Annotated in this window: 51 protein-coding genes and 2 tRNA genes; 24 read left to right on the top strand and 29 right to left on the bottom strand. The window is 61.3% G+C overall.

What is annotated here, in order from left to right; genetic code table 11:
• Window positions 1-44: 44 nt before the first annotated feature.
• The gene (locus tag CXQ93_RS09300) at window positions 45-956 is read right to left on the bottom strand and encodes a permease (RefSeq protein ID WP_146073202.1); all 912 of its coding nucleotides are present in this window, start codon (window positions 954-956) and stop codon (window positions 45-47) included.
• A gap of 143 nt (window positions 957-1099) precedes the next feature.
• Between CXQ93_RS09300 and CXQ93_RS09295 the strand changes: the two genes are divergently transcribed.
• The 14 genes from CXQ93_RS09295 (at window position 1100) to asd (ending at window position 14357) form a co-directional block, all read left to right on the top strand.
• A complete protein-coding gene (locus CXQ93_RS09295; RefSeq protein WP_104110147.1) occupies window positions 1100-1816 on the top strand; it encodes a response regulator transcription factor in 717 nt (238 codons plus the stop codon).
• Window positions 1817-2073: 257 nt separating this feature from the next.
• Window positions 2074-3054 (top strand): mycothiol synthase, encoded by a 981-nt coding sequence (gene mshD / locus CXQ93_RS09290; protein ID WP_104110146.1) that lies wholly within the window; start codon window positions 2074-2076, stop codon window positions 3052-3054.
• Window positions 3055-3120: 66 nt separating this feature from the next.
• The gene (locus tag CXQ93_RS09285) at window positions 3121-5370 is read left to right on the top strand and encodes an RNA degradosome polyphosphate kinase (RefSeq protein WP_104110145.1); all 2250 of its coding nucleotides are present in this window, start codon (window positions 3121-3123) and stop codon (window positions 5368-5370) included.
• A complete protein-coding gene (locus CXQ93_RS09280) occupies window positions 5370-6335 on the top strand; it encodes an NUDIX hydrolase (RefSeq protein WP_104110144.1) in 966 nt (321 codons plus the stop codon). The genes CXQ93_RS09285 and CXQ93_RS09280 overlap by 1 nt, the downstream gene beginning before the upstream one ends.
• Window positions 6336-6507: 172 nt before the next feature.
• The gene (locus CXQ93_RS09275) at window positions 6508-8166 is read left to right on the top strand and encodes a hypothetical protein (protein WP_104110143.1); all 1659 of its coding nucleotides are present in this window, start codon (window positions 6508-6510) and stop codon (window positions 8164-8166) included.
• Window positions 8167-8170: 4 nt separating this feature from the next.
• Window positions 8171-8608 carry a GntR family transcriptional regulator gene (locus tag CXQ93_RS09270; protein ID WP_104110142.1) on the top strand — a complete coding sequence of 146 codons (438 nt, stop codon included), beginning with the start codon at window positions 8171-8173 and terminating at the stop codon, window positions 8606-8608.
• 16 nt (window positions 8609-8624) lie between these two features.
• Entirely contained in the window at window positions 8625-9443 is an 819-nt protein-coding gene (locus CXQ93_RS09265; protein ID WP_104110141.1) for a thymidylate synthase, read from the top strand.
• Window positions 9440-10018: a dihydrofolate reductase gene (locus CXQ93_RS09260; RefSeq protein WP_104110140.1), complete on the top strand. Its 579-nt coding sequence runs from the start codon at window positions 9440-9442 to the stop codon at window positions 10016-10018. Before CXQ93_RS09265 ends, CXQ93_RS09260 begins: the two co-directional genes overlap by 4 nt.
• Before the next feature lie 114 nt (window positions 10019-10132).
• Complete coding sequence (locus CXQ93_RS09255; protein WP_258068778.1) at window positions 10133-11080, top strand: WXG100 family type VII secretion target; 948 nt, start codon at window positions 10133-10135, stop codon at window positions 11078-11080.
• Window positions 11081-11143: 63 nt separating this feature from the next.
• Entirely contained in the window at window positions 11144-11788 is a 645-nt protein-coding gene (locus CXQ93_RS09250; protein ID WP_104110139.1) for a hypothetical protein, read from the top strand.
• Window positions 11789-11791: 3 nt separating this feature from the next.
• Window positions 11792-12196, top strand: coding sequence for a hypothetical protein (locus tag CXQ93_RS09245; RefSeq protein ID WP_104110138.1), 405 nt, complete (start codon window positions 11792-11794; stop codon window positions 12194-12196).
• A 52-nt stretch (window positions 12197-12248) separates the two neighbouring features.
• Complete coding sequence (locus CXQ93_RS09240; RefSeq protein WP_104110137.1) at window positions 12249-12677, top strand: hypothetical protein; 429 nt, start codon at window positions 12249-12251, stop codon at window positions 12675-12677.
• A 58-nt stretch (window positions 12678-12735) separates the two neighbouring features.
• Entirely contained in the window at window positions 12736-13086 is a 351-nt protein-coding gene (locus CXQ93_RS09235; RefSeq protein ID WP_104110136.1) for a hypothetical protein, read from the top strand.
• A gap of 137 nt (window positions 13087-13223) precedes the next feature.
• Entirely contained in the window at window positions 13224-14357 is a 1134-nt protein-coding gene (gene asd / locus CXQ93_RS09230; protein WP_104110135.1) for an aspartate-semialdehyde dehydrogenase, read from the top strand.
• A 48-nt stretch (window positions 14358-14405) separates the two neighbouring features.
• Here the strand turns inward: asd and CXQ93_RS09225 are convergent, their stop codons facing one another.
• The 7 genes from CXQ93_RS09225 to CXQ93_RS09195 all read right to left on the bottom strand — a co-directional run bounded on the left by CXQ93_RS09225 (window position 14406) and on the right by CXQ93_RS09195 (window position 21047).
• Window positions 14406-15584, bottom strand: a complete 1179-nt coding sequence (locus tag CXQ93_RS09225) for a winged helix DNA-binding domain-containing protein (RefSeq protein WP_104110134.1) — start codon at window positions 15582-15584, stop codon at window positions 14406-14408.
• 87 nt (window positions 15585-15671) lie between these two features.
• Window positions 15672-16814 (bottom strand): acyl-CoA desaturase, encoded by a 1143-nt coding sequence (locus tag CXQ93_RS09220; RefSeq protein ID WP_104110133.1) that lies wholly within the window; start codon window positions 16812-16814, stop codon window positions 15672-15674.
• A gap of 297 nt (window positions 16815-17111) precedes the next feature.
• Window positions 17112-18218: a UDP-N-acetylmuramate dehydrogenase gene (locus tag CXQ93_RS09215; RefSeq protein ID WP_104110132.1), complete on the bottom strand. Its 1107-nt coding sequence runs from the start codon at window positions 18216-18218 to the stop codon at window positions 17112-17114.
• A 9-nt stretch (window positions 18219-18227) separates the two neighbouring features.
• Window positions 18228-19556 (bottom strand): sugar MFS transporter, encoded by a 1329-nt coding sequence (locus tag CXQ93_RS09210; RefSeq protein WP_104110131.1) that lies wholly within the window; start codon window positions 19554-19556, stop codon window positions 18228-18230.
• The gene (locus CXQ93_RS09205) at window positions 19553-19993 is read right to left on the bottom strand and encodes a MaoC family dehydratase (protein WP_104110130.1); all 441 of its coding nucleotides are present in this window, start codon (window positions 19991-19993) and stop codon (window positions 19553-19555) included. Before CXQ93_RS09205 ends, CXQ93_RS09210 begins: the two co-directional genes overlap by 4 nt.
• Window positions 19993-20442, bottom strand: a complete 450-nt coding sequence (locus CXQ93_RS09200; RefSeq protein ID WP_104110129.1) for a MaoC family dehydratase N-terminal domain-containing protein — start codon at window positions 20440-20442, stop codon at window positions 19993-19995. The genes CXQ93_RS09205 and CXQ93_RS09200 overlap by 1 nt, the downstream gene beginning before the upstream one ends.
• Before the next feature lie 38 nt (window positions 20443-20480).
• Window positions 20481-21047: a TetR/AcrR family transcriptional regulator gene (locus CXQ93_RS09195; protein WP_104110128.1), complete on the bottom strand. Its 567-nt coding sequence runs from the start codon at window positions 21045-21047 to the stop codon at window positions 20481-20483.
• A 76-nt stretch (window positions 21048-21123) separates the two neighbouring features.
• Between CXQ93_RS09195 and CXQ93_RS09190 the strand changes: the two genes are divergently transcribed.
• Entirely contained in the window at window positions 21124-22674 is a 1551-nt protein-coding gene (locus tag CXQ93_RS09190; RefSeq protein WP_104110127.1) for an MFS transporter, read from the top strand.
• 121 nt (window positions 22675-22795) lie between these two features.
• Here CXQ93_RS09190 and CXQ93_RS09185 read toward each other — a convergent pair whose 3' ends face one another.
• The 4 genes from CXQ93_RS09185 to CXQ93_RS09170 all read right to left on the bottom strand — a co-directional run bounded on the left by CXQ93_RS09185 (window position 22796) and on the right by CXQ93_RS09170 (window position 28156).
• Window positions 22796-23059 (bottom strand): DUF3188 domain-containing protein, encoded by a 264-nt coding sequence (locus CXQ93_RS09185; RefSeq protein WP_104110126.1) that lies wholly within the window; start codon window positions 23057-23059, stop codon window positions 22796-22798.
• A 117-nt stretch (window positions 23060-23176) separates the two neighbouring features.
• Window positions 23177-24097: a DUF2797 domain-containing protein gene (locus CXQ93_RS09180; RefSeq protein ID WP_104110125.1), complete on the bottom strand. Its 921-nt coding sequence runs from the start codon at window positions 24095-24097 to the stop codon at window positions 23177-23179.
• Between the two features lie 5 nt (window positions 24098-24102).
• On the bottom strand, window positions 24103-24975 hold the full coding sequence (locus tag CXQ93_RS09175; RefSeq protein WP_104110124.1) for a CoA ester lyase: 873 nt from the start codon (window positions 24973-24975) through the stop codon (window positions 24103-24105).
• Window positions 24976-25063: 88 nt separating this feature from the next.
• Window positions 25064-28156 carry a hypothetical protein gene (locus CXQ93_RS09170; protein WP_104110123.1) on the bottom strand — a complete coding sequence of 1031 codons (3093 nt, stop codon included), beginning with the start codon at window positions 28154-28156 and terminating at the stop codon, window positions 25064-25066.
• 346 nt (window positions 28157-28502) lie between these two features.
• Between CXQ93_RS09170 and CXQ93_RS09165 the strand changes: the two genes are divergently transcribed.
• The 5 genes from CXQ93_RS09165 to CXQ93_RS09145 are packed head-to-tail and all read left to right on the top strand — an operon-like array spanning window position 28503 to window position 33659.
• Entirely contained in the window at window positions 28503-29549 is a 1047-nt protein-coding gene (locus CXQ93_RS09165; protein ID WP_104110122.1) for an ABC transporter substrate-binding protein, read from the top strand.
• A gap of 2 nt (window positions 29550-29551) precedes the next feature.
• Window positions 29552-30445 (top strand): ABC transporter ATP-binding protein, encoded by an 894-nt coding sequence (locus CXQ93_RS09160; protein WP_104110121.1) that lies wholly within the window; start codon window positions 29552-29554, stop codon window positions 30443-30445.
• Window positions 30445-31335 (top strand): ABC transporter permease, encoded by an 891-nt coding sequence (locus CXQ93_RS09155; RefSeq protein ID WP_104110120.1) that lies wholly within the window; start codon window positions 30445-30447, stop codon window positions 31333-31335. The genes CXQ93_RS09160 and CXQ93_RS09155 overlap by 1 nt, the downstream gene beginning before the upstream one ends.
• A gap of 48 nt (window positions 31336-31383) precedes the next feature.
• Window positions 31384-32322 carry a TauD/TfdA family dioxygenase gene (locus tag CXQ93_RS09150; protein WP_104110119.1) on the top strand — a complete coding sequence of 313 codons (939 nt, stop codon included), beginning with the start codon at window positions 31384-31386 and terminating at the stop codon, window positions 32320-32322.
• A gap of 2 nt (window positions 32323-32324) precedes the next feature.
• On the top strand, window positions 32325-33659 hold the full coding sequence (locus CXQ93_RS09145) for an LLM class flavin-dependent oxidoreductase (RefSeq protein ID WP_104110118.1): 1335 nt from the start codon (window positions 32325-32327) through the stop codon (window positions 33657-33659).
• A 217-nt stretch (window positions 33660-33876) separates the two neighbouring features.
• Here the strand turns inward: CXQ93_RS09145 and CXQ93_RS09140 are convergent, their stop codons facing one another.
• The 14 genes from CXQ93_RS09140 to CXQ93_RS09075 all read right to left on the bottom strand — a co-directional run bounded on the left by CXQ93_RS09140 (window position 33877) and on the right by CXQ93_RS09075 (window position 50593).
• A complete protein-coding gene (locus CXQ93_RS09140) occupies window positions 33877-35448 on the bottom strand; it encodes a Na+/H+ antiporter (protein WP_104110117.1) in 1572 nt (523 codons plus the stop codon).
• 5 nt (window positions 35449-35453) lie between these two features.
• Window positions 35454-36125, bottom strand: coding sequence for an NAD(P)H-binding protein (locus CXQ93_RS09135; protein ID WP_104110116.1), 672 nt, complete (start codon window positions 36123-36125; stop codon window positions 35454-35456).
• A gap of 160 nt (window positions 36126-36285) precedes the next feature.
• Window positions 36286-36359: transfer RNA gene (locus CXQ93_RS09130), tRNA-Met, on the bottom strand.
• A gap of 64 nt (window positions 36360-36423) precedes the next feature.
• Window positions 36424-36495 (bottom strand) — tRNA-Thr (locus tag CXQ93_RS09125).
• A gap of 287 nt (window positions 36496-36782) precedes the next feature.
• A complete protein-coding gene (locus CXQ93_RS09120; RefSeq protein WP_104110314.1) occupies window positions 36783-38768 on the bottom strand; it encodes a DEAD/DEAH box helicase in 1986 nt (661 codons plus the stop codon).
• A 365-nt stretch (window positions 38769-39133) separates the two neighbouring features.
• Window positions 39134-39802, bottom strand: coding sequence for an MOSC domain-containing protein (locus CXQ93_RS09115; RefSeq protein WP_104110115.1), 669 nt, complete (start codon window positions 39800-39802; stop codon window positions 39134-39136).
• A gap of 440 nt (window positions 39803-40242) precedes the next feature.
• Window positions 40243-41706, bottom strand: coding sequence for a DHA2 family efflux MFS transporter permease subunit (locus CXQ93_RS09110; protein ID WP_104110114.1), 1464 nt, complete (start codon window positions 41704-41706; stop codon window positions 40243-40245).
• Between the two features lie 152 nt (window positions 41707-41858).
• Window positions 41859-42533, bottom strand: coding sequence for a response regulator (locus tag CXQ93_RS09105; protein WP_062286568.1), 675 nt, complete (start codon window positions 42531-42533; stop codon window positions 41859-41861).
• 10 nt (window positions 42534-42543) lie between these two features.
• The gene (locus tag CXQ93_RS09100; protein ID WP_104110113.1) at window positions 42544-45120 is read right to left on the bottom strand and encodes a DUF4118 domain-containing protein; all 2577 of its coding nucleotides are present in this window, start codon (window positions 45118-45120) and stop codon (window positions 42544-42546) included.
• Between the two features lie 3 nt (window positions 45121-45123).
• Complete coding sequence (kdpC, locus tag CXQ93_RS09095; protein WP_104110112.1) at window positions 45124-45720, bottom strand: potassium-transporting ATPase subunit KdpC; 597 nt, start codon at window positions 45718-45720, stop codon at window positions 45124-45126.
• Window positions 45721-45737: 17 nt separating this feature from the next.
• Window positions 45738-47867, bottom strand: coding sequence for a potassium-transporting ATPase subunit KdpB (gene kdpB, locus CXQ93_RS09090; RefSeq protein ID WP_104110111.1), 2130 nt, complete (start codon window positions 47865-47867; stop codon window positions 45738-45740).
• On the bottom strand, window positions 47864-49519 hold the full coding sequence (gene kdpA / locus CXQ93_RS09085; protein WP_104110110.1) for a potassium-transporting ATPase subunit KdpA: 1656 nt from the start codon (window positions 49517-49519) through the stop codon (window positions 47864-47866). The genes kdpB and kdpA overlap by 4 nt, the downstream gene beginning before the upstream one ends.
• Before the next feature lie 9 nt (window positions 49520-49528).
• Window positions 49529-49621, bottom strand: a complete 93-nt coding sequence (gene kdpF / locus CXQ93_RS09080) for a K(+)-transporting ATPase subunit F (protein WP_104110109.1) — start codon at window positions 49619-49621, stop codon at window positions 49529-49531.
• A gap of 222 nt (window positions 49622-49843) precedes the next feature.
• Window positions 49844-50593, bottom strand: coding sequence for an SDR family oxidoreductase (locus tag CXQ93_RS09075; protein ID WP_104110108.1), 750 nt, complete (start codon window positions 50591-50593; stop codon window positions 49844-49846).
• 173 nt (window positions 50594-50766) lie between these two features.
• Here CXQ93_RS09075 and CXQ93_RS09070 point away from each other — a divergent pair, with 173 nt between their 5' ends.
• A complete protein-coding gene (locus tag CXQ93_RS09070; protein WP_104110107.1) occupies window positions 50767-52161 on the top strand; it encodes an amidohydrolase in 1395 nt (464 codons plus the stop codon).
• A gap of 155 nt (window positions 52162-52316) precedes the next feature.
• Here CXQ93_RS09070 and CXQ93_RS09065 read toward each other — a convergent pair whose 3' ends face one another.
• The 3 genes from CXQ93_RS09065 to CXQ93_RS09055 all read right to left on the bottom strand — a co-directional run bounded on the left by CXQ93_RS09065 (window position 52317) and on the right by CXQ93_RS09055 (window position 56094).
• A complete protein-coding gene (locus tag CXQ93_RS09065; RefSeq protein WP_104110106.1) occupies window positions 52317-53024 on the bottom strand; it encodes a transglycosylase family protein in 708 nt (235 codons plus the stop codon).
• 503 nt (window positions 53025-53527) lie between these two features.
• Entirely contained in the window at window positions 53528-54691 is a 1164-nt protein-coding gene (locus tag CXQ93_RS09060; RefSeq protein ID WP_104110105.1) for a cystathionine gamma-synthase, read from the bottom strand.
• Window positions 54692-54708: 17 nt separating this feature from the next.
• A complete protein-coding gene (locus CXQ93_RS09055) occupies window positions 54709-56094 on the bottom strand; it encodes a cystathionine beta-synthase (protein ID WP_104110104.1) in 1386 nt (461 codons plus the stop codon).
• A gap of 80 nt (window positions 56095-56174) precedes the next feature.
• Between CXQ93_RS09055 and CXQ93_RS09050 the strand changes: the two genes are divergently transcribed.
• The 3 genes from CXQ93_RS09050 to CXQ93_RS09040 are packed head-to-tail and all read left to right on the top strand — an operon-like array spanning window position 56175 to window position 57641.
• Window positions 56175-56768, top strand: coding sequence for an AAA family ATPase (locus tag CXQ93_RS09050; protein ID WP_104110103.1), 594 nt, complete (start codon window positions 56175-56177; stop codon window positions 56766-56768).
• Between the two features lie 11 nt (window positions 56769-56779).
• Entirely contained in the window at window positions 56780-57229 is a 450-nt protein-coding gene (locus tag CXQ93_RS09045; RefSeq protein ID WP_104110313.1) for a helix-turn-helix transcriptional regulator, read from the top strand.
• Window positions 57230-57239: 10 nt separating this feature from the next.
• The gene (locus CXQ93_RS09040; RefSeq protein WP_062286559.1) at window positions 57240-57641 is read left to right on the top strand and encodes a VOC family protein; all 402 of its coding nucleotides are present in this window, start codon (window positions 57240-57242) and stop codon (window positions 57639-57641) included.
• The last annotated feature ends 30 nt before the right edge of the window (window positions 57642-57671 follow it).

The following is a 57671-nucleotide window of genomic DNA, read 5'->3' as shown; positions in this document are numbered from 1 at the left end:
CCCGGGGCTCGGCAATAGGCCCTTCGCCGGCGCGGGTCAACCGTTTAGGACAAGAGAATTTTCTCTACGAAGTACACAATGGCGCCGATGGACAAGATGGGGGCCAGCGCAGCAGCTGCCGTGCTGATTGCCCGGGTCAGGGCGCTTGCTGGCCGGCTGCTTGGGCTTGGAGCCGAGCTCGCTACGGGGCCTTGAGCTGCTCCTGTTACTGCAGTGCCGGAGGCGCTTAATGCAGCGTCAGAGGCGCCCTGTAGAGCACCCTCACCGTTCGCCTCGCTCACAAGGTCTGCCACATTCAGTGCCGGACTGGCAATCAGCGGCAGGGTGAGTGTTCGCAGGCGTCGGAACGCCGCAATGATGGCTGCCACCACGATCGCCAATACGGCAGCTGGAACAATGCGGACATCGGAGACCAGCAGCGCGGTCAGCGGCCCGGCCAATACGGCCAGCACAATGGCCAAAGGAGCAGACATCCGGTCCGGCCATGGGAGCATTCCGGCCAGAAGCGCCACTGCTGCGCTGATGGCAACGATGAATGTCATTCCCGGCTCACCCAGGAACCTATAGGAAGCCACCCATCCACAGGCAAACCCTGCAATGACAACCCCTGCCCCAGCTCCCAATGTGGACTCCAGGCGCCTTTTTTGACCTGTGCCGCGGATGAGTTGAACCACCATGACAGCCCCGAACCCCACAGCAATATAAATAGGAGTCCACGCCAGATAATCCTTGCCCTCAGCCATGGCGGCAGTCAGGGCCGCTGCGGCGCCTGTTGCAGCGATGACAGTACCCAATGTCTTCTTGGCCGGTATGGCCAGATAGTGGGGCCAGCCGTACCCAAAAATGACGGCAAGGAGAATACTCACTCCCGCCGTGTATCCAAGTCCAAGGTAGTGCCCTGCCACTAGCAGAGCTAGTGCGACGATTCCAATAAGTCCGGCTATAGATGACTTCACACATCAATCCTGCCTTATTCTGCCGGTACACTGTGGAACAACCCTGTCGCGGAGCGTCTTAGTTTGTGGTGATGACGCCAGACGGGCTCCGCCGACGGTTTTACGCTCAAAGATGCGCTTTTCAGCCACTTTGTTAGGGAGACATGTCGCAGATTTTATTGCTCACCAACAACCACGGTTCATCCGTGGATATTTTGCCTGCACTGGAACTGTTGAGCCATGAAATCCACATCTTGCCAGCCGTAGCCACGGCATTACTCGATGCACGCCCCTCTGAAATCATTATGGTTGATGCCCGGACTGATCTGGCAGGTTCGCGTTCCCTCTGTCAGATATTGCGTGCCACGGGCATCAGCATTCCCCTTCTTTTGATTCTGACCGAGGGCGGAATGGCTGTGGTCACTGCCGCTTGGGCTGCCGATGACATGATCCTTGAATCCGCAGGCCCGGCGGAAGTTGAAGCCCGTATCCGGCTGGCCGTGACGCGGGCTCCGGCGTCCGAAGAAGAAGGCAACCAGGAGATTCACGCCTCCGGCATTGTCATTGACGAGGACAGCTACACAGCCCGCGTCCACGGCAGCGCATTGAACCTGACGTACAAAGAATTTGAACTCCTGAAATATCTAGCCCAGCACCCGGGCCGCGTCTTCACCCGCGCACAACTGCTCAATGAGGTGTGGGGCTACGACTACTACGGAGGCACCCGCACAGTTGATGTTCACGTGCGTAGACTTCGCGCCAAACTGGGTAGCGAGAACGAAAACCTCATCAGTACTGTGCGAAATGTGGGGTACCGATTAACAGTGTCCCGCCACCCCGAAGAATCCATGGCGGAAGCCGGAACAATCCCTAACCCATAAAAGTAAGGCCCGTTTCCACGAAGGAAACGGGCCTTACTTTATGAAAGTGGAGGACATACGGGTCGAACGTATCGAGGACACCCCACTGGTGCATCCCCCCAGTTCAGCAGGCGGAATATGCTCATCCATCCTGCTGCCCTCAAACTCTATGCCAGCTCCCCTCTGCCACGCAAACTCAGGCACGTGAGCGTGAGCGGGCAGTGATGAGAGCGCGCCGAGTCTCGCATTACCCCAGCAGTGCACACTAGGCTGTGAACATGAGCCCCGCAAAGACTGATAGCTGGCCGGTAACAGTACTCTCAGGCGCCCCCGGGCCCGAGCTGCTGCAAGAGATCCAGACCGTGATTGCCGCTGCCGAGGATGCCGACGGCAACCCGCCCTTCTCTGAGCAGACCTTGGTGGAGATGAAATCCGCCGACGCCGGTCCCCACACCGTCCTGACATTGCTCACCTATGCTCCCGAGGACGCTTCCCCCACTGTCGGGGAGGATCTGGCAGGGGTTGCGGTGGTGGTGCTCAATGGCAGTGAAGGCGTTCTGGAGATTGTGGTCCACCCCGCCTACCGCAACGACGGCGTTGGAGCCATCCTCGCGGACAAACTAGTTGAAGTGCGCGGCTTGCAGGGAATCAAGGCCTGGTCCCACGGCGACCATGAGGCGGCCGCCGATCTGGCCGCCAGTTACGGCTACCACGCCATCCGGGAACTGTGGCGTATGCGCCTGGTCCGGCAGGCGCCGTCGTCCGCTGACCCACAGACTGCCGCGCACTATGAAGCGCCCGACGGCGTGACGCTGCGGACATTTGTCCCGCACCACGATGAAGAGCGCTGGCTGGCCGCCAATGCAGCAGCCTTTGCCCATCATCCCGAGCAGGGCTCACTGACTCTGGCGGACCTGCAGGCGCGCATGGCAGAAGAGTGGTTTGACCCCCAGGGGTTCTTCTTGGCAGTGAATGACGCAGGCGAAATCTTAGGGTTCCACTGGACCAAGATTCATCCTGCCCGCGCAGGCCAGGCCGCCATGGGAGAGGTTTACGTGGTGGGTGTCACACCTGCCGCTCAGGGGCTTGGCCTGGGTAAAACCCTCACCCGCCAAGGAATGGACTACCTGCAAAACTCGGGGCTGCGAGCAATTATGCTTTACGTTGATGCGGACAATGAAGCGGCAGTATCGCTCTACCGCAAACTTGGTTTCACAAAGTGGGACTCCGACGTCATGTACGGCCCTCTCTCCGCCTAGCCCGCCTGCGGGTAGCGACCAGGCTTGTAAAGTTGATCCACTAGCTCCAACCATGAGGACTTATCGATGAAGCGCGAATACAAAGGCTCTCCGAGCACGGCAGTCGCCACTGGCAGGGAACGCTTTATTGCTGGCGAAGTCCCTTCGGCCAGGGCCACCCAGGATCGAATTGAAATCCCGGAATTCGAACCCTCACTCACTCCCGAAGGTGATGTGAGCCCTGACCGTTTCCTTGACAGGGAACTGAGCTGGCTGGCCTTCAACGCCCGGGTTCTGGAATTGGCAGAAGATCCTGACCTGCAGCTGCTGGAACGCGTCACGTTCCTGTCCATTTTCGCCTCCAACTTGGATGAATTCTTCATGGTCCGGGTGGCTGGTTTGAAGCGCCGCATCGCCGCCGGTTTGGCTGTGCCCTCCCCCGCAGGGCTGAGCCCCTTGGAGGTTTTGGAACAAATCAGCGACGCCGCCCATGAGCTCCATGCCCGGCACGCCCATGTCTTTGCCAACCAGATCCGTCCGGCGTTGGCCTACGAGCACATCCACCTTGTCCACTGGGATGAGCTCGATGACCCTTCCAAGGTTCAGCTTTCAAAGATGTTTGCCGAGAAGATGTTCCCCATCCTCACCCCGCTCGCGGTGGATCCGGCACACCCCTTCCCGTACATTTCCGGCTTGTCCCTGAACTTGGCTGTGGTGGTTCGTAACCCCGTCAGCGACAAGGAACTCTTCGCACGTCTGAAAGTGCCGGATTTGCTCCCCCGCTTGGTGGGACTCGACGGATCCCGCGCCGGTACCGTCCCCGGCCGGGTGGCTCGCTTCATTCCCTTGGAAGAAGTTATCGCCCAGCACCTGGACCAGCTGTTCCCAGGCATGGAAATTGTGGAGCACCACACCTTCCGGGTGACCCGTAACGAAGACCTCGAGGTAGAAGAGGACGACGCCGAGAACCTTCTGCAAGCGCTCGAGAAGGAACTGCTGCGCCGCAAGTTCGGCCCGCCGGTGCGCCTTGAGGTGGCAACAGACATCAACCCCAGCATCCTTGAGCTGTTGGTGCGCGAGCTTGATGTTGACGAGTCAGAGGTTTACTTCCTGCCGGCTCCGCTTGATTTGCGCGGCCTGTCCATCATTGGTGGAATCGATAGGCCGGATCTGCGTTACCCCAAGCATGTGGCTCACACGTCCCGTGATCTGAACGCTTCGGAAACCTCAAAGGCGGCTAACGTCTTTGCTGCCATGCGCCGTCGTGACATCCTGCTGCACCACCCCTATGACGCGTTCTCCACCTCGGTGCAGGCCTTCTTGGAGCAGGCTGCAGCGGATCCCAAGGTGCGCGCCATCAAGCAGACCCTGTACCGGACCTCCGGCGATTCGCCCATTGTTGATGCGCTCGTTGACGCGGCCGAAGCTGGCAAGCAGGTCTTGGCTCTCGTGGAGATCAAGGCTCGCTTTGACGAGCAGGCCAACATCTCTTGGGCCCGGAAACTTGAGCAGGCTGGCGTACACGTGGTGTACGGCATTGTGGGGCTGAAGACTCACTGCAAGCTTTCCTTGGTGGTCCGTCAGGAGCAGGACGGCCTGCGCCGTTACTGCCACATTGGCACGGGAAACTACCACCCCCGCACGGCTAGGTACTACGAAGACTTGGGGCTGCTGACGGCAGACAACCAGGTGGGCGAGGACCTGTCCAAGCTGTTCAACCAGCTCTCGGGCTACGCCCCGAAGACCTCCTTTGACAGGCTATTGGTGGCTCCGCGCTCCGTGCGCAGTGGCCTCATCGATCTGATCGACGCAGAAATCGCGAACAAAAAAGCTGGCTTGCCGGCGCAGGTTCGGATCAAGGTCAATTCCATGGTGGATGAAGCCATCATCGATTCGCTCTACCGCGCCTCACAGGCTGGTGTGGAAGTTGGCGTCATTGTGCGTGGTATTTGTTCACTGCGCCCGGGCATTCCCGGTCTGAGTGAAAACATCACTGTCAGATCGGTACTGGGCCGATTCCTTGAGCACTCACGCGTGTTCACCTTTGCTAATGGCGGTGGTGACAACAGCATTGTCTACATTGGCTCTGCTGACATGATGCACCGGAACCTGGACCGCCGCGTCGAGGCGTTGGTGAGACTGTCCAACCGTGACGACATCGCCGAAGTGAACTCACTTTTGAGCCGCTACCTCGATCCGCAGACGGCCAGCTGGCATCTGGATCAGGAGGGCGAGTGGAAGCGCCACCACCTAGATGGTGAAGGAAACCCCCTGCTCGATGTTCAATCATGGTTGCTTGCCAGCCGGTCACGTCCACGATCTGCACAGCACCGTTAATGCGCAACACTGAACACCTGGAAACCCCGCTTGACGAGAGCATGGCAGTCTCCATTTATGCCGCTGGCGCCCTCTGCTGGCGGGTTAAGAAGAAAAAGTTTGAAGTTCTCTTGATCCATCGTCAGCGCTACGACGACTGGTCCTGGCCTAAAGGCAAGCTGGACAAGGGCGAAACTCTGCCCGAATGTGCAGTGCGGGAAGTGTCTGAGGAAGTGGGCCTGGCCATCACCTTGGGCATTCCGCTGCCGTCTATTCGTTATGCCGTAAAACCGGGCTGCAAAGAAGTCCACTACTGGGCTGCCGCAGTGGATGATCTGCCAGCACTCCCGGACGGTAAGGAAGTGGATGTTGCTCTTTGGTGCAGTCCCGGCAAGGCCCGTGTGCTGCTCTCCAACCCGTCAGATCTAGAACCCTTGGAAGCGCTAGTAGCAGCCTATGAAGGTTCCAGACTGAGCACGTGGCCCTTGGTGATCATCCGGCACGCCAAAGCCAAGCCGCGTTCATCGTGGACACGGGCGGAGGGCGAACGTCCGCTGGCTGCCACCGGCAAACGGCAGGCCCTGTACCTGCATCGACTGCTTATGGCATGGCACCCAGGCCGCATCTACACCAGTGATTGGCTGCGCTGCATCGCCACCATTTCTCCCTATGCGCAGGCCACCAAGGCCAAGGTCAAGGTAGTGCAATGGTTGACGGAAGCCGATCACAAACGCCATCCGGCCAAGGTGACCGCGGTCGTGGAAAAGATGCTGACACGTTCATCGGCCACTGCCCTGTGCACCCACCGCCCGGTGCTGCCCACTGTCCTGAAGGCCCTGGCCGGGCATATGCCCCCCGCAATGCGTCAGTCTCTGCCTTTCCTTGATCCGCATCTATCCCCCGGCGAAGTCCTCATTGCGCACGTTTCCGTGGACAAACCCGGCACCATTGTGGCCTTGGAGCAGCACAAGCCCTACGAAGACTGACAAATCCAGCCTCGATAAACCCGGCTTGGTGCGGCAGCGGCGGCAATTTCCAAAAAGGGGAACTAGGACGCACAGTTCCCCACCGGTGACGTGGTTGAAACCGCCATACGGCGACAAACCCTAGCGCCGATGAATCTTTGTACCGTACACTCGATACAAAGATTCATCGGTCATGGGGGAAATGATGTTTGATATCAACTGGATGGAACTGCTGGTCCTTGTAGGCACGGTGGGTGTCAGCGCCGCAGTTGTGGCGTACCTGGCCCTGCGCATGTTCGTGTGGAGCAAAGCTGCATCAAAATCCCTTGAGCACATCCGCAAGCACGCCCTGTGGACCGGCGTCATTGCTTGGGCGTTCAGCGGCCTGACCGGCGCCAACCGGGCCGGAATTTACAATCCCGACCAACTGCAGGCAGAACCCTGGGCGACAATCCCCTGGCTTGCCATTCTCGGCCCAGTGGTGGCGGTAGTTGCTGTCCACGCCATCGGGCAATCCACCTGGCCCACACCAAAGTCGCCCCGTCGCGTTGCAGTTCTGGAGTTTCGGCGTACCCGCGACTACATCGAGCCGGCCTTGGGATGGACCGTGGCAGGGATCTTCGCGCTCACAGCCGCCACTCTTTCATGGCTCTTTTTCGCCCCCGGATTCATCTCCGCTACCAGCGTCATCCTCGGCGAGAGTGGTCAATCGATTCAGACCCAGCACGGACGCACGCCCGGATATGTCCTCGCCACGGCACTGGGTGCTGGATTTCTTCTTCTCACCGTCGGTACCTTTTTGGTCATGCGCCTCATTGCCTCGCGCAGGTCACTTGAAAATCTGACTCTGGAGCAAAACAACACCCTGCGGACCATCGGCATGAATCGGCTGCTCCGCGTCTCTGCCACCGTCGCATCCGGGCTGGCCGCAATCGCCGGGAACTATCTGAGCCAGCCAGCCCCGGATTCCACCACAACCTCATGGGTGAACTGGCTGGCCATAGTCAACATGGTCGTCCTCATTGCCATGCTGTTCTGGAAGCCCCCATTCCTTGACTCCCCCACGGACGACGCCGGATACAACACTTTGTTCAGTACCGGGAGAGCTGAGGCCACTTCCGCAGGAGACGGCCCCGCCGCGGCCAAACTGAGCAATGCGGCAGGTGTCACGGCACCACTGGCCGGAACTCTTGGCCTCGTGGCTGGGTGGTTGACTGTGCCGTGGTTTGGCTGGCTGGGCCCGCTCACACTGGCCTTGGTTTTCGTGCTGCTCTCGCACTTATGCTTGGAGCTCGTGTTGCGAAAAAATTACGCCACTCCCGGTACCACCCGTACCCGCCTCAAAGCGGCCGTTCCCACAACACTTATTCTCGCCGTTGCCGTTGGCGGGCTCGGTCTCATTCCCCTGCTCATCATGAGTAACAGCATCAATAGGGGAGGCATGTATGACTGGCCAGGTTTTGGCAGTTCCTCGCCGCACTTCCTAGTTCCCCTTGTCTGCGCTGTGGCGCTCCTATTCGCGGGCGCAGCTTCCGCACGCGTTGTCCTGCTGCGCCCAGGATTGAGTAATGCTTCGGAGTTGCTGGATAGAACGCTGCGCAGGCGGTCATTGTTTAGGATCTGCCGAACGGTGGGCGGCGGCTTGTTCGCTCTTCTGGCAGCGGCGTTGCTGGCCGTGGGAACGGAACCAACGTTCGGCGGGGAGTCAGCGAATTCCGCGTTCGGGGTTGTCGGCGCATTCGCTCTAGTGGTTGCAGCCACCCTGTGTTTCTACCCGGTCAGAGGCTTCACTCCGGCCGACTTCATGCCCGTAGCAACGAAGACTTCTGACGCCACACCTCTGAAAAAGTAGCGCCATGGACGCTCAGATTGTCATTGACCTGCAAACGGGAACCCCACCGTACGAACAGGTCCAGACACAAATCTCTTCACTCATTGCCGTTGGTCAGTTGCCAGCAGGCACCCGGCTGCCAACCATTCGAAGCCTCGCTGCGGACCTTGGGGTGGCGGCCGGCACGGTGGCCCGCGCCTACAAGGAGCTGGAGGCCGCCGGCCTTGTCACTACCAACCGCAGGCAGGGCACCGTAGTGGCAGAAGGTCTACTGCCGCAAGGCGCCCTAGCCGATGAACGGAATCCCGGAGCGACTGCGGTGCACCCGCCCCCGCCGGTGACGAACGCACTCGGGGTGATGGCCGCCGTCGAACATCTCATTGAAGAAGGTGAACGGGCAGGGCTGGACGGCAAGATGCTCGTCACACTGTTGCAAGGGCGCCTGAACCAGCGCGGCAAGTAGAAGTAGACTGTCTGGCGTGACTATTTTGACCCCATACGAGGACATGCTGCGCGATGTGCAGGACAACGGCATCGCGAAGTCAGACCGCACCGGCACCGGCACGCGCAGCGTTTTTGGCCGCCAGCTGCGCTTTGATCTGAGCGAGAGTTTCCCGCTGATCACCACCAAGCGCGTGCACTTCAAATCGGTCGCCATGGAGCTGCTATGGTTCCTGCGCGGCGATTCGAATGTGCGCTGGCTCCAGGAGAATGGTGTCAAGATCTGGAACGAGTGGGCGGACGACGACGGCGAGCTTGGTCCCGTGTACGGCGTACAGTGGCGCTCGTGGCCCACCCCGGACGGGGAGCACATCGACCAGATTTCCGCCGTCATGGAGTCGTTGAAGGAAAACCCTGATTCGCGCCGGCACATTGTCTCGGCCTGGAATGTGGCTGAGCTGAAGAACATGGCGTTGCCGCCGTGCCATGCCTTCTTCCAGTTCTATGTTGCCCCCACCGAGGACGGACGCGGCAAGCTCAGCTGCCAGCTGTACCAGCGCTCAGCGGACACGTTCCTGGGCGTGCCGTTCAACATTGCCTCCTATGCTTTGCTGACCATGATGATGGCGCAGCAACTGGACATGGAGCCCGGTGAATTCATCTGGACCGGCGGAGATGTGCATATTTATGACGACCACATCCAGCAGGTCACCGAGCAGCTTTCCCGGGAACCGTACCCGCACCCAAAGCTGCGCATCAACCGCAAACCCGACTCGATCTTTGATTACGAATTTGCAGACTTTGAGCTGGTCGACTACCAGCACCACCCCTCAATTAAGGCGCCGATAGCAGTATGAGCGAGTCCCTCTCCACCTACCGTTTCACCCAGCCCATCGTCGGCATGATCTGGGCTCAGACTAACCAAGGTGTCATTGGGGCCGATGGCGGCATGCCGTGGCACTTGCCCGAGGACATGGCCCACTTCAAGCGCGTCACTCTGGGCCACCCGGTGGTCATGGGACGGCGCACCTGGGAATCCTTCCCGGACAAGTTCCGCCCGCTGCCGGAGCGCACCAACATCGTGGTGACCCGGCAACCAGGGTGGGCTTCCACGCCTGAGGCTAGCGGCGCCGTCGTGCTTGACTCGCTTGAGGAGGCCATCGTTGAGGCGCAGTTCTCCCCCGGCGGCAATGAAGTCTGGGTCATTGGCGGCGGCCAGGTCTATGCGCAGGCAGCCGAGCACTGCAATGTGGCCGTGGTGACAGTCATCAATTCAGACGTTGCCGGCGATACGCAAGCTCCTGGGCTGGGCCAGGACTGGACGTTCCGAGGGGCGTCGCCCGTGGAGGGCTGGCACACCTCGAAGAACGGGACCGAATACCGGATCACCCTGTGGGCCAAGGGCGAGACCGAGTTCGCGGCTCCCGAGTAATTGCTCCCCAAATAGGGCGATGGGGAGTCCACACCATCGCGGTACGGCGGTGCTGTAGCTAGGCTCTAAGCAGACTTGCAACACTTTCCTTATCCCTCACAATCCGGAGCGACTATGTCTGAAATGCTGGGTGCCGACCTTGAAGAACTCCGGGCCTTGGCCCGAGACTTCTCAGGCAACTCGCAAAAGCTTGTCCAAGCCCAGAAGATCATCGACGGTGCCGTGAACCAGCTCCCGCGCTACTGGCAGGGTCCTGACGCACAGCGATTCGCCTCACAATGGCGCGGTCAACACCGCGGTGTCATTTCCCGCACGGCCGCCATGCTCGATGAGTCTGCCGATCTCCTCAAAAAGAACGCGCAGGAGCAGGAACAGGCCAGCTCGGCTTCGAGCCTGAGCGGGCCCGGTGGTTCTAGCGGAGGCGGTGGAGGCGAAGGCGGCGGCGAGAATCCCATCGTCAAGTTTGGCCCGGATTGGCTGGCGGACGAGGACTCACCGTTCCGAAACGGTTGGAACGCCTATGAGTGGGCCAAGCTCATCCCCAACATGCGTGCCGGAATTTTCGACATTGCAGCTATGGCGAGCAAGGCCAACCGGGCAGGCTTCTTCGATCCAGCAGCGTGGAAGGCCTTCCAGCAGAGCAATGCTTTCAGCCAGTTCGCCAACATGTCCTCGGATCTCTTTGACGGCAATTGGGGCTCGGCGTTCAATGTGGCGGAAACCGGCAAGGCTTTCAAGTTCTTGGAAGCCGGCGGTCACGCTCTCGGAGTGGTGGGCGTTGGCTTGGATGCGATCGATAGCGTCAACCATCTGGCTAACGGCGAGTATGGGGAGGCCGGCTACTCAGCGGCAAAGACGGCGCTCGGGGTCCTATCCTTTGTGCCACCCCCGGTCGGAACGGTTGCGGCTGTGGCCAGCGGGGCACTGTTCCTATATGACAACGTGCCGATCATCCACGACTCCGTCAATTACGTGGGGGAAAAGATTGCTGAAGGTACCGGGGAAGTGGTTGATGCTGTGGCAGATACCGGAAAGAAAGTTGCCAAGTTCTTTGGCTTCTAACTGCGCGATACCTCACCACTGCGCATCTCATCGTTTGACTTCCATTACAGAGGAGAAACTATTTTGACTCAGGCAACGACGTCCACAGAGCAGGGCTTCCCCGACGCAATCGGCTTCGGTTTCGCCGAACTTGTAGCGCTGCTGAATTTGGTCCGAGGTGACGCCACGACAGCCAGTGCTGCGGCACTTCGCATCGAGGCGGAACTCGATGATGACAAGGTCCTGTTCGCTGGTGCCTCGTCCTTGGTGGCGCGAGGTTTCGCCACAGTTGAATCGGGCGGTGAACTGAGCATCAATGGACCCGTAGCAGCCGTCACGCATGCCTTGTCCACGGCGACGCGGCGCATGGAAATTTCTCTACTGACGGCCGACGGCGGCGATAGCGTCATTAGCGTTGATGCCCCCAACTACGGCATTATTCTCCAGCCTCGCGCCTACCTGACCTGGTTCGCTATGGCGCAGAAGCCAGAGATCTCGCCAGCGGAGGGAAATTTCTGGATTATGCGCAAGCACTTGGAGGAGAACCCCTCCGGCGGTGCAACCATCAAACGCCGGGAAGACACCACAGGGCAAGAGCTCCTGCTCAAGCGCGATGGCCCCTCCTGGACGGTGGGCTACAACTCCCCCGGCCCCGAAGACATTGAGCCCATCACCGGCCTGACAGATGCAGACGTGCTCCAGCGCATCCGCGCGATCCGGCAGGACTAGCCGATGGCTGTGGATCCACAACGCGCTTGGCGGGACCAGCAGGCTACGGCCTGGCACGAGCAGGCAGTTGCCGGCGGCCAGAAACGCTACCTGCGCCGCGCCTTCAACGGCGAACTCGTCAGCTACCTCCCGGAGGAATATGGGGTGGCTCGCAACGGACTCGGACCCAAAATCCGCACGGTCTGGGGACATGCAATTTTGGTGGCGGGTGAAGTGATCACTCTAAGCCTCTTTTTCTGGGCCCTGAGTGTGGGAGTTCGGGGCGGACATACGGATGTCCCTGCTGGACTGTGGGTAGTTTTTGCCTTTTTCGGTCTGGTCATCGTCTACTCCACCTGGAATCTCGTCAAGGAGGCCAAGGCCACACGCCTGCGGCGCCAGCGGGGCCTTCCCACACCGGCAGAATAATGTTCCATGACCAGCAGGCCAGACCATACATCTGATAGGAGATGAGGCTGCCGTGAGCGAGAAACCGCCAAAACCTGAGGGTGCCCATGCCGCACAACCCGGGGACACTACCTACCGCTCCGGTCACGAACGGCGACAAGGCTTTTATAAGTCCGAAGTGGAACGTGAGGCCTTTCGCCAAGGCATGACGGTTGAAGAATACGGTGTTTACAAGGATTCAGTGGGAAGTTCCGTAAAGCCCATGAACAGCGCAGGCGGACTGTTGACAATCTCGCTGCTGCTGACAGTCATCAATGGCGCCCTTTGGGTCATGTTCATCATCCATTGGATTCAGGCAGGGCCGCAGGAAGCTTTGAAGAACATCGTTCCCCTGCTCCTGGCTGGAATGTTTGTACCGTGGAGCTGGGTGTACTTTGCCCGCGAGCACAAGGCGGAGAGACTTCGCAAGGCACGTGGCATCGCGCTGATCCGGCCGCAGTAGCGGTGTCGCGGTTGCCACTAAGGATCCAATCAACACCTAGAGGGAAGCCAAGCAAGTCATGACTCGCCCGACACCGGGGCCTAACGGCCCGAACCACGATCCAGGCCCCTTCAATGTAAGCCAGTACCAGGACGAATTCGGGCCGGGCGGCGTCCCACCGGATTACACATTCCACGCTAAAACACCGCTGCAGAATCCCAACGCCATTCGCGTACTTGGTGTTGTCATGCTCGTCATCGCCTGCGTCCCCCTTTACCCGGCCACGCTTTCCGGCTTTGCCATGCCGGGCGTCATTTATGCCGGCCTGATATTCTTGGGTGCCGCCGCCACGGGCGTCTGGGGCTTCATCATTGCAGGCCGTCGGCAGCGGTGGCTTGAGGAGAAGGGCATCCCCCGCAAGGACTGGTAACTTGGCCGGCCAGCACCCCACCTGGCCAGCCCCGCACCAAGCCCAACTCACCGCAAAAGGTGCCAGACGCCGTCGTACATGTTCATCAGATGACACGGATTTGCCGCTAGTTTGCCCCTCCACCGTAAACTTGGGGCATGACCAATAACAGTGTTCCTTCCGTCGGCCTGGTTGGCTGGCGCGGCATGGTCGGTTCCGTCCTGGTGCAGCGTATGCAGGACGAAGGCGACTTCGGCGATATCAACCCCGTCTTCTTCTCCACCTCGAACGCCGGCGGCAATGCCCCGGCGATTACCGGCGGCGATGCCGGCAAGCTCGAAGACGCCTTTGATATTGACACTCTGGCGAAACTTCCCATTATTGTCACCGCTCAGGGCGGGGACTACACCAGCCGTGTGCACACCGAGCTGCGCAACCGCGGCTGGGACGGGCTCTGGATGGACGCGGCATCAACGCTGCGCATGAACAACGACTCCATCATTGTGCTTGACCCCATCAACCGCGCCGTCATTGACGCCGGGCTGGCATCTGGCGTCAAGGACTTTGTGGGCGGCAACTGCACCGTCTCCTGCATGCTCATGGGCTTGGGCGGGCTGTTCAAGAACGGCCTGGTCGAGTGGGGTACCTCCATGACCTACCAGGCTGCTTCCGGCGGCGGCGCCCGCCACATGCGCGAACTCCTGAACCAGTTCGGCACGCTGAACTCCGAGGTTTCCTCCGAGCTGGACAACCCGGCGTCGGCCATTCTGGAAATTGACCGCAAGGTCCTGGCCCACCAGCGCGAAGGCATCGACTCATCCCAGTTCGGCGTGCCGCTGGCTGGCTCCTTGATCCCCTGGATCGACGCCGATTTGGGCAACGGCCAGTCCAAGGAAGAGTGGAAGGCAGGGGTTGAAACCAACAAGATCCTTGGCACCACTGACGCCAACCGCGTGATCATGGACGGTCTGTGCGTACGCATCGGCGCCATGCGTTCACACTCCCAGGCTCTGACACTCAAGCTGCGCGAAGACCTGTCCGTTGCCGAGATCGAGTCCCTGCTGGCGTCCGATAACGAGTGGGCCAAGGTGGTTCCCAACACCAAGGAAGCTTCCATGGCGGATCTGACCCCCGTGGCCGCCTCCGGCACGCTGGAGGTCCCCGTGGGCCGCATCCGCAAGATGGAAATGGGCCCGGAATACATCAGCGCCTTCACCGTGGGCGACCAGCTCCTCTGGGGTGCCGCCGAGCCGCTGCGCCGCATGCTCAAGATTGCCGTCGGCACGCTCTAACCCGACGACACACTGACCCGCAGGGAACGCTTTGGCGGACTCTGCGGGTCAGTTGTTTAAGTACGCGGCATAGCGTGCGGCCTGTTTTTCCAGAGCCTTCGCCTGTGCTGGCCGGATCTCCCCAAAAAATTCCGGAAGCACGACGCCGGCCAGTTGCCTTTGTTTCTCGGCCGTCCCTTGCGCTTTGCGCCACGTGCCAGCCACTTGTCCGCCGAGCACAACTGTCGCCTTGAACATCCCGTTGTTTCCCGGCACCGTCAGCGGCGCGTGGTGCGGGGCCAGCGCCGCACTACGGTCCGTGTAGCCCAGCAGGTATTCGTCGAAGCCAGGGAGCAGAATCACTGATCTGGCCCCGGGCAGTCTCAGTGGTTCTGCACTGCCTGCCTTTTCTGCACCGTCCCCGGTTTCCATACCGTCCCCGAGCAACGCCGCCGTCGCCGGAGCCAGGTAATAGCTGACACCATTGCAGTCGATCGTTTCCAGCTGGTCCCCCAGCTGTGCCATCCCTCTGTTGATGTCCTTGAGCGTCAGCTTGGTCCACCATTGGAAGTCTTTGATGGTTGCCGGTCCGTGGCTGCGGAAGTAGCGCAGGGCCAGCTCTGCCAAGGATTGGTCTCTATCCAGCACGCGCGAGTTCTTGATCCATTCTTTTGAGTTGACGTAGAACTGGGCGGTACCCGTGCTGGCACTATTAATCGGGCCCTGCACCAGTGTTCCTTCCAGACACAACAGGAACAATAAGTGATAGCCACGTTGCGTCTTGGTCCCCTGGCCTGCCTGTTCAAACACGGCGAAAAGTTCTTCCCGAGTGGCCCGGCCACCCGATCTTTCCAATAAATCAAGAGCTAGATCGCGCACCAAATCGATGTCAGGCGCAGTAATTTCCAGCTGGCGATGGCGAGTTGCCTGTGCGGTTAACATGCGCTCAGCCGTGAGGCGAAGAATCCAACCCAGGTCTTCGGCCGCCGTGACGTGCAGGGTGCCACGGAGCGGACAGGAACGCACCAACTCGCCACTGTTGAACGCCGCCACGACTTCGCTCCGGACGGTGCCGGACGAGCGCAGGCCGATGGACCACAGAGCACCTGGCAAGTCTTGGCCCTGCAGAGCTGTCAGCCAACGCACAACGTCCACCGGCCCCTGTGCGGGACTGGTGGACGTTGGAAGGATGAGCTGTGCGGCGAGCCGGAGCTTGGACAAGGTCAGCGGGGAAACACGAAGTGTCATGTCCCAAATCTAACCCCACGCCGTTAACTGATGCGGCGTTTGGAAAAAAGGGCCGGAAAGTGATGCCGCGTCGGGTGGGGCCAGAGGCTAGCGGGCGGTGCGCATGCTGGCCGTGATGGGGCACTCGAACGGATCGCGCTGGCCCAGGCCTACCTTGTTCAGGTAACGCATGACGATCATGTACGACTGTCCCAGCGTGGTTTCCGTGTAAGTGATGTTGCGCTCGGCGCAGTATTCGCGAACCATCGGCTGAACGGCCTTGAGGTTCTTGGATGACATGGTGGGGAAAAGGTGGTGTTCGATCTGGTAGTTCAAGCCACCCATGCCAACATCAACCCACCAGCCGCCGGAGATGTTGCGGCTCATGAGGGTCTGGCGGCGCATGAAGTCAATCTTGACGTCCTTGGGAACCAGCGGCATACCCTTGTGGTTCGGTGCGAAGGCACAACCCATGTACAGGCCGAGGCCCATGATCTGCACGGCCACGAAGGCCAGGCCAATGCCCCAACCCAGGAACCAGATGGTGAAGGCGGGGAGCAAGACCAAACGCACTACCAGCAAGGCAATCTCAGCCTTACGTTCAGGCACAATCTGCTTGCGGTCCAGCACGCGCTTCACGGCGGCAATGTGCAGATCCAGCGCGGCAAGTGTCAGGAGCGGGAAGAAGAAGGCACCCTGGCGGCGGGCAAACCATTTGGCAAAGCCGGTTCGCTTGGCAGCATTCTCGGGGTCAAACACGAGCGCGCCGGGATCGATGTCGCCATCCACGCCGATCTTGTTCGGGTTCAGGTGGTGCTTGCCGTGCTTGTTCATCCACCAGCCGTAGCTCAGGCCGACAAACAAGTTTCCGGAGATGCGGGCCAGCCAGGCGTTCTTCTTCGCCGAGGCGAACACCTGACGGTGGGCGGCGTCGTGCGAGATGAACGCAGTCTGCGTGCACATGAAGGCGAACAACACAGCGGTGACCATCTGCCACCAGCTCTGGCCAAGCGTCAGGAACAGTGCAAAGACGGCCAGATAGCCGATGCTCTGACGAATGATGCGCAACACATACCACTTGATGTCGCGTTCCATGTAGCCAGCGGCGCGGACCTGCTCGGTCAGCGCAATGAAGTCAGTGACGTGCCGATCGCGGGCAGGACGCTTCCTGGCAGGCTTGGTCAGCACTGCGGTTTCGTCCAGTACGGTTTCGTCCAGTACATCCGGGTTATCAAGTGTTGCCGACGACATGAGGCTCCTCGTCTTGGCCCGCCTTAGAAGGAAGCACCAGGTAATAGAAAAATCTGAATCTTTCCATTAACACTACGAATATCCGTGGCGGCACACATCACACCCGGGAGCCGTCTTAACCCCCTACCCGGGTAGGGGTGCAGGGCCTCCGGGACAAAAATGCCGCCGGTACTGGTGATGCCACCCTGGAGCGGCGGCAATCACCAGTAGCGGCGGCATGGCCCCGAAATCGCGAGGGTAGTTGGGCCCACGCCTGCGAGGGGCCCCGGCAGAGGGACGAGGCTGGGGTGCAGGTGGCTACAGCGTGCAGCCTACAAGAACGGGTTCGGGGACTAGCGTAATGCCGAATTCACGCACGACGCCGTCCCGCACCTCGCGGGCAACCGCCAGGATGTCCTGGGCGCTGGCCCCGCCACGGTTGGTAATGGCGAGGGTGTGCTTTGTGGAGAGAGAAGCACGCGGCGGGGCCCCGGCGTCGTGCTTCACAGATGCGCCACCCGCAACCGCTGCGGACAGCTCGCCGGCCAAGCCGAAGCCCTTGGAGAACCCTGCATGCTCAATGAGCCAGGCGGCGCTGAGTTTGACCAGTTCGCCTACGGGCCAGCGCGGTGCGTCAGCGGGCAGGGTGGCGGCAATCTCGGCGGAGACGATGGGGTTGGTGAAGAAAGAACCGGTGGAGTAGGTATCGCGGTCGGCCGGGTCAAGGACCATGCCCTTGGATGCGCGCAGGGCCAGCACGGTGCGGCGTAGCTCCAGCGAATTGGCGCGCTTGCCGACCTCTACCTCGAGGCGGCGTGCCAGCTCCGCGTACTTCACGGGAGCACTCATCCGGCCAAGGAGCAGCTGGAATTCCACAGTGAGGACCACATAGCGCGGGGACCCATTGACGGTGGCAGCCTTCAACAATGAATCACGGTAGCCGAAGTTGAGCTCATGGTTGGTGAACGTGTGGACAGCGTTTTTCTCCCTGTCCCATGTGCGCACAGCGGCAATGGTCTGTGCAACCTCGCAGCCGTAGGCGCCCACATTTTGCACCGGAGTTGCCCCTGCACTGCCGGGAATTCCGGACAGCGCTTCCAGACCGCTCCAGGCGTGCAGCACGGTTTGGTGAACAAAATCGTCCCAGTTGTGGCCGGCCTGGACAACCACGGAGGCGCCACCGCAGGAATCTTCTGAGTCCGCAGCGTAACCCTGGCTGGAAATCTTCAGGACCGTGCCAGCGAAGCCGTCATCTGAGACGAGCAGATTGGAACCGCCACCAATGATCAGCAGGGGGTCGCCCGACTCATCCGCAGTCCGCACGGCGGCAATGATCTCCGCCTCCGTGGTGGCCTCAACATAATTGCGAGCTGGACCTCCCACATTAAGGGTGGTCAGGGAACTCAGAAGCTTTTGCTCATTCACCAGTCCAGACTATCGCTTGAGAGCTGGCTGGTTCACGTCCAGATACGCCGGCTTGCGCACCACAGGTGTCAGGAAGAAGGCAATGACCAACATGCCCAGCACCGCCAACAACGAATGCAGCACCCCGACATGCTCTGCCAGCAGCCCCAACAACGGCGGTCCGCCGAGAAAAGCTCCATAGCCGAGAGTGGAGACCACGGAGACGCGAGCGGCGGCGTGCTCGGGATCGTCAGAGGCAGCAGACATCGCCACAGGGAAACCCAGCGCGGAGCCAAGTCCCCAGAACACCAGTGCGGCCAAGGCGATCTCTGCAGTTGGGGCAAAAACAAACAGACCCAAGCCAATGACGGCCAGTGCGGCACCAACGCGCAAGACGCTGACGCGGCCAAACTTGTCCAGCACCACGGTTCCAGCAAAGCGACCAATGGTCATGGCGGAGACAAAGATGCCATAACCCACTGCGCCGATCGCGGCGGTTGAGCCGTAGCCGTCAACCATGGCCAATGCGACCCAGTCGCCCGCAGCGCCCTCGGCCAGACCAAGGCCCAGCACCAGGGCGCCGAGCAGGAGAGTGCGGGGATCGCGCCAGGCGGCGGCGATCTTCGCCTTCCCGGCTTTCTTCTCAGCGGCAGCCTTGTCCGCGCTAAGACTTTCGGCGGTGCCTCTTGTCCCGGCGGTGCCTGCGGTGCCGGCTGTGATGATCGGGATGGGACCCGTGCCCGGAACAGCGCTGGAATCACCGAGGTCCACCATGACTCCGGAGGAGTCCAGCTTGTCGGCCTGGTAGTGGCCGGCGCCGATCAGCACGGCAATGCAGACCGCAACCGCCACGAGGGACAGGTGGACGGCCACCGGAACGTGGACGGAGGCGGCGAGGGCCCCCAGCCCGGCGCCCACCACGGTGCCGATACTGAAGGCGCCATGCAGGCGTGGCATGATGTGCCGGCCCAGAGCGCGTTCCACCGCGGCTCCCTCAATATTTGAGGACGTGTTCCAGCTGCCCGTGCCGAGTCCCACCAGCACCAGCCCGGCTCCCACCACCAATGGATCCGCGAACACGGTGGCACCCAGACCGGCGATCAGGACACCGATGGTTTGGATAACAATACTGACCCGAGTGGTCATTTTGGAGCCAAGCCGCAGCACCACCAGACCCGATGCCGCCACCGAGACAAAGGAGCCCAGGGACATGCATAGGAGCATGAGCCCTATTTCCCCAGGTGTCAGCCCCAGGTCATCGCGAATGGCGGGAATGCGTGAGACCCAGGTGGCAAAGACCAACCCGGAACCGGCGTAGGCGGTGACAACACCGTTTCGCCAGGCGGAAACCTGACTCACGTCACGCGAACGGTGGCTTGCGCCTTCATCAGCACCTTTTGGCCGTCTAGCGTCACCGTCAAGTCAACACGTGCGGTGCCGGCTTCGGCATCCAATGCACCCACCACACCCACAACTTCCACAACGGCACCCGGTGCGCCATCAAGATCAGCCACGGGAACAGGCTTGGTGAAGCGCGTTCCATAAGATAGGACGGCGCCCGGGTCACCGATCCAGTCAGTCACCAACTGCACTGCCGCACCCATGGTGAACATGCCATGGGCAATGACGCCGGGGAGCTCCACCTCGCGGGCGAAGCGTTCGTTCCAGTGGATCGGGTTGAAGTCGCCCGAGGCACCGGCGTACTTCACCAGGTCCGCACGGGAAATCTCCAGGGTGCGTGAGCCGATCTCGGTGCCCACGGCCAAATCTGCCATCTCAACTTTTTGCGTCGTCATTACTGTCCCTCTCCGCGCACCAGGATGGCGGACACTGTGGTGGCGACAGCAACGCCGTCGACAGTTGAAATTTCTGCACGGGTGGTGATCATAGCCCCGCCACCCATGGCGCGGACAGTGTCCACGTGCAGCGCGGCAAGCAGCTCATCGCCGGCCACGATGGGACGGTGGTGGGTGAAGCGCTGTTCCGCGTGCACCACACGGGAGAAATCAATCCCGGAATCGGAGTCATTGATCAGCAAGGCATCGGCACGCTGCGCCACGATAATGGCGTAGGTGGGCGGTGCAACAAGATCGGCATGGCCCAAAGCATGAGCTGCGGAAACGTCAAAATGGGCTGCATGAGTGGCTTTGACGGCCCTGGCGAAGTCACGAATGGACTCCCTGCCAACACTGTACGGTTCACCTAATGCGTAGCTGCGCCCCTGCAGCTCTGGGTTGATGGTCATGGGCTTAAGCCTATAGGGCACATGCCGAGTGACGCACCCTAAGACCGCGCGTTGGACTTCATTTTGGCGACGACCTCAAGGAGCGACGCGACGTCAACCTGCTCTTGCGGATTCGCGGAGCTGGCGCCCCCCGTTTGGAAACCAAAAATTGTTGCGTTGAAGTACAGCCCGTCCCCTAGGAGCATGACGGCCCGTGCCACGGCGGGATCGGCAATATCGCTCAGAATCAGTTCAAACCATCGGGAGTGAATTTCTGAGAAGACGAGCCGAACCACATCTTCATCGCTTTGAATCAGGCGGTGGGCGGCCACAATGGCCCGGTCAAAGGGCGAGTCACCAAAAACACTTGTCCGCACGTAGTAGCTGGCACATCCGGCAGGGTCCTGGGCCATGGCCACGAAGTCCAGTTCGGCATACGCACGCAACTTCACCAGTAACGCTTCGGTCAAGGCTTCCTTGCTCTTGAAGTGATACAGCAGGCCGCCTTTGGAGACCCCGGCGGCTGCTGCAACGGCATCCAGGGTGGCCATTCGGGGGCCGTCAACAATGAGCAGATCCTCATAGGCGCCAAGGATCCGCTCACGCGTGGAGGTCTGTGTAGTCATAGCTCCACACTACGAGGTGATGTAGTGCACCGTCCAGACGGTTTACTGTACCGGCTGGACGGTATAGACTCTTGGCATGGCGTCAATTTCAACTTTCAGCACATCGACTCACACCCCACAACGCGCAGGAATCCGCACCTGGATTGCCCTGGTTGTGTTGATGCTGCCCGTCTTGCTGGTCTCGGTGGACAACACGGTCCTGAGCTTTGCCATCCCCTCCATCTCCTTGGCGCTGACACCGTCAGCGTCCGAGCTCCTCTGGATCATTGACGTCTACCCGCTGGTTCTGGCGGCCCTGTTGGTGCCCATGGGTAGCATGGCTGACAGATTTGGCCGCCGCAAGATGCTCTTGATCGGTAGCATCGGCTTCGCCGCAGTTTCCATTTTTGCCGCCTTTGCCCCCAACGCCACAGCCCTCATCGGCTACCGCGCCCTGCTCGGCCTGTTCGGCGCCATGCTCATGCCCTCCACGCTGTCGCTGATCCGCAACTTGTTCTTGCACCCGGCCCAGCGGCGAACAGCCATTGCCATTTGGGCAGCGGGGTTCTCCGGCGGCGCCGCCTTGGGCCCCATTGTGGGTGGCTTCATCTTGGAACACTTCTGGTGGGGCGCCGTCTTCCTGATGGCAGTTCCAGTCCTGATCCCGTTCCTGATTCTGGCCCCGATCTTTGTCCCCGAATCCAAGGATCCCAACCCGGGCAAGATCGATGTTTGGAGCATCCTGCTGTCCTTCGGCGCCATGCTTCCGGCCATTTTCGGCATCAAGGCGATCGCCGAATCCGGGGTGAGCCTCATGAACCTGGGCATCATTGCTGTTGGTTTGGCCCTCGGCGTGGTGTTTGTGCGCCGGCAGATGCGCCGAGAGAATCCCATGATGGATGTTTCCCTGTTCAAGAACCCGGTGTTCAGCGGCAGCGTGAGCGCAAACTTGCTGAGCATCTTTGCTCTGGTGGGATTCCTCTACTTCATCACCCAGCACCTGCAACTGGTGGTGGGCCTCTCCCCCACACATGCTGCGTATGTGTTGGTTCCGGGCCTGGCGATCACCATCGTCTTCGGCCTGCTGGCGGCAAATCTCGCGAACCACTTCCGGCCGTCTTGGCTAGTGGTGGGCGGGCTCCTACTCAACGCCACGGCCTTCTTAATCGTGTGGCTGAACACCGACGGATCCGTTCTGGGCATCATCATTGCCTTCGCCGTGCTCGGCGCAGGTGTAGGCACCGCCGAGACCATCTCCAACGACCTCATCCTCTCGGCAGCGCCTCCCGCTAAAGCCGGAGCGGCCTCTGCCATCTCAGAGACGGCCTACGAGGTGGGATCGGTCCTGGGAACGGCCGTTCTGGGCAGCATCCTGGCCGCTTCCTACAGGATGAATGTGGTGATTCCGCAGGGCGTCTCAGCCTCCGATCACGAGACGGCGTCGCAGACTCTGGGCGGGGCCATTGATGTGGCGGGCGCGCTGCCCGCCAGCCAAGGCAATGCTCTTCTGGAATCGGCCAAGCATGCCTTCGATTCCGGCTCAGGAACTGTCGCCATGGTGAGCGTGGTCGTCATGCTTGCCGCGGCACTGATGTGCATGTGGACCCTCCGCAGTGCTGTCACGGCACCGGAGCCTGTGGACCACTAGGCAGAGCTGCCGGCCAGCGATCGAAAAGACGGAGCTTGCGGGTTCGGATGGGCTTAGACGGCCATCTTTTCCCGCAAGCTCCGTCTTTTAACGTGACTGCGTCCGTGTCAGCGTCAGTAGGTTATTGGTTTCCGGCTTTGCGAGCGGCTTCGCGCTTTTCCGCCGCCTTGAGTTCCTTGCGGATGTTGCGTCCGCGCAGGCCCATGGAAACCATATGGGCCAGAAGTCCGGCGCCGATGATCGGCAGGGCAATGAAGGTCATGGACGGCGTGGTTGTCACAGCGCCGATCACAATGATGATGATGCCGATGAAGGTCAGCCCCATGCCCGCAAAAACAGTGTATTTGTAGGCCGGCGGAGCGGTTTCCCAGAAGTCGTTTAGCACAAGGCTAAGTCTACCGGCCGAGGGGCCCGAATGGGCCCACGGCCGCGAGGGACCCGCTGCGAGCTTGCGAGCGGTGGGAGCGGCTGGGGAGGAGTGAGATTTGGGAGGGCGTGGGGACTAAAAGAGGGATTCCTGCAGCGCCGGAACCTCGGTTTGGTAGTCACCCAGACGAATCTTGCGCCCCTTGAGCGCAGCCAAATCCACGAGGAAATCCCCGTCCGCCCCATCCAATTCAGCCAAGGCTGTGGGGCCGAGCAGAGAGCTTAACTTGAGGCCGTGCGTCCCCGAGTCCAGCGGCTGCGGGTAAGCCGTCCGCCGGCTTGGCGTCGCCACGGCATCCGAAAAGCTGCTTCTGGGCCACTGTTCATCGGCAGTTTCGAACCCTTCTAGCGGCAGGTCTGCCACGAAACCACGCACGACGTCGGCCATCGCCTTGTTGGTCTGCTCCACGTGAAGCGGTGGCCGAGGATGCAGTAGCGCGGCGAACTTTGCGGCACCGCGCACAAACTGAGTAGGCGGCAGATTGGTGGAAACGGCGTCTTCCAGGTGCCGCACTACCGAGCCGTCCTGAGCCCGTGCCACGTATCGGGCCACGAGCGCACCTTGCTCGGCCAGACGGCTCCATTTGCTCCGTTCAGAGGCTGTGCCCACCTTTGTGGTGCCGTCTGCAAACGTGGCTATGTACAGCCAGTGCTGCTGCGACAGGTACGCCTTCAGGCCTGGTGAGCCCTGGCCGCTGCGGTGGAAGTCGTGCATGAGCCGCATCTGGTCCTTGGCGAAGCAGGCGCCGCACTGAAAGCCGCGTTCGGCCCCTTGTCCTGACGGACATGGGAAATGCTGCGGCTGCCCCGACGCCTCTACCCGGGTGAACCCCAGACAGAACCGAGCCGGGACGCCATCGCCGGAAAGCACCTCAAACCTCAGCCACTGTCCGGGCAGCAAAGGTAGCCGCGCATCGCCGTCGTCCGCGGTGAGTGACAAGGACGGCCCCTCAGGGCTCCACGTCACGCCGCGGACCAGCCCACCCAACTGCGCCACGATGGCTAGAGTGCGGGCTGAACGCCGTAGGCCACGGCCAGCTTCATGATCTTCTCGGCGCGGCCCAGACGCGGAAGGTCGGAGCCGTCGCGGATGACGCCGCCGCGGGCGTTGAAATCGTTCATGAAGTCCGTGGCCCAGGCGACGTCGCTGGGGGTGGGGCTGATGACTTCGTTGATGATGGTGGTCTGGTCGACGGCCAGGCACAACTTGCCGGTCATGCCCATGGAGACCGTGATGGCCGATTGTTCGCGCAGGATCGGGTGGTTGGTTCCCACGGTGGGGCCATCGATGGGGCCGGGCAGGTTGCCGACGCGGCTGGCGACGACGAGCTTGGCGCGGGGGTAGGCCATGGCTTCGCGGTCTGCGGCCATTCCGGTGTCGCGGCGGAAGTCGCCGGAGCCGAACGCCAGGCGGAAGGCACCTTCAGCGCGGGCGATGTTGTTGGCCTCCTCGATGCCGAGGGCGGATTCAACCAGTGCCAGCACGCGAGTCTTGCCGTCGAGACGGTGGTAAGTTTCCTTGACCTGCTCGGCTTGTTCGGTCTTGGCGAGCATGACGCCGAGCAATCCGGGGACGTTGCGCAGATTGGCAACGTCGTCGGCCCAGAACTTGGAGTGGACATCGTTGATGCGGACCCAGGCCTGGCCGCCGTTGCGCAGCCAGTCGATGACGTCGGCGCGGGCCGCATCCTTCATCTTGGGATCAACAGCATCTTCGATGTCCAGCACAATGGCGTCTGCGCGGGAGCTGGCTGCCTCGTCAAAGATCTCGGGACGAGTTGCCGGTACTAGAAGCCACGAGCGGGCAATCTCTGCGGGGATGTTGCGAGTGCGGACAGGTGCGGAAGCGGCTTCATCGCCAACGGTGCTAGACATACCTCTACCGTATACGGCTGGGCCGCCAGTTTCCTTGTGGCCTGCCACAAAGTGACGTAGCTTTTACTGGCGGATTGCACCACATTCGCTAACCACCCAGGTACTTCAACAGCTTGGCGAAAGATTGCATTCCGGTGCCATCGCCGGTCACGAGCGCTTCCTGATCCATGGCCTCTGCAAGCTGGTGCTGGCTCATATTCGACAACGACCATCCCAGCGGCGCCGCCAGTGCTGGCACGCTGTTGGTGGCAACCACGACGACGGACAGGTCCCCCAGCGCTGCCCGGACGCCTGCGGCGGCGCTCACACACTCATTGCTTGGCGAGGTCGAGGGGCACGCAGCGGCACCAGCTTCGAGCCGCTGGATCCAGGCCGCAGAGCCGCTCTGCAGTTTGGCCGCCTTGAGACCAGCTAAGGGCACTGCCAATTCACCCGCTGCCTGCGGCGGCTGGCCAACGATGTCTGCGCCCGGGGAGTTTTGTAGGAACAAGAAGACGGGAACCACTAGATCCGCAGCCGCGTCCACCCCCGCGCAGGGATCCTCAGCAGTTCCACCCTGATCTGCCGGCCTTAGGGTTACCGCCAGAACGCAGGCGTTGTGATCAATGATCTCCGCTTGAAGGCTGGGCCAGAGATCACTGATGGTCCCTAATGCCGACCCTTCCGAATACCCGCCATCGATGAGCTGGAATCCTTGCTGCATGCGGCATTGGGGCCCCTCACCCGGGCTTGCCGTCACTGCTGGCGCCCTGCCAGCTGGGGAGATAATAGGAAACCGCCCGGAGAGCAGTGTGGCAGTAGACCAACGCAGCTCAAGGGGACATTGCACCTGTTGGGCGTAAAGATCCACGGACAAGGGGAATCCCTGCCCCGAAACGCAAGACAAACCATGGGCCGGGCCCGTGGTTTGGGCATCGCTCGCACTGGGCAAATCAATCTGGCTGATGACGACCCTGCAGCCGGTTCCCGTGTCTGTTGAATTGAGCACGAGCGCTCCGGTTGGTCCAGCAATCGTGGGATCGAATGGCTGCGCCAAGTTGCCTGCAGACTCCTCCCACACAGATTCCACCAGCCCGGCCCTATCATTCCAGGCAACGTTTTCAACGCCCGTGACCGGGTCTTTGAACCGTGTGGGGATCATGAGCCCGGTGCCGGAGGCAACAATGTCGCCCACCATGGCACCGGCAACGGCAGCACCCAAGGCATCTGGCTGGGCCAGTTTCTCCATCGTGGACACGGCGTGCTCTCCGTAGAGCCGGCTCAGTGTCAGGCCAAGCGAACCACCGCTAACACCCGAGGACATGAACACCGAATTGCTCCCGCAAACACCTGCGCTGGATAACTTCTCAAGCGCCCGCACCGTCCAACTGGCCGCGCGAATTCCTCCACCCTCCGCGGCAACGAGGATCATTGGCCGGACCTGATGCGCACTCTTGGTGCCCTCCACCGAGGTGACATCGATGCCGCAATTAGCATCTCGCTTCAGCCAGGAGTCAAAAGACTCTCCCAGGCTCGGCCGATCAACTAATCCTGCCTCAACCGCTGCGGAAGCAGCCTTTTCTCTCACCTGGTGCAGTACTGGATTTCCACCGTTCAAGGACCCCACTGCAAGCACCATCGCAAGCAAACTGATGACTGGATTTGCCCGCAGCCCCATGCGCCTAAACAACTGCAGCGGAACCTGACGTTGCAGAGCCACAACACTCAGCCCGATCACCATGACCCAGGCACCCATGGTCAGAAGCGCCGTTCCAGGAACTCCCGCAAACTTGCTCACGGCTACCGGGTTCATGGCAAAGGCAAACCCCACCCCCATAAAAACCAAGGCCACGATCACTGTCACCTTTTTCGTCGTGGTTCCGGCAATCACGCGGGGATCAAGAATTCCACCCCAGAGGCACCTCACCAGAAACGCACCCAGAGGGAAAGCCAATGCCACGATCAGCATGCCCACCACGAAATAGCGGAAGCTAGCCCACAAAGACTCATCGAAGCCCACGGCACCGACCATGCCCAAGGCCAGCGGAGCTGCGAATGCTCTGACAAGCGCCATGCCTGAAACTGCCAAAAGCACGATCGCCAGCACATCACCACACCGCCAGGCATCCATGGCCCGATGTGGCTTAGTTGGCCGTGGCGTGACCGGCACCCCGGGCCCGGAAAAAATGACAAGAAGAATACTCACAGTTGATACGGCCAACGGGATCCCCCCGGCCACAGCCGTTTGCCGCCCCAGAGGGACCACAAGCCCCGTTGTCATGGCGACAATAATGCTGGCCATCCCCAGCAGCGCAGGCGGTAACGCCCACATCCAGTACTTAGGTGGCTCATTGGGCGGATCCGGCACCCCGAAATACAGCGACCAGGCCAACTCACTGCGGCGCCGCCCCAGATAAAACAACCCGCCTGATACTAAGAGCGCTGCACAACTGGTGACGACAAATTTGTTCAACCCCGCATCAACCCATGCCCTTTGTGTATCAGGCATCTGATCGTTCACCCCAGGGATGGGCACCAGGGCCAGGGCCCCAATCACCACAATCATGGCAACGGAGATTCGGTGAAAGAACAAGGCTCGCCAGGCCCGCTGCAAACAGCTCCCCGCAGACGTTCGGAAACTTGGATAAACAAACACGAACAACAGCAGCGCAGCCAGGCCCACCCATTTCACACCGGAGGCAATGAGTGCAGAGCCCAGAAAATCTGGCAGTGTTCCTAGCCGCAGTTGGCGGATGCCTTGCCCTTGCAAGATCAGCTCCGCTAACTCACCGGCGGCCACGGCACCAACTGCCAGCCTGGCCATGATCCTGGAGGAAAAGAAGCTGTACAGCAGCGTGATGTACAAAATGGCAAAAACGGCATCCAGAGCGGAATAGATCACCAAGAGTCCGCAGACTTGTTGCCGGATGTCCTCCGGCAGGCTCAGCCAAAGGCCCCAGTTTTCCTGACCCAGCCGGGGATCCAGGGCCTGCAACGAGCTGGCTGAGGCGCTCCTTCCGGTGGCCGTGGCGGAGTCGGCGATCAGCCTGTCCACTTCGGCCATGGCAATCCACAGCGTCACCGCCAAGACCGCCACAGTCCCTGTGCGCCAGTCTGTCAGCCGGGTTCGCTGGGCAAGCTCCGCTGGATCCGTTGGCGATGCCGGAAGGATGCCTTGAAACCATGCGAGAACTGAACTCATGACCGGCTCCTGACACCGACGCGTTACCCAGTAGAACACGATGCCTTCATTGGACGCCGCTGCCAGCACCAAGTCAAGGAATCTTCGGATAGAGGACGTATTAGTGCCCCGGACGGCGTCCCCGTCAAGACTTTTTGTCACGGCAGGAAATCAGGCCTCACAAGCGAAATATGACACCGTGTAGCCCTTCATTGCCCCACATTTCCCGCCGTGTCCCTCGGCGTCGAAGATGATTGCCCCTGTGCAGGAAGTCCGTTTACATCGTTCACACCACCAAAAATCCCCTGCAAGCAGCGAAGGCTGAATCCTCGAACGAGGTGCAGGACCAACAACAGGACTGGACACCATGAAACGCTTCCTCCCACTGGCCACCGCAGCGACCGCCATCATCCTTTCGATGGCTGTCTCTGCCTGCGGCGGCCCCGCAACGGCCAGTGGTGGCAGCACCGAGGTCACCACCTTGAAGTACCAAGGATCAGCAAATTCGGTCACCCTTCCAGAGCTCGCCGCGGACCTGGGCTACCTTGATGGCCTCACTCTGGAATGGGTAGGCAACACCATCAGCGGCCCGCAGGACATCCAGTCGGCGGCCACCAACCAGACTGACTTTGGTGGCGCCTTCACCGGAGCCGTGGTCAAGCTCGCCGATGCCGGCGCTCAGATCACCGGTGTTGTGAACTACTACGGCTCGGATGACAAAACATTCACAGGATTTTACGTGCCCAAGGACAGCCCTATCCGAACGGCCAAGGACCTGATCGGCAAAAAGATCGGCGTCAATACCCTCGGCGGGCAATCAGAAGCTGTCATCCACACCTACCTCGCCAACAACGGACTCAGCGAGGCCCAGATCAAGCAGGTGCAGTTGGTGGTGTTGCCTCCCAATGACACCGAACAGGCTATCCGCAGGGGCCAGATCGACGCCGGATCGCTTGGCTCCGTGCTCCAAGACAAGGCCCTAGCCACCGGAGGCCTGCGCGCGCTCTTTACAGACGTGGAATTCTTCGGTTCATTCCCCGGCGGCCAATATGTCTTTCGCGATGACTTCATCAAGAAGAACCCCACCACTGTACGAACCTTCACTACAGGTGTTGCCAAAGCCATCGAGTGGGAAACCACCACGCCGCGTGCTGACGTCATAGCCCGATTCACCAAAATCATCCAGGCCCGCGGCCGGAGCGAAAGCACCGATGCCCTGGAGTACTGGAAGAGCGTGGGCGTTCCCAACGCCGGAATTATCGACGACAAGCACTTCACGCTTTGGGCCGGCTATCTCAAGGACGCCGGTCTCATCAATGGGGAACTGCAGCCGAGCAAGTACTACACCAATGATTTCAATGACCTGGCGCTCGCCGCCACTGCTACTTCTTCAACCCCGGCTTCGAAGGGATAACCATGACCGCGAAAATAAGTCTCCGACACGTTCGTCAGGCCTTCACCGTTCGTGCCCCGAAAAGCAGCCGCACCACGGGCCGGCTGCCAAGCACCCCCACCTCACTGGTAGTGCTAGATGACTTCAACCTCGATGTCAGGGCCGGAGAATTCTTGACGATCGTTGGCCCCAGCGGCTCCGGCAAAACCACTCTGCTTGACCTGCTGGCGGGTTTGACCCGCCCGGCCTCCGGCCAGGTCCTCGTGGATGGCAAGGAGGTCACTGGCCCCGGTCAGGACCGCGCCGTGGTCTTCCAGCAATACGCCCTGTTCCCCTGGCGAACGGCAGCAACGAACGTTTCCATGGGGTTGGAAGGAACCGGGCTGAACCGCCGTCAGCGTGCTGCCAAGGCCAACGAGTACCTTGAACTGGTGGGCCTCACCGGCTTCGCGGAGCGATACCCTCATGAGCTCTCCGGCGGCATGAAACAGCGCGTCGCGATCGCCCGAAGTCTCGCCTACGAACCGGACATTCTCTTGATGGACGAACCGTTCGCGGCACTGGATGCCCAGACTCGCGAACAGCTCCAGGATGAGCTGCTGCGGATTTGGCAGGAGACCGGCAAGACCATCATCTTCATCACCCATGGGATCGATGAGGCCGTCTACCTGGGCCAACGCGTCGCCGTCCTGAGTTCCCGTCCCGGCCAGCTCAAGGCGATCGTTGACATTGATTTGGGCGAACGGTCAGAACAAGCAGACATCCGTTCCACCACAACCTTCATCGAGCACCGGCACAAGGTCTGGTCACTGCTCCACGATGAGGTCCAGGCCGCCCAGAACGCCGGCCACCGCAAGGTCCTCCCGGATGGCACTGCCCCGGATGAAGTACCCACCCAGCAAAGGAGCGTCGCCTGATGAGTGCCCTACTGACGCAAGCAAAGGGAACGGCCACAGCATCGCCCCGCCCCGAGGCCCCTACCGCCCGCCTCCCCGAAAGGCCGCGGACGACGGCGGCACGGCCGTGGCGCCAAGCCGTCACCACTGCCGGCGCCTGGCTATGGAAATCGGCGGCAGTCCTGCTCTTTCTGGCTTTCTGGGAGTTGGGCCCGCGCTACCTGGCCAGCGATTCCACCCGCGTCTTCCTGCCACCGTTGCACGAAGTGCTGATGGCCGGCGCAGACCTCGTTGCCACGGGAGCCCTACAAAGCCACGTGGCGGCCAGCCTCACGCGATCGGCAGCTGGCTTCAGCATCGCCGTCGTCCTTGGTATTTCCTTGGGGCTGGTCATTGCCTGGTACCGTCCGCTGCATTCCTTCCTCAACCCGCTGCTGGAGCTGTTCCGCAACACCGCTGCCTTGGCGCTACTTCCAGTCTTCACGCTCCTGTTGGGGATCGGTGAGGAATCCAAGATCACCATTGTGGCCTTTGCGGCGTTCTTCCCCGTGCTCCTGAACACCATCGCGGGGGTGCGCACCGTAGATCCGCTGCTGGTACGCGCCGCCAGATCGCTGGGGCTGCGCAGTCCAGCCCTCTTCCGGAAGGTCATTCTGCCGTCCGCCGTGCCCACCATTTTCACGGGAATCCGGATGGCCGGCACCTCAGCCATTCTGGTGCTGATCGCCGCCGAGATGGTGGGCGCCAAGGCAGGTTTGGGATATCTCATCACGAATGCCCAAAACAGCTTCCTGATTCCGCAAATGTACGCAGGCATCCTCACCGTGTCCTTGCTAGGCCTGCTGGTGAACGCACTGCTGGTTGGCGCCGAACGCCACTTTTCCCGGTGGCGCACCACCTTCAATTCTTAAACACCCATCACAACCCTTAGCTGCACACCAAACCCGAAGGAAATGTCCATGTCAGTCATTACAGATACACCTGTTTCAACAGAAATTCTTGCCTTTACCAAGCTCGGCAGCCGGATTGGCGCCGAAATTCGGGGTCTGGACCTCAGCGCTCCGCTGCGCCCTGCCCAAGTCGCCTCGATTCGCTCGGCGCTCAATGAGCACAAGGCCCTGGTTTTCCGTGAAGCCAACATCACCACGGATGAGGCGCAGGTTCGCTTTGCCAGCTACTTTGGCCCGCTAACCGCCGCCCACCCCACCGTGGCCCCTGTGGATGGTGCCGCAAATGTCCTTCCCGTGGACAGCGAAAACGGCTCCGCCAACACCTGGCACACAGATGTCACGTTCGTCCACAATCCCCCGCAGGCATCCACCCTGCGCAGCATCACGCTGCCCCCGTATGGCGGTGAGACGCTGATTGCTTCCTCGGCTGCGGCCTATCAAGACCTGCCGGAGGAGCTCAGGGCGTTTGCCGATACCTTGTGGGCCGTTCACACGAACGACTACGACTACTCTGTACCCAAGAATCTTGAGCACGCCAATGCCGCCGAGCGCCGGGCCGAATTCACGCGTGAGATCTTCGAATCCGTCCATCCGGTGGTTCGCGTCCACCCGCTGACCGGGGAACGGGGCCTGTTCATTGGCGGCTTTGCCCAGAGGCTGCGGATCGTGGGTTTGTCCAATACGGAATCCAAGGACATCATCCGCTTGCTGCAAGCCTATGTGACCCGTCCGGAGAACATTGTGCGCGTGAATTGGGAGCCCAACCAGCTGGTGCTCTTTGATAACCGCATCACGCAGCACTACGCCCCTGATAACTACGACGGCGCCCCGCGGACCCTGAACCGCGTCACGATTGCCGGCGACATCCCCGTGAGCATTACCGGTCAGCCCAGCCAGTCGCTGCAGGGCGATTCCGCTGCCTACTCCGTGATTGCGCCGGTGAACTAGCCATGGCTACGCAAAAACGCGAACTGCACCTGAACGCTTTTGTCCACGGCACAGGCCACCATGAGGCGTCGTGGCGCCACCCGGATGTGAATCCCTTGGCGGAACAGGACATTGCGCACTACCTCAGCATCGCCAAGACGGCAGAACGCGGCAAGCTGGATTCGCTGTTTTTGGCCGACGGCCTCGCCATCTCAAGCAACATTCGGTACAACGCCTACAGTTCTTTTGAGCCGCTGACGCTGCTCTCGGCGCTGGCTACGGCCACCGAGCGGATCGGACTGATCGCCACGGCCTCCACCACCTATAACCAGCCGTATTCGCTGGCCCGGGCATTTGCTTCCGTGGACCGGATCAGTGGTGGTCGGGCAGGGTGGAACATCGTCACCTCTGCCGGGCAGGGCGAAGCGAAGAATTTCAATCTTGCGGACCGGCCAGCCCATGCCCTGCGCTACGAAAGGGCACATGAATTCCTGGACACCGCCAAGGCGCTCTGGGACAGCTGGGCCGATGATGCAGTGGTGGCCGACCAAGCCACAGGCATCTACAGCGACCCGGACAAGATCCACGAGATCAATCACCAAGGCAAGCACTTTCAGGTCCGGGGTCCGCTCAATCTGCCGCGCCCGGTCCAAGGCCATCCGCTGCTCGTTCAGGCAGGGTCCAGTGAGGCAGGCAAGGAGTTTGCCGCCCGCCACGCCGAAGCTGTGTTCACGGCACATCTGAGCGTTGAGTCCGCGCGGGAATTCTATGCCGATTTGAAAGGCCGTCTAGCTGCCTTTGGCCGCTTCCCCCAGGAACTGTTGATCCTGCCCGGCATCAGCGCCTACATCGGCGATACGAAGGAGGAAGCCCAGGAGAAATATGACTTCCTCAACTCCCTCGCCAACCCCGAGTATGGCGTACAGCAACTCTCGCAGCAGCTGGACTTTGACCTCTCTGGATACCCGCTGGACGGCGAGCTGCCGGAGCTTCCCGCTGGAACGGACGGAGCGCAGAGCCGGAAGAAATTAATTGTTGACGTTGCTAGGAAGGAATCGCTAACCATCCGTGCCTTGACAGCAAAGTTGGCCGGCGCCCGAGGTCACTTCACCTTCATCGGAACTCCTGCCCAGGTGGCCGACGAGATTGAGTTGTGGTTTACCACGGGTGCCGCAGATGGGTTCAACATCATGCCGCCAACGTTCCCGGCCGGGCTGGACGACTTTGTGGACAAGGTAGTCCCGCTCTTACAGGAGCGAGGCCTATTCCGAACCGAGTACACCGGCCAGACGTTGCGAGAGCACTACGGCCTGGCCCGGCCGGAGGCGCACCTACATGAACAGGCCCAGTCAGCCTGACACCTGTCGTTGGGGAGGGCGTGGCTGGGCCGACATACGTGGGCCCACGCGCCCGAGGGGCCAAGACTCGTTGGGCCCCCAGCCTCGAGGGACCCGAAGCGAGGAACGAGCTTTGGGAGAGGCTGGATGGGCCCCCGCGCCCGAGGGGCCAAGACTCGTTGGGCCCCCAGCCTCGAGGGACCCGAAGCGAGGAACGAGCTTTGGGAGAGGCTGGGGACTAGTCCGGCATGATCATGGTGCGCAGATCCAGTTGGCGCAGTACCCGATCCGCAACTTCAGGATCAGTGTCAGGTTCGTTGCGGGCCATCAAGATTTCTGCGCGAGCAGCATCCAGGGCAATTGTCTGCACGGCGATGGCCAATTCACGGCCACGACGGCGGCGCTCGGCCTGTCCTTCGTTCTTGAGGCTGCCGTCCAACAGCTCGGCCTGCAGACGCTGCATTCGCGCCTTGACGAGCGCCGTCTTTTCAGGCGGCAGGTTCTTGATGATGTCGTTGTCCCTCAGCGCCGCCACAGCAGCGTCCTGAGCACGCAGCGCCATGAGCTTGGCCGCCTCACGTTCCTCCACGCCGTCGTCCGTCGCCTTCAGCACCCGCATGAGCCACGGCAGTGTCAGGCCCGGCAGCACCAGGGTGGTCAGTAGGACCGCGCAGGCTGCCACGATGATCTCGTGGCGACCGGGGAACGCTTCCCCTGTGGGCAGCACGGTAGGAAGCGCCAGGGCCAGAGCCAAGGTGGCCAACCCTCGCATGCCGCACCAGCTCAAGATGATGACGTCCTTGATGCCAGTGGGTGGTAAATCGCCGTCGCGCTTCTTGGACAGCATCGCCATCATGCCAAACCACAGCACGCGCACCACAATCACCAGAATGCTGATGCTGATGGCCATGGGCAGCATGCCCCAAATGGCCGTGCCCTCCACACGGATGACTTCGCGAGCCTCCAGCCCTACCAGGCCGAAGGCCAGCCCTGTCACCAAGAGCTCCACAACGTCCCAGAAGGCGGCACGGGTGATGCGTTCGGTAGCGTCCTCTGCCCGGGCGTGACGTTTCATTTCCAGGGCTGTCACCACCACTGCAATGACACCGGAAGCGTGGACTTCCTCGGCCAAGATGTAGGCGGCAAAAGGAACCACGAGGGTGACAGCGCTTCGGGCCACGGGGGACGTGATCAGTTTGGCGATCAGCCCCGTCACCCAGCCCATGAACATCCCCACGATGATGGCAATGGCGGCGCCCAAGAGGAACTTGCCAATCACACCGACGCCGAACGGCTGCCCGTCGACGGCGGCAGCTACTGCCGCCTGGAAGATCACAATAGCGGCGGCGTCGTTGAACAGCCCCTCGCTTTGCAGCACTGTGATCAAACGTCGGGGCATGTGGACCCGACTGGCCACCGATTCCACGGCTACCGGGTCAGGAGGAGCGGCCATGGCCCCCAAAGCAATGGCCGCCGGAATGCCGATGCCGGGGATCAATAACCACGCGGCTCCGGCCACCAAAGCAGTGGAGACCACCACAAGTGCCACAGCCAGCATGATGATGGTGCGCCAGCGGATTCTAAAGACTGACCAGGAGCTCTTCTGTGCCGTGGCGAACAGCAGGGGCGGCAAGAAGATGGGCAGAATCAGTTCAGGATCTATCCGGAGATCAGGGAAGCCTGGAATGAACGTCAGCGCCCCCGCCATGATGAGCATCAACACTGGATAGGGCAGCCGGAGCTTATCCCCCAAACCGACGGCAAGCACGGTGGCGAATAAGAGTCCGATAATTAATACGAGCTGTTCCACTCGCTCTATTTTACGCGGGTCAGCGCATCCTCAATGGACATGCTTCCGTCGCTGAACTCAATGGTGTGCATGATGGTTTCCGGGTGCGCCAGTGCGGCGGCAGCGACAAGGGCAACATTCGCTCGGGACGTTTTCGTGGGTGCGGCTGCGTCGCGCTCCGCTGCCGGTGTGGGGTCAATTAACGCCGTGGCGGGGTCCAGCGTCAGGGCACCCGGGGCAAGAATGGTCCATGCAAGGGCCCCGGTCTGGCGCAAGTGTGCGTCCGCGGCTGCCTTGGCTTCGGCATAGGCGAAGAAGCTGTCCTCAGGCGGCACACCGTGGTCTGTGCTGGCGCCAAGGTAAGAGACCATGATGTAGCGCTCCACACCCGCAACCACGGCGGCGTCCATGGACGCAATGGCGCCGTCACGATCAACAGCGTACGTTCGCTCGGGGGATCCTCCCCCGGCCCCTGCAGACCAGACGATGGCGTCCTGGCCAGCGAAGAGATCGGCGAGCTCCGCAACCGAGGAGGAAACGACGTCGTGCACCACGGGGGTAGCCCCTGTAGCCGCCACCTCGTCAATGTGGGCTGCGTTGCGGATCACCGAGGTGACCTGGGTGCCCGCCGCCGTCAGCAGCGGTGCCAGCAAAAGTGCGATCTTTCCGTGCCCGCCTATAATCAAGACCTTGTTCACGTGCGACTCCTTCTCGTGTGGGTAGCTTGTTGGGCCAGCCTACGCCACGGATCCGAACGGCAGCTGAAGGCGCTTAAGGGCAATTAGCGGCGAGTCCAGGCAAGAAAAAACCCGCAGCTCCTCTGCCCTTGCGGGCTGGGAACTGCGGGTTTCTCTTGGGTAGCGGCACCGAGACTCGATCTCGGGACCTCACGATTATGAGTCGTGCGCTCTAACCAACTGAGCTATGCCGCCATAAATGAGAATGGCCCGTGCCGCACCGGTCAAAACCGTCTTGACACGAGCCTACTCATTTCCGGGCCCCCCACCGGAATCGATCCGGTGACCTCGTTCTTACCAAGAACGCGCTCTACCACTGAGCTAGGGGGGCAACGAAGAAATACTCTACCAGCGCTTTCGATGGATGCGAAATCGGCCTAGTCCCAGCATGCCTAACCTGGTCTAAATAGGAACTTTTCACTCGTAATGAAACGCTCTCAATCGGCAGAAAAGCCCTAGAAATCAAGGCATTTCAACCAATCCGCGGGGTATGCATGAGTTGCGTCACATGGAATCTTAATTGGCAAAAGAAAATCAGAATCAGCACAAAATGAACATAAAAATAAGGCCGGTCACCACAATGATGACCGGCCTTATTAGTGCCTTAGGGCGCGGTGTTTACCACTTGCCCTTGCTGTTGAAGCTCTGGCCACCTTCGTGGCGGGGACGGCGATCGCCGGCACCGTGACCGGTGTGACCCTGGCCGCGATCGCTGCTGAAGCCGCGGTCAGCGCCACGGTCGGCGTTGCGGTCAGCACCGCGGTCGTTACCACCACGGTAGCCGCCACGGTCGCCGTCGAACTTCTTCTTGAAGCCGCCCTGGCCGCGGTCGTTACGCTCTTCACGGGCCTTGTAGGGGGCGCCTGTTCCGGCACCGGCACCGGCGGGGCGGCGGCCGTTGTCCAGCTCGAGGTTGATGAGCTCGCCGCTGATACGCGTACGGCTCAAAGCCTTCCACTGATCCTTGCTCAGTTCTGCGGGCAGCTCGACCAGGGTGTGGTCTGAGCGGATGTCGATGCCGCCGATCTGCGAGGAGGACAGGCCGCCCTCGTTAGCAATGGCACCAACAATGGAGCCGGGCATGACGCGCTGGCGACGGCCCACCGAGATGCGGTAGGTGGCGTTGCCTTCGGTCAAGGTGCGGGTCGGGCCACGTGAGCCGAATCCGTCCTTGGCACGGTCCTTCTTCTGGTATTCCGGTGCTGCCGGCAGGTCGTTGACGAGCAACGGCTGGCCGCCCTGTGCCATGACGGCCAAGGCTGCAGCGATCTCCGAAGCGGGAACGTCGTGCTCCTGCTCGTAGGACGCGATCAAGTCGCGGAACTTGGCGACATCCTTGGTCGCAAGGGTTTCGGTGATCTTCTCAGCGAACTTGCCCAAACGCAGCGAGTTGATGGTCTCTGCGGAGGGCAGGTGCATCTGCTCAACGGGCTGGCGCGTGGCCTTCTCGATGGCGCGGAGCAAGTACTTCTCACGAGGAGTCATGAACAAGATTGCGTCACCCGAGCGGCCGGCGCGGCCCGTACGGCCGATGCGGTGCACGTAGGACTCGGTGTCATGCGGGATGTCGTAGTTGATGACGTGGGTGATGCGCTCAACGTCAAGGCCACGAGCCGCAACGTCGGTAGCAACCAGGATGTCGATCTTGCCGTCGCGCAGAGCCTCAACGGTGCGCTCGCGCTGCTGCTGCGGGATGTCGCCATTGATGGCGGCAGCCTGGAAGCCGCGTGCCTTGAGCTTGTCAGCCAAGTCTTCGGTTGCCATCTTGGTGCGAACGAAGGCGATAACGCCTTCGAACTTCTCAACCTCAAGTACGCGGGTCAGCGCATCGAGCTTGTGCGGGCCCATGACCTGCAGGTAACGCTGACGGGTGTTGGCGCCGGTGGTGGTCTTGGACTTGACAGTCACCTCGGCCGGGTTGTTCAGGTACTGCTTGGAGATGCGGCGGATCTGGCCAGGCATGGTGGCGGAGAACAGTGCAACCTGCTTCTCGGCCGGCGTCTGGGCCAGGATCTGCTCAACGTCTTCGGCGAAGCCCATGCGGAGCATCTCATCGGCTTCATCCAAAACCAGGTACTGCAGGTTGGACAGGTCCAACGAGCCCTTGGAGAGGTGGTCGATAACGCGGCCGGGGGTACCGACAACAACCTGTGCTCCGCGGCGCAAACCGGCCAGCTGGGGGCCGTAAGCGGATCCACCGTAAACGGGGAGAACGGAGAAGTTATCCATGTGCTTGGCGTAGGACGTGAAAGCTTCAGCAACCTGGAGCGCAAGCTCGCGGGTCGGAGCGAGGACCAAGATCTGGGTGTTCTTGGTGGGACCGTTGAGGTCCATCAGTTCAGCCATGCGAGACAGGGCGGGAACGGCGAATGCTGCCGTCTTACCGGTACCGGTCTGGGCCAAACCAACAACGTCACGGCCTTCAAGGAGCAACGGAATGGTTGCAGCCTGGATGGGTGAGGGCTTCTCGTAGCCAACGTCGCTCAGGGCAGCCAGCACGCGGCCGTCAATACCCATATCGGCGAAAGTAACTTCGTTTGCTTCCTCCACAGCGGGAGAATTTTCAGTCAAGTTTTCGGGCACAGTCAAAATGTCCTCATTCATAGGGCCAGGCGGCGGGTGTCGCCGCGTGAGGAAATCCAGCCGCTTCTCGGCATCCCGGGCAGGATCTCGCGCCATGTGCGCACCATTGGTGCTGCTGTCAGCGTTGAAGTTTCTCAACGCTGCATGGCGTTTCTTTGCCGGCAATCCCCTATGAACGCTACTTGCCCGCTAAAACGATGCGGGCCCCAAACACTTCAGGCTCCTGCCTCAAAAATTGGGCAGAAAATAAAAGGAGATACCGGAGTGGGGGATATTTAAATTGTAGGGCATACACTACCGCTGCACTATAGGGAAAGTCGATACAGCCCCGTGAGGTTCGGCACACAGGCTGCGGCCGTGACGTTTGCGCCCGCGCTTGTTTACTCTCAGATCTGGTTGCTCGCGGCGAGGATTCGCTTGAAGTAGGGCCAGTAATGCGCCGCCAAGGTGAGCTCTCCGGCGTCGTGCAGGTCCTGCAAGATATGCACATCCTGGGCCGTGGCGTCGCTGAAGAACTTGCCCACCGTGATGCCGTGGCTGGGCACATGCTCAACCACGACGGCTTCTCCCGCACTAGCCTTGCCGTGTTCCAGCACGCGCAGATAAGCACCCACGCGTCCGGCTAAAGTGAACCGCTTGACCCACTGCGGCTCGCCCATCCGCTCCCCGAAAGTAGCGCACGGAACCCGTGGCGAGGTGACTTCCAGCAGAGCCTTGCCGATGCGCCATTGGGTACCGATCACGGCGTGGGTGGTCTCGATGCCCTGGGTGCGCAGGTTTTCGCCAAACAAGCCAGGGGCGATGGGCCGGCCAAGTTCGGCGGACCAGTAGTCGGCGTCCTCTTGCGAATAGGCGTAAATGGCCTGATCCGGACCGCCATGGTTCTCGGTGTCTGCCTGCACGTCGCCGAACACGCCGTACTTGCGCAGGCTGACGGGGCCATCAACGGCACGCTTGTCAATGGCTGTCACCCCGAAGCCGGTCTTGGTGGTGATCAATTGGTGGACCCGGCAAATGGCAAGAATGGTGCCAGCCTGTGGCGCTGCGTCAGTCATGGTTAAACACTATGGCAAGTGGGGTCTACCTAGCCCCCGCAGGTCCACCCACCGGCATCTGTGCCAAGCCCTTCTGCCCCGCCTGCTTTGAGCCGCTGCCTTATGCGCCGAACCCGGGCCGAGTTCAGCGCATAGACACTGAGCAGCTGTCTTATGCGCCGAACCCGTGCCGAGTGGGACGCATAGACACTGAGCAGCTGTCTTATGCGCCGAACCCATCCCGAGTTCAGCGCATAGACACTGAGCCACAGCTTTATGCGCCGAACCCGGGCTGAGTAGGACGCATAGACACTTATGCGCCAAACCCGAGAGGGGTTCAGCGCATAAACACTGAGCCACAGTCTTATGCGCCGAACCCGGGATGGGTTCAGCGCATAAGCGACGCAGCGGAGTGCACCAATAGTGCACCTCAAGTGGAGTGCAGCTCAGGCGGATGTTACCTAAGCGTCAACCAAGTCCACGGGCCCGGAAACATCTGAATCGTTAGCCCAGCGTGGCAGGAACGACGCCGCCAGGGACGCGAGCACCATGCCTGCGGCCATGATCCACATAGTGAACGTGAAGCCGTCAATGAACACTGCCGACTGGCTAGTGCCGGTGCTGGCTTCGAGCGAGTTGAAGTAGATGGTCCCGATGATGGCAACACCCAAGGCGCCGGCAAGTTGGCTGGTGGTGTTAAACAGGCCTGAGGCGCTGCCGGCAAATTTTGTGGGAACTTCCGAGAGCACGAAGATGCCCACGGGTGCCACGACCATACCGAATCCGGCGCCACTCAGCGCCAAACCGGCCAACAGGTGCCAGGGAGTGACGGCGCCACCTACGGACTGAACCGTGAAGATCAACACGATGAAGCCGACGGCGATGACCAGCGGCCCCAGCTGCAGCACCACACGACCAATTTTCTTGGCCAAAATTGCAGCGGAGATGCCGGCCAGAATCGGCACCATGATGGAGAACGGGACCATGGTCAGCCCGGCCTTCAGGATGGGGTATTCCAGACCCACCTGCAGGAACAGGGTTTGGATCAAGAAGAAGCCGTTCATGGGGATGAAGAACAAGAACATCATCACAATACCGGCGGCGAACGGTCGGCTCTTGAACAGCGAAACAGCTACCAATGGCTCACCGCCACGCATTTCCTCGCGGCGCTGCAGCATCACGAAGCCCGCCAGTACCAGCACACCAAACACCATGGACAGGTAGGTCCACAGGGGCCACCCTTCCTCGCGTCCCATGGTCAGCGGGTAGAGAATCGCCATCATGCCCACCGCAAGAATAACGACGCCGGACAGGTCAAGTTTGTGCCGCACCGGCGCCTTGGACTCTGGAACGAATTTGATGGCGCAGATGACGGCGAAGATTCCAACGGGGATGTTGACGAAGAAGATGGTGCGCCAGCCCCAGCCGAAGATATTGGCATTTGTGAGCACAGCACCCAGGATGGGGCCGGAGACGGCGGCAACGCCGGCAAGTGCGGAGAATCCGGCCATGGCCCCGGCCCGCTCGGAGGGCTTGTACATAACCTGCAGGCTGGAGAGCACCTGCGGAATCATGGCCGCCGAGGCGAACCCCTGGAGGGCGCGGGAGGCAATGAGCATCTCCGGGTTCATGGCCGCTCCACACAGCACCGAGGCCACAGTGAAGGCAACAAGACCGATGATGAAGATCTTTTTGCGCCCGTAAATATCGCCTAGCCGGGATCCCGTGATCAGACCAATGGCCAGGGCCAACGTGTAGGAGGCCACCATCCACTGGAGTTCGGCGTTCGCAGCGCCGAGAGCCCGCTCGATGTCCGGCAGTGCGACATTGACGATGGTGGCATCAAGGAGTTCCATGAACGAAGCCATGAACAAGGAGATGAGGGCGATGGTGCGTGCCTTGCCGACGGGCGGGGCAGATTTCATGCAGTTTTCCTTGGAAAGTTAGCTAAAAGTAAGTGAGCCAATGGGGTCGCTCAGTGCTGGCGACCCGGGCCAATGGCGCCCTGCAATTCTGCCACTAATTTTCCGGGCCCCTCGTTACATTGCGACCCACAGTGCCGTCCTAAAATGCTGTCCTAAGGAGCAAAGCGGTATCCCATGCCCGCCTCGGTCAACAGGTGAACCGGCGCTGCGGGATCGCGCTCAAGTTTCCGCCGGAGCTGAGCCATATAGACGCGCAAATAGTGAGTTTCCTTCGCATAAGCTGGCCCCCACACCTCGGTGAGGATCTGCTGCTGGCTGATGAGACGGCCGGGATTACGGACCAAAAGTTCCAAAACGCTCCACTCGGTGGGTGTCATCCGCACCGGTTCACCGTGCCGAAACACCTGTTTATTGGCCAGATCCACGGTAAATTCAGCCGTCTCCACCCGCGGCTCTTCAGTCTGTGCACCTGAACGTCGCGTGGCCGCCCGCAACCTGGCCAGCAGCTCATCCAAGCCGAACGGCTTTGTCACATAATCGTCGGCTCCGGCATCCAGCGCCTCCACCTTGTCGTGGGATCCGTGCCGGGCGGAGAGCACGATGATGGGTACCTCGGTCCAGCCGCGCAGCCCCGCAATGACCTCCAGACCGTCCATGTCCGGCAGCCCCAAGTCAAGCACGACGACGTCAATCGCCTGGGTTTGGGCGGCGGCCAAGGCCGTGGTCCCGTTCGGGGCCGGCACCACCGTGTAGCCGTGGGCGTGCAAGTTGATTTGCAGGGCCCGCAAAATCTGGGGCTCGTCATCAACCACTAAAACTGTTGTCATGGCAAAGTCCTCAAAGTGTTCTCATAATCCCGGTGGAAAGCGGCATGCGAATGATCATTGTCAGGCCGCCACCGGGAGTCTGTGCCGCTTCCAACACACCGCCCATAATTTCGGTAAATCCCTTGGCAACAGCCAACCCCAAGCCCACACCTGTGCCACCCTGCGGACCGTAAGAGACGTCGTCGAGCCTCTGAAAAGGCCTGAACATGGCCATGACCTCGGCCGCCGGAACACCCTTGCCATGATCCACCACACGCAACTCGCTGGCAGGGTGACCGTTGATGGTGGCACTGCCACTGCCGCCGATGGAGCCCACCACCAAGATTTCCGAATCCGGGGCGTACTTCACGGCGTTCTCCACAATGTTGGCAATGACCCGCTCCAGCAAGCCAGGATCGGCGTCGATGGCAGGCATGTTGGGTGGCAGTTCCCGGCGCACCCGGTCCGCGGGGACGCCATGCAAGGCGGCGGGAAGCACCTCTTGCCAGGCCACCGGACCCACAATGGGGCTGACCATTTGGGCGCTCAGGCGAGACATGTCCAAAAGGTTGCCCACCAGCGCATCCATCCTGTCCGAATAGTGCTCAATGGTGCCCAACAGCTCGGCTTCATCCTCGGGGCTGAAGGTTACCTCGCTCTGGCGCAGGCTGCTGACGGCCAGCTTGATCCCGGCAAGTGGCGTGCGCAGATCATGGGACACGGCCCGCAAAACAGAGGTCCGGATATTGTTGTCTTGGCTCAACTGCAGGTTCTCACGTTGAGTGACACTGAGCGCCTCGCGTTGTTCCAGGGCCAGTAAATGTGCACCAAAAGCGCTCAGCAGGCGCCTGTCGCTGGCCGGCAAAATACGCCCCGAGAGGCCCAGCATCCAGTGCTCGGACACCTCTTCAAGGGTGTCGGCCTGCTCGGGGACAAGCGGTGGCTCATCCCCCACAGAGGCTTCCATGCTCCAGCCGTTGCCGTCCTGAGCGCTTCCGGGCTGAGCCCCGGGCTGGGAACCGGCTGACGTGGTGTTGCGAAAAAGGGTCACCGCGCGCATGGCGAAATGATCCCTGAGCTGTTCGAGCAGCACCTGCACGGTGTCCTGGGAGGCAAGGATTCCGCGGGCCAGTTCACTCAAGGTGGCGGCCTCGGCGCCGGCCCTGATAGCTTCCCGCGAGCGCCGTGCGGATTGGTCAACAGCCAAGGCAACAGCCACGGCCACCAACAGGAAAACGGCCAGGGTCAGCAAATTTTCCGGGTCGCTGATGTTCAGGGTTCCCACGGGGGGTGCCGAGAAGTAGTTCAGCAGCACGCTCCCCCACACGGCGGCAAGCACCGCCGGCCAAAGGCCACCCACCAGGGCAACGGCGACTGTCGCCGCCAGCTGGACCACCATGGTGGTCTGCAGGCTCAAGGCTCCCGTGAAGAATTCCACGAGGATCGGGAGCGCCACAGCCAGGATAAATCCGGCAATGACGCGTTTCTTGTTCAGCTCACCCCTGTTGCGCACAGGTCCGCCGGAGCCACTCAAGGGATGCGGGACCATATGCACATCCATGTCCCCAGCGTCCCGGACCACCCGTGCACCCACCCCGGGGCCAAAGAGGAAGCCCAGGCGTGGCTTGCGGCGCGAGGAACCGATGACTATTTGGGTGGCGCCCACGTTCTTGGCAAAATCCAGCAGCGCCGCAGCAGGGTCCGCCCCTCCCACAAAGTGGTACGTTCCGCCCAGGTCCGTGACCAGTTGGCGCTGCCCTTCAAGAGCCGACGGCGCGTCCCCGGCAACGCCGTCGGACCGGGGCACGTGCACGGCGAGCAACTCCCCGCCGCTGACCCGGCTCAGGATACGGGCGGCACGGCGCAGCAGCACCTCGCCCTCGGGCCCGCCGGGCAGCCCCACCACAACACGTTCGCGGGTGGGCCAGCTGGTGGCAATGCCGTGGCTTTCCCTATAGGCAGCCACACCCTCTTCCACCCTGTCGGCCAGCCACAGCAGCGCCAGTTCGCGCAGCGCTGTGAGGTTACCAAGCCTGAAGTAGTTGGCCAGGGCCGCATCCACCTTGTCGGCGGCATATACATGGCCGGTGCTGAGCCGCTGGCGCAACAGTTCCGGCGGGATATCCACCAGTTCTATCTGCTCAGCCCTGCGGACCACGTCATCCGGCACTGTTTCTTGCTGTCGGACGCCGGTGATGGTCTCCACCACGTCCCCTAGCGAGGCCAGGTGCTGGACGTTGACAGTTGAGTACACATCGATGCCCGCGGCAAGGAGCTCTTCCACATCCTGCCAACGCTTGCCGTTGCCTGCCCCGGGAATGTTGGAGTGGGCGTATTCATCCACCAGGGCCAGGGCCGGACGCCGCGCCAACAGGGCAGCGACGTCCAGCTCCGCAAAATCGGTGCCTCGGTAGTTGATGATCCGGGCCGGCAGGACCTCGAGTCCGGCCAGTTGCGCGCGGGTCTGCTCCCGGCCGTGGTCCAGAACAATGCCCGCCACCACGTCAACACCTGCCGCGGCCTGGGCATGACCTTCCTCCAGCATGGAGTAGGTTTTGCCCACCCCGGGAGCTGCACCGAGGAAGATTCGCAATATGCCGCGCGTCATAGTTTATTCTCGCAGGCCTTTAGCAGTTTTCTGCACAGCCGCCAGGGCTGCGTTCAAGGTGGTGGTGTTCACCGATGACTGGCCCAGAAAAGCGTTCACCCCGGTGCTCGTGTTCTCCGCAATCAACTCCTGTACGGCCGCTTCGCTGAGCCCATTGGCGGCGGCCACGCGCGGCATCTGCAGGGCTGCGTATGCCGGGGAGATATCAGGATCCAGCCCGGAGCCACTGGCCGTGACTGCGTCAACAGGCACGGCATCCATGGATGTCTTCTCCCGTGCCGCTACCTCTGCGCGGTTGGTGGCCATCGCCTCCACCAGCGCGGCCTGGTTGGGTCCTAGGTTGCTGGCCGACGACGTCGCCGGGTCCCAGCCCACAGCCGAGGGCCGCGGGAAGAAGTAGGCAGTGCCGGTCACCGGCTGGGCCAACAGTGAAGACCCGGCAGCCTGCCCACCGGCGGTGATGATGGATCCGTTGGCCTGAGCCGGAGCTACTAGCTGGCCCAGCCCAAAGACAAGCGCCGGGTAAGCCAGCCCCAACAACAAGGTGGCGCACAGCAGGAATCGCAAAGCCGTGAAAAGTTGACGTCCATAAGCGTTCATTGTGATGTCCTTTAGATCTAGCGCTGGGCAATCGTGGGGATGAGGGAGACCAGCAGGTCGATGAGTTTGATGCCGATAAACGGGGCAATGACGCCGCCAAGCCCAAAGATCAGCAGGTTCCGCGACAGGGCACGGGCCGCCGAGACAGCCCGATACTTCACCCCGCGCAGCGCCAGGGGTACAAGTGCCACGATGACAAGGGCGTTGAAGATCACCGCTGAGAGGATGGCGCTCTCGGGTGAGGCCAGCCCCATGATGTTCAGCAGCCCCAGCCCGGGGAACGTGGCGGCAAACAAGGCCGGCACAATGGCAAAGTATTTGGCCACGTCGTTCGCCACCGAAAATGTGGTCAGCGATCCGCGCGTGATCAACAGCTGCTTGCCAATGCCCACAATGTCAATGAGCTTGGTGGGGTCCGAATCCAAATCCACCATGTTGGCCGCTTCCTTGGCCGCACTGGTGCCCGAATTCATGGCCACACCCACATCCGCCGCCGCCAGGGCGGGGGCATCATTGGTGCCATCCCCCGTCATGGCCACCAACCGTCCGGCCTCCTGCTCGGCCTTGATGACCGCCAGCTTGTCCTCCGGGGTGGCCTCGGCAACAAAGTCATCCACCCCGGCCTCGGCGGCAATGGCGGCAGCGGTGATCTTGTTGTCACCGGTGATCATGATGGTCTTGATGCCCATGGCCCGCAGTTCGGCGAACCGTTCCTTCATGCCAGGCTTGACCACATCCGCTAAATGGATGACGCCCAAAGCCTGTGCGCGCTCGCCGTTGTACGTGGCCACCAGGAGCGGCGTTCCGCCGGTCCCGGAAATGTTCGCCACGGCTTCCGCAAGTTCTTGGGGCAGGAATCCGCCGCGTTCCTTCACATAGCGTTCGACGGCGGACGCAGCACCCTTGCGTACCTCAAGTACCGCTGAGGTTGAGTTGGCAGGGTGCCCCACCGGTAGGTTGAGCCCGCTCATGCGGGTGACAGCGCTGAACTCAATCACGTCAACATCAACGGTCAGTTGGGCCGTGACATCCTGCGCTCCTTTCGATCCGGGGTCGCCAAGCGCCAGCTCAACGATGGAACGACCCTCGGGTGTCTCGTCTGCCAGGGAGGACAAACGTGCCGTCTCGATGAGCACCTGCTGGTTCACGCCGTCGGCCGCTATGAAGTTCACGGCGCGGCGGTTGCCATAGGTGATGGTGCCAGTTTTATCTAGCAAGAGGGTAGTGATGTCGCCGGCAGTTTCCACGGCACGGCCGGAGGTGGCTAGGACGTTGCGTTGGATCAGCCTGTCCATGCCGGCAATGCCGATGGCTGGCACTAGGGCACCGATGGTGGTGGGGATCAGGCAGACCAGCAACGCCACCAGAACCACGGGGGTGGGTAGGGCGCTGGCGAAGTTGGCCATCGGCGCAAGCGTCATAACGGCGACGACGAACACGATGGTCAGCGAGGCGAGCAGCACGTTCAACGCGATTTCGTTCGGCGTCTTTTGCCGAGTGGCACCTTCCACCAGGGAGATCATTCTGTCCAGGAACGTCTTGCCGCTGGCTGCCGTAATCCGGATGACGATCCTGTCCGAGAGCACCATGGTGCCGCCGGTGACGGAGCTTCTGTCCCCGCCTGATTCGCGGATGACCGGGGCGGATTCGCCGGTGATGGCCGATTCATCCACACTGGCCAGGCCCTCAATGACGTCGCCGTCGCTGGGGATCAGATCGCCAGCTTCACAGATCACGATGTCACCCACCTCGAGGTCGGTGCCGGGCACGAGTTCCTCGTCATACACTGTGTTTCCGTCACTGTCCCGGCCCGCACCTGCCTGGCCGGCGGGCACCAAGGCCCGGGTCCGGCGTCGTGCCATGACTGAGGTGCGGGCGGCACGGAGACTGTCGGCCTGCGCCTTGCCACGCCCTTCGGCTATGGCCTCGGAGAGATTGCCAAACAGCACCGTCAGCCAGAGCCACACCGTGACAATGATGGAAAATACTGCCGAGTCGGAGCCAATGGCCAGCTGCTGGATACTCACGGCGGTGCAGACAATGGAGCCGATCAGCACCGTAAACATGACTGGGGAGTGGATCATTTGGCGGGGATTGAGCTTGCGGAAAGCCAGGGGCAGCGCCGCCAGCAGTGTATCTAGCTTCATTTCAGGAGTCCTTCTGCAGCCGGGCCCAAGGCGAGCGCGGGGAAGTAGGTGAGTGCGGTCAGGATCAGGGAGATACCGCCCAACAACACGGCAAAGAGCGGTCCGTGGGTGGCGAGGGTTCCTGTTGTGGCGGGGATTTTGCGTTGCTTCGCCAAGGAGCCGGCGAGCGCCAACACCAGCGCTATGGGCAGGAAGCGGCCAATAAGCATGGCCAGCGCCAGCATGGTGGCAAGCCCCGGACCGGAGCTGGTGATGCCGCCAAAGGCCGAGCCGTTGTTGTTCGCAGCTGAAGTGAAGGCGTACAGGATTTCACTGAAGCCATGCGGGCCTTCGGCGGGCGCCGCTGCTGCTAGTGCGGGCGTTGCCACGGTGATGGCCGTGCCCAGCAGTACCAATGTGGGGGTGACCAGGATGTACAGGGCCACCAGCTTCATCTGGGGTGCGCCAATCTTCTTGCCCAAGAACTCCGGGGTGCGCCCCACCATGAGGCCACCAATGAAGACAGCCACCACGGCAAGGATCAGCATCCCGTATAGGCCGGATCCCACCCCTCCGGGAGCAATCTCCCCCAGCATCATGTTCAGCATGGCCAAGCCGCCGGCCAGGGGCGGCAGGGAATCGTGGGCCACATTCACGGCCCCCGTTGAGGTCAGGGTGGTGGCGGTGGCGAACAGGGCGCTGGGTGCAACGCCCAGACGCTGCTCAAATCCTTCACCCACGCTGGTGCCGCTACCGTTGAAGGCGCCGATGGCCCACGACATGAATATTGTGGACGCCAGCCAGAATGCCACCATCACTGTCAGTACTGTGTAGCCCTGGCGTTTGTCGCCCACCATGCGCCCGTACATGGCCGGCAGTGAGAACGGAATAACCAGGATCAGGAATACCTGGAACAAGCTACTGAAAGCCGTGGGGTTTTCGAACGGGTGGGCGGAGTTAGCGTTGAAGTAGCCGCCACCATTGGTTCCCAGAAGCTTGATGGCCTCCTGCGAAGCCACCGGACCACCCGGAACCGTCTGCTGGGCACCCGTGACGAGAGTGTGGATGTTGGTGCCGCCCCAGTTTTGGATGACACCGGTGATGATCAGGACAACCGCGCCAACAATTGCCATTGGGAGCAGGACGCGAAGGGTGCCGCGCGCTAGGTCAACCCAAAAGTTGCCCAGATTGCTGGTTTGGGCCCTTGTGAGTCCGCGAATCAGGGCCACCACAACCGCCAGCCCCACAGCTGCACTGAGGAAGTTCTGCACAGCAAGCAGCATCATCTGGATCCCGAAGCCAAGAGTGGTTTCCGGGACATATGTTTGCCAGTTGGTGTTGGTGACGAAGGAGACTGCCGTATTCATGGCAACCCAAGGGTCCACTGCCCCCATACCCTGGTTGAGGGGCAGGAAACGCTGCAACAGCTGAGCCAGGAACAGCAACACGATGGACACCACGCTGAACGCCAGCAGCGAACGCAGGTACACCTTCCAATGTTGGTCGGCGTGGGCGTCAACGCCGGAGAGCTTGTAGAGTCCGTGCTCCACAGCCAAATGCTTGTGACTGGTGAAGGTGTTGGCAAGATATTTGCCCAGTGGCTGGTGCAGGGCAGCCAGCACCACTATCAAGACGGCGAGCTGGGTGGCCAGCGAGAAAACGTTAAGATCCATGGTGGCCGGTCACCACTTCTCGGGGCGAATGAGGGCGGCCAGCAGATAGACCAGCAAGGCCAGTCCCACCAGCCCCAAAATTAGCCACGTCACTAAATCCACAGCAAACCTACTTTCACAATGTGCGTTGATGTCTTGACTCAATCGCACACCCGTGGCGTGGGCTTGGAGCTTGTTTTTACGTGTTCTTTACGCTGGCTGCGGTAATTTTGACGCCTTCCTGACAGGAAGTCACTTTGCGTCTGCGCGTGGTTAACAGTGAATGGTACGCAGCTGAGCAAGTGGCGCAGGATTCACACTTAACCGTGCGCAGACGCAAAGAGCTTAGGCGGAGAAACCGCCGTCGGCCTTGATCAACTGCCCACTGACCCACCGCCCGCCTGGCGAGAGCAGAAAAGCGACAGTGGGAGCCACATCTTCGGGCGTGCCGAGCCGGCCACCCGGTTGCAGGGCGGTCATCGCTGTGCGGGTTCCCTCATCCATCCAGCCTGTATCCACGGGGCCGGGGTTGAGCACGTTGGCGCTGATGCCCTGCCCGCCCAATTCACGCGCGGCCGCAATTACCACCCTGTCGAGGGCGCCCTTGGAGGCGCCGTACGGCAGGTTGAACGCTGTGTGGTCACTTGTCAGCGCAACGATCGCGCCGCCGTCGTGCTTCACTTGACGGGCGAACGCGGCAATCAACTGCCAATTAGCGCGGGTATTGACGGCGAAATGCCGTTCAAAACTCTCCAACGAGGTGTCCAGAATGCCCGAATCCACCGATTCGCAATGCGACATAACCATGCCCGTGAGCGTCCCCGCCTCCTGCGCGATCGCCTCCATGAGACGGTCGACGGCGGACGGGTCACCCAGATCTGCCGGGAACGCCCACACCCGGGCACCGGCCAATTCGAGTTCGGCGGTGAGGACGGAGACGTCGTCGGGCTGGACACCCCAGGGCATGCGCGCGTCGTAGGCCTGCCAATAGTTCAGGACCAGGTCCCAGCCGTCGGCGGCGAGCGCGCGGGCAACTGCGGCGCCAATGCCCACGGTCCGGCCCACGCCGGTGATGAGAGCTATTTTCTTATGCATTGAACCAGCCTACGGTCATGGGCCTTCAGGCTGCTGATGTGACAACTGATGTGACAGCGGTGCCGTATGGGCTGCATTTGAGCTGCGCGCAGTGCACGCGTGTCGCGCTCCGTCGGTGGCCAAAAATACGCTGTAGCTTGGAGGAGTCCATACTTGGCACACGAAAGGCAGTCATGAGCAGCTCTCAGCCCACCCCCACTCCCGGTTTCATCCCAGGTCGCGTTACCCGCAGGGCGGCCTCTCCGGCGGGCAAGCCAGGCTCTGTTCCGGTCAAGCCAGGTTCTGTTCCAAGTAAACCGGGCAAGGGCGGAAAGAAGCCGGTGGCTGTTGCTCCCAAGCCCGATACAGCAAGCATCAGCGCCGCCATTAGGGAGGCCGCTGCTGCGGCGAAAAAGCGTGTTCTGGCCATCACGAACGCTCATGTGGTGCCGGTGGAAGGTGCACCGTTTGACGGTACCGTACTGGTTGAGGGCGGCAAGATTCTTGGTCTGGGCGCTTCCATTGTGGTTCCTGAGGGGGCCGATGTGCTGGATGTGAAGGGTCAGTGGCTGCTCCCGGGCTTCATTGACGCGCACGTTCACCTCGGCATGGATCCGGAGGGTGAGCTTGGCTCCACAAGCGACGTCAACGAGATGACTCATCCGGTCATGGCCGGGGTGCGGGCCATCGACGCCGTGGATCCCTTCGATCCTGGCTTTGATGACGCGTTGGCTGGCGGTATCACTACCGTCAATGTGAACCCGGGCTCTGGGAACCCCATCGGCGGGCAGGCCATTGCCATGCACACGCACGGGCGCTACATCGAGGAAATGGTGCTGCGCTCCCCCAGCGGTGTGAAGTCGGCACTGGGCGAGAATCCAAAAACCGTTTATGGGGACAAGAAGCAGACCCCCTCCACCCGTTTGGGTACTGCCTTAGTGATCCGCCAAGCATTCATGGACGCCCAGAACTGGATGGCCAAGCCGGAGCCGCGCCCCCGCGACGCCCACATGGAGGCACTGGCCATGGTGCTGCGACGAGAGGTGCCGTGGCGTCAACACTGCCACCGCGCTGATGATGTTGCCACAGCTATCCGGCTGGCCGATGAGTTTGGCTACGATCTGGTCATTGACCATGGAACAGAAGCCCACGTTTTGGGCGATGTGCTCGCTGCGCGTGGCACTCCGGTGCTGATTGGCCCCTTGTTCACGACCAAGTCCAAGCCTGAGCTGCGTGCCCGGTCCATTGCCAACCCGGGCAAGTTGGCGGCGGCCGGCGTCGAAATTTCCATCATTACCGATCATCCGGTGGTGCCCATCAACTTCCTAGCCCACCAGGCCAGCTTCGCGGTCAAGGAGGGCCTGGACAGGGACACTGCCCTGCGCGCCATCACGATCAACCCGGCCAAGGTTTTGGGCCTCGCCGAGCAGATGGGCTCACTGAAGGTTGGCAAGAACGCAGATCTGGTGCTGTGGAGCGGCGACCCGTTGGATGTTATGCAGCGGGCCATGAAGGTCTTCATCGGCGGTAAGCCCGTTTACAGCTACGACGCCGCCACCCGGGTAGGCGCCACAGCCTCACGCGTGTAACCCCCACTACAGACGCCGCATCACTTTACGGCTATTAACTCCAAACGCGGCATCACTTTCGGGCCGTTAACGCCTAACGCGGCATCACTTCTTGTGAAGTGATGCCGCGTTAGGCGTATTTAGGCCGTAAAGTGATGCCGCGTTGGGCGGTGGGGCTAGGCCGGAAGCTGCAGTACTGCGCCTGTGAAGATCAGGTCCGGGTGGATCACGGTGTCCACGTTGGCCTGGTAGAGGCTTTCCCAGCCACCTTCGATGCCGAGCTTGTCGGCAATGATGCTCAAGGTGTCACCTGATTCGATGGTGTAGCTTTCGCCGCTGAGCGCTACCTGAACTGCCGCCGGAGCCTGCTCAACAGGGGCCTGCTGAACTGGAGCTTGCTCTACTGGAGCTTGCTGAACCGGGGCTTGCTCTACGGGAGCCTGCACCGGAGCTTGCTGAACCGGGGCAACTTCAACGGACTGAGCCGCTACAGGAGCAGGAGCTGCGGGAACTGCCGCCGGAGTGTAAGCCTGTCCGCCGCCACCACTCAAACCAAGCTGAGCTGCACATGAAGGCCATGCGCCCCAGCCCTGACCGGCCTGGACGCGCTCGGCCACGGCAATCTGCTGCTCGCGTGAAGCACTTTCCGGAGCTCCGGTTCCACCAAAGGCAGCCCACGTGCTAGGGGTGAACTGAAGTCCACCCGAGAATCCGTTACCTGTGTTAATGGCCCAGTTGCCGCCACTTTCACACTGAGCTAGTGCGTCCCATGTGCCGCCGTCGGCCGCGTTGGCCCCGGTTCCGGCCATAGCCATGCCGCCACCGGCGATAGCGCCAATGACCAATACGCGGCCGATATTGCGAGTAAGTTTAGTATTTTTCATCGATGCGGTCTCCTGAAGGTCACCTGCGCTCCATCCGTCCCCGGACATCTGCGCGCCACCGTCCAACCTATAGATATGGAGGTTGTTTCCGGAGCCTTCCAAATGACGGTGTTTGGTGATGGAAGGCCCGGGCAATCGTGGGGGCAAAAAGTGCCGCCCGCCCAGTAGGGCATAACTAAGAGTAAAGCGATACCAAATCGATATGCAAATCAGCTAACTGTTACCTTACTGACATATATTTTAACAGGTTGATAGTGTATTTAAGCGACAGAACTTTTGTTGGACGTCCAGACGCCGCAGATCTGGGCGCAGGAGCGTATCGCTATGGGGTTCCCTGCGCCACTCCAGCCACCATAAACGCTCGCTCACATACGGGGCTTAAAACACGAACGCTTCTGCACTTGGTGTGTACCAAGTGCAGAAGCGTCCGTAAAAACAGCCCATTATGTGATCGAGCGTTCCCCAAAAATGCCCGTTATCTGAGGGAGCGTCTGCACGGGAGGCTAGGAGAGGGCGTCTAGGGCCTGTTCCAGATCGGCCAGCAGGTCAGCGACGTCTTCGATGCCCACGGACAAGCGGATCAGGTTTTCCGGCACAGCGAGCTCGGTACCCTTCACCGATGCGTGCGTCATGTCCGAGGGGTAGTTCATGAGCGATTCAACGCCACCCAGCGATTCGGCCAGTGTAAACAGGTGCGTGGACTCCGCCACCTTGCGCGCGGCCGCCTCGCCACCCTTGAACTGCACCGAGATCATGCCACCGAAGCCGCGCATCTGCTTGGCAGCCAACTCGTGACCGGGGTGATCTGGCAGGCCCGGGTAGAGGACCTTTTCTATCTCGGGCCGGGTCAGCAGCCATTCGGCGATGCTCTGTGCGTTGGAGCAGTGGCGGTCCATGCGGACGCCGAGCGTCTTGAGCCCGCGCGTGGTCAGCCAGGCTTCCATGGGTGCGGAAACGGCGCCCACGGCGAACTGGACAAAGCCGATCTTCTCGGCAGCTTCGGCGTCGGAGAGGATGATGGCGCCACCGGAAGCATCCGAGTGCCCACCGATGTACTTGGTGGTGGAGTGCACCACAATGTCGGCACCCAGTGCGAGCGGGTTCTGCAGGTACGGCGAGGCGAAGGTGTTATCCACAACCAGCAGCGCGCCCGCGGCGTGAGCCACTTCGGCGAGCGCAGCGATATCGGTAATCTTCATCATGGGGTTCGACGGCGTCTCCACCCAGAGCATCTTTGTCTTGCCCTCGGGTCCGCCTGCGGCGACAGCGGCAGCCAGCGCCCCGCCGTCGTTCATGTCCACGGCGGCACTGCTGATGCCCCAGATCGACAGGACGCGGGTGATGAGCCGGTAGGTGCCGCCGTACACGTCGTTGCCCATGATGATGTGATCCCCGGGGACCAGCAGGGCGCGGATCAGGGCGTCCTCAGCGGCCAGGCCGGAGGCGAAACTGAACGCGAATTCGCCGCCTTCCAAGGCTGCGAGCTGCGTCTGCAAGCCGTCGCGGGTGGGGTTGGTGCCTCGGCCGTATTCGTAGCCGTTGCGCAGCTGACCAATCCCGTCCTGAGCGAACGTTGTGGTTTGGTACAGGGGCGGAATAACCGATCCGGTGGTGGCGTCGGGGGTCTGCCCGGCATGGACGGCGCGGGTGTTAAAGCCTTCAGTCATGGTGTTCTCCTAGCGAATCAGTCGTTGAGGTAAGTAAGTAGATCGTGACGGGTCAGCACACCGACGGGTGCCCCCACAAACGTCACCATCAGCGCGTCCACATCCTGCAATTTGCTGCGGGCGGCAGAGATCGGTTCCAGCGAGCCGATGATGGGCAGCAGCGGCTGCATGTGTTCGGTAATGACGTCAGTCAGCTTGGCCTCGTGCCGGAACAGCTTGCCGGTCAGGGTGCGTTCATCGACTGAGCCAATCACCTCACCCATCACCACGGGCGGTTCGGCGGTGAGCACGGGAATCTGGGAAACGCCGTATTCGCTCATCAAGTTGATGACATCGCGCACTGTCTCGTTTGGATGAATGTGCACCAGCGCCGGCAGCTGACCGGTCTTGGCCTTGAGTACATCGCCAATGGCGGGCTCATCGGTGACCTTCAAGAAGCCGTACGACTGCATCCACTTGTCATCAAAAATCTTGCCCAAGTAGCCGCGTCCGCTGTCCGGAAGAAGCACGACGACGACGGCCTCAGGCCCCAGATCCTTCGCAGCTTCCAGCGCGGCCACCACGGCCATACCGGAGGAACCTCCCACGAGCAGGCCCTCCTCGCGTGCCAGGCGGCGGGTCATGGCGAAGCTGTCATTGTCCGTGACCGCGATGATCTGGTGAGGCACGCGCTTGTCGTAGGAGTCGGGCCACATGTCCTCGCCCACGCCTTCCACAAGGTACGGCCGTCCCGTGCCACCTGAGTAGACAGAGCCTTCCGGGTCGGCACCGATGATCTTGACCTCGCCGCCGTCGGACTCGGGACGGTTCGCGGAAGCCTCACGCAAGAAGCGGCCTGTGCCAGAGATGGTGCCGCCGGTACCAACGCCGGCCACAAAGTGGGTGACCTTACCGTCGGTATCGCGCCAAATCTCGGGGCCGGTGCTTTCATAGTGGCTCAACGGGCCGTTCTGGTTGGAGAACTGGTCCGGCTTGTAGGCGCCGGGAATCTCGCGAACCAGACGATCCGAGACACCGTAGTAGGACTGCGGGCTGTCAGCAGCGACCGCCGTGGGCGTGACCACAACCTCGGCGCCATACGCCTGCAGCACGGCGCGCTTGTCCTCGCCCACCTTGTCCGGGACCACAAACACGCACTTGTAACCGCGGGCCTGAGCCACCATGGCCATGGCCACACCGGTGTTGCCGCTGGTGGGTTCCACTACGGTGCCGCCGGGCTTGATTTTGCCTTCTTTGGCAGCCTCATCGAGCATCTTGACGGCGATGCGGTCCTTAGCGGAACCACCCGGGTTCATGTACTCAAGCTTGACCAAAACGGTGGCGGCGATGCCCTCGGTCACCTTGTTCAATTTCACCAAGGGGGTGTTGCCAATAAGGTCCAGGACAGAGTTCGCATACTTCATACACCAAACGTAGTACCCCGCCGCGGAACTGGCCAAGACAGGTTACTCTTTGGGGCTGTGGGCGCAATAAACTGTGGAGCATGCTCACAGTCTCCGATCCACTCCCGGAGCACCCGCAACGCATCCTCATTGCGGGAGTTTCCGGAGCAGGAAAGTCCACCCTTGCCCGGCGCCTGGCCGCGCTACTCGGGATTGAGTACACCGAGCTGGACAGTCTGTTCCACGGGCCCAACTGGGTGCCGCGCGCGGAGTTCATGAACGACGTCGACCATCTCACCCAGGAGCCCACCTGGGTTTCGGAGTGGCAGTACGCGGCCGTGCGCCGGTTACTGGCACAGCGTGCTGACACCCTCATTTGGCTGGACTACCCCATGCCGGTATCCATGGTGCGGCTCATTCGGCGCACGGTTCGGCGCCGGAGCCAGCGTGAGGAACTCTGGAACGGCAACTACGAAGGCCCGCTCTGGGGGATTTTCACCGACTCCGATCACATTATTCGGTGGGGTTGGCGAACCCGGAACAAGCTCAAGGTGTTGGTGCCGACGCTGGAGGAGAAATTTCCGGGGCTTCGCGTGGTGCGCTTGAGGTCCCCGCGCGAGGCAGATGTATGGCTGGGCCGTTTGGCCGAACGGGTTTCCGCGAGCCGGGTTCAGCCGAGGCAGGACCAGCCATGACGGAGCCAGCCATGACAGCGGAGGAGCTGGCCACGCTCACGCTGCTGCGCAAGGCCCGGGACATGATTGACCGGGACTACGCCCAGCCACTGGATGTGCCCACCATTGCGGCGAAGGCGTTCATGTCCCCCGCCCATTTTTCTCGGAAATTTCGAGAGGCCTATGGGGAATCCCCGTACAGCTACCTCATGACGCGGCGGATCGAACGGGCCTCGGCGCTGCTGCGTGCCGGCGCCTCTGTGACTGACGCGTGCATGACAGTAGGCGCCACCTCCTTAGGCTCCTTCAGCTCCCGTTTCACGGAGATCATGCGCGAAACTCCCAGTAGCTACAAGGCCAGAGACCACAGCGCTATTGAGGCCATGCCGCCGTGCTTTGTCAGGGTGACCACCCGGCCGGCGCGCGATGGCTCCGGAAAGTCGAGCAGGAATCAAGAAGCGCTGGGGCACACCGGGCCATAATGTTGGTGGCATGACTATTTCACTGCAGTACACGCACCTGACAGTCCATAACCCCGACGAGGCCATCGCCTTCTACCGCGACGCTCTGGGCTTGGAAGTCCAGAACGACGTGCGCAACGGCGACTTCCGCTGGGTCACCCTGGGCACCGCGGCACAGCCGGGATTGGGGATCGTACTCTCCGAGCCACACGCCGGCCGGTCCAAGGAGGACGGCGATGCCTTGGCGAAACTGCTGGCCAAGGGCGTGCTTCCCATGCTCAACTTCACGGCCAGCGATCTTGACGCCACCTTTGAGCAGGCAGTGAGCGCCGGTGCCGAGGTGTTGCAGGAGCCCATTGACCAGCCGTGGGGCCCCAAGGACTGCGCCTTCCGCGACCCGTCCGGAAATATGGTCCGCGTCGCCCAGGCCTGACTTCTCCTCCCCTACCCCCTCCGCCCCTGG

This window comes from Arthrobacter sp. N199823, from assembly GCF_002929705.1.
Taxonomy (GTDB): Bacteria; Actinomycetota; Actinomycetes; order Actinomycetales; family Micrococcaceae; genus Specibacter.
The sequence above is the reverse complement of the archived record's forward strand: the minus strand, read 5'-3'. Positions and strand labels throughout refer to the sequence as shown.

What these genes read in the sequence shown, in the direction of transcription:
- CXQ93_RS09120 (WP_104110314.1), bottom strand. Translation starts at nt 38,768, where the DNA reads ATGAATGAGGACATTTTGACTGTGCCCGAAAACTTGACTGAAAATTCT.
- CXQ93_RS09040 (WP_062286559.1), top strand. Translation starts at nt 57,240, where the DNA reads ATGACTATTTCACTGCAGTACACGCACCTGACAGTCCATAACCCCGAC.
- CXQ93_RS09195 (WP_104110128.1), bottom strand. Translation starts at nt 21,047, where the DNA reads ATGACTACACAGACCTCCACGCGTGAGCGGATCCTTGGCGCCTATGAG.
- CXQ93_RS09220 (WP_104110133.1), bottom strand. Translation starts at nt 16,814, where the DNA reads ATGTCGTCGGCAACACTTGATAACCCGGATGTACTGGACGAAACCGTA.
- CXQ93_RS09205 (WP_104110130.1), bottom strand. Translation starts at nt 19,993, where the DNA reads ATGACGACGCAAAAAGTTGAGATGGCAGATTTGGCCGTGGGCACCGAG.
- CXQ93_RS09270 (WP_104110142.1), top strand. Translation starts at nt 8,171, where the DNA reads ATGGACGCTCAGATTGTCATTGACCTGCAAACGGGAACCCCACCGTAC.
- CXQ93_RS09110 (WP_104110114.1), bottom strand. Translation starts at nt 41,706, where the DNA reads ATGAAATCTGCCCCGCCCGTCGGCAAGGCACGCACCATCGCCCTCATC.
- CXQ93_RS09160 (WP_104110121.1), top strand. Translation starts at nt 29,552, where the DNA reads ATGACCGCGAAAATAAGTCTCCGACACGTTCGTCAGGCCTTCACCGTT.
- CXQ93_RS09235 (WP_104110136.1), top strand. Translation starts at nt 12,736, where the DNA reads ATGACTCGCCCGACACCGGGGCCTAACGGCCCGAACCACGATCCAGGC.
- CXQ93_RS09225 (WP_104110134.1), bottom strand. Translation starts at nt 15,584, where the DNA reads ATGACACTTCGTGTTTCCCCGCTGACCTTGTCCAAGCTCCGGCTCGCC.
- CXQ93_RS09190 (WP_104110127.1), top strand. Translation starts at nt 21,124, where the DNA reads ATGGCGTCAATTTCAACTTTCAGCACATCGACTCACACCCCACAACGC.
- CXQ93_RS09105 (WP_062286568.1), bottom strand. Translation starts at nt 42,533, where the DNA reads ATGACAACAGTTTTAGTGGTTGATGACGAGCCCCAGATTTTGCGGGCC.
- CXQ93_RS09165 (WP_104110122.1), top strand. Translation starts at nt 28,503, where the DNA reads ATGAAACGCTTCCTCCCACTGGCCACCGCAGCGACCGCCATCATCCTT.
- CXQ93_RS09295 (WP_104110147.1), top strand. Translation starts at nt 1,100, where the DNA reads ATGTCGCAGATTTTATTGCTCACCAACAACCACGGTTCATCCGTGGAT.
- CXQ93_RS09050 (WP_104110103.1), top strand. Translation starts at nt 56,175, where the DNA reads ATGCTCACAGTCTCCGATCCACTCCCGGAGCACCCGCAACGCATCCTC.
- CXQ93_RS09255 (WP_258068778.1), top strand. Translation starts at nt 10,133, where the DNA reads ATGTCTGAAATGCTGGGTGCCGACCTTGAAGAACTCCGGGCCTTGGCC.
- CXQ93_RS09170 (WP_104110123.1), bottom strand. Translation starts at nt 28,156, where the DNA reads ATGAGTTCAGTTCTCGCATGGTTTCAAGGCATCCTTCCGGCATCGCCA.
- CXQ93_RS09075 (WP_104110108.1), bottom strand. Translation starts at nt 50,593, where the DNA reads ATGCATAAGAAAATAGCTCTCATCACCGGCGTGGGCCGGACCGTGGGC.
- CXQ93_RS09145 (WP_104110118.1), top strand. Translation starts at nt 32,325, where the DNA reads ATGGCTACGCAAAAACGCGAACTGCACCTGAACGCTTTTGTCCACGGC.
- CXQ93_RS09200 (WP_104110129.1), bottom strand. Translation starts at nt 20,442, where the DNA reads ATGACCATCAACCCAGAGCTGCAGGGGCGCAGCTACGCATTAGGTGAA.
- kdpC (WP_104110112.1), bottom strand. Translation starts at nt 45,720, where the DNA reads ATGAACGCTTATGGACGTCAACTTTTCACGGCTTTGCGATTCCTGCTG.
- CXQ93_RS09045 (WP_104110313.1), top strand. Translation starts at nt 56,780, where the DNA reads ATGACAGCGGAGGAGCTGGCCACGCTCACGCTGCTGCGCAAGGCCCGG.
- kdpA (WP_104110110.1), bottom strand. Translation starts at nt 49,519, where the DNA reads ATGGATCTTAACGTTTTCTCGCTGGCCACCCAGCTCGCCGTCTTGATA.
- CXQ93_RS09115 (WP_104110115.1), bottom strand. Translation starts at nt 39,802, where the DNA reads ATGACTGACGCAGCGCCACAGGCTGGCACCATTCTTGCCATTTGCCGG.
- asd (WP_104110135.1), top strand. Translation starts at nt 13,224, where the DNA reads ATGACCAATAACAGTGTTCCTTCCGTCGGCCTGGTTGGCTGGCGCGGC.
- mshD (WP_104110146.1), top strand. Translation starts at nt 2,074, where the DNA reads ATGAGCCCCGCAAAGACTGATAGCTGGCCGGTAACAGTACTCTCAGGC.
- CXQ93_RS09155 (WP_104110120.1), top strand. Translation starts at nt 30,445, where the DNA reads ATGAGTGCCCTACTGACGCAAGCAAAGGGAACGGCCACAGCATCGCCC.
- CXQ93_RS09245 (WP_104110138.1), top strand. Translation starts at nt 11,792, where the DNA reads ATGGCTGTGGATCCACAACGCGCTTGGCGGGACCAGCAGGCTACGGCC.
- kdpB (WP_104110111.1), bottom strand. Translation starts at nt 47,867, where the DNA reads ATGAAGCTAGATACACTGCTGGCGGCGCTGCCCCTGGCTTTCCGCAAG.
- CXQ93_RS09280 (WP_104110144.1), top strand. Translation starts at nt 5,370, where the DNA reads ATGCGCAACACTGAACACCTGGAAACCCCGCTTGACGAGAGCATGGCA.
- CXQ93_RS09065 (WP_104110106.1), bottom strand. Translation starts at nt 53,024, where the DNA reads ATGAAAAATACTAAACTTACTCGCAATATCGGCCGCGTATTGGTCATT.
- CXQ93_RS09285 (WP_104110145.1), top strand. Translation starts at nt 3,121, where the DNA reads ATGAAGCGCGAATACAAAGGCTCTCCGAGCACGGCAGTCGCCACTGGC.
- CXQ93_RS09055 (WP_104110104.1), bottom strand. Translation starts at nt 56,094, where the DNA reads ATGAAGTATGCGAACTCTGTCCTGGACCTTATTGGCAACACCCCCTTG.
- CXQ93_RS09175 (WP_104110124.1), bottom strand. Translation starts at nt 24,975, where the DNA reads ATGTCTAGCACCGTTGGCGATGAAGCCGCTTCCGCACCTGTCCGCACT.
- CXQ93_RS09070 (WP_104110107.1), top strand. Translation starts at nt 50,767, where the DNA reads ATGAGCAGCTCTCAGCCCACCCCCACTCCCGGTTTCATCCCAGGTCGC.
- CXQ93_RS09150 (WP_104110119.1), top strand. Translation starts at nt 31,384, where the DNA reads ATGTCAGTCATTACAGATACACCTGTTTCAACAGAAATTCTTGCCTTT.
- CXQ93_RS09060 (WP_104110105.1), bottom strand. Translation starts at nt 54,691, where the DNA reads ATGACTGAAGGCTTTAACACCCGCGCCGTCCATGCCGGGCAGACCCCC.
- CXQ93_RS09100 (WP_104110113.1), bottom strand. Translation starts at nt 45,120, where the DNA reads ATGACGCGCGGCATATTGCGAATCTTCCTCGGTGCAGCTCCCGGGGTG.
- CXQ93_RS09260 (WP_104110140.1), top strand. Translation starts at nt 9,440, where the DNA reads ATGAGCGAGTCCCTCTCCACCTACCGTTTCACCCAGCCCATCGTCGGC.
- CXQ93_RS09275 (WP_104110143.1), top strand. Translation starts at nt 6,508, where the DNA reads ATGGGGGAAATGATGTTTGATATCAACTGGATGGAACTGCTGGTCCTT.